The following is a 43246-nucleotide window of genomic DNA, read 5'->3' as shown; positions in this document are numbered from 1 at the left end:
CTCCCAAAATCGGGGGGGGTGATATGCGTGCACAACCCGTGCACAATGCGTGCACCGCCTGAATGGCTCTTTTGTTAAGAGAAAATTAGTCAACGCAGCGTTCGGTGCTGTCAGGGGTGTGCAAGTTTTGCACGCCCCTTTCTGTTTTACTTTTTGCCGCCGAACTTTGGCTCCGTGCCTGCGCGGAGGCGGTCGATGTTGGCTCGGTGGGTGAAGAACACAAGCGCTGTCAGGGCAATGCCGAGCAGCAGGAGCTGATGCGCGCCAAGTGTGGCCATCCAGACCGTTGAGGCGCTGGCGGCAGCGACAGCCGCGAGCGAGGAGATGCGCCAGATTGCGAAGGCCAGGAGCCATGTCGCACAGACGGCAAGGCCCACAGCCCAGTTGAGCGCAAGGATTAGCCCGATGAATGTAGCGACGCCTTTGCCGCCCTTGAAGCGCAGCCAGATGGGGAAGCAATGACCGAGGAACGCCATAAGGCCCGCAAGCTGGGCCGCGTCTTCGCCAGCCAAAGCGCGGGCAAGGAGCACAGCGACTGCTGCTTTGCCGCCATCCAGCAGAAGCGTGAGCAACGCGGCGGTCTTGTTGCCTGTGCGCAAGACATTGGTTGCGCCGATATTGCCCGAACCGATGGCGCGCAGATCTCCGAGGTTCATCACGCGAGAGATCAAGACGCCGAAGGGCACAGAGCCGAAGAGATAGCCGATGAGGGCCCAGAGGGCGAGAACGAGGGCGGAGTGTTCGATGAGGGGCATCAGCCGAAGACCTTTTTACCAGCGACATAAGTTGCCACGACTTTACCTTGCAGGCGCTGGCCGTCAAAGGGCGTGTTTTTGGACTTTGACAGAAGCGTGGTACGATCAAGTACGAAGGGCTTGTTTGGGTCAAAGAGCATCAGATCGGCGGGTGCGCCTTTGCTCAGGCGGCCAGAGGCGAGCTGAAGCCGCTTGGCCGGGTTGAGCGCGAGCGCGCGGAAGAGTTGCGCAAGCGTGAGGCTACCTGCGTGAACAAGGCGCAGGGCGGCGGGCAGAAGTGTTTCCAGAGCAACCGCGCCAGAAGCGGCCTCGGCGTAGGGCAGGCGCTTGCTCTCCTCATCTTGAGGTGTGTGCATCGAGCTGATCGTATCGATGAGGCCGCTTGCGAGGGCCTCGACTGTGGCGAGACGGTCATCCTCAGAGCGCAAGGGCGGCTTCAATTTGAAGAAGGTGCGGTAGTCGGCAACGTCCAGCTCATTGAGCGTGAGATGGTGAATCGAGGTGCCTGCGGTGATATCAAGGCCGTTGCGCTTTGCGCGCTCAAGTGCAGGCAAGGCGCGGGCTGTTGTGATCTGATCGGCGTGGTAGCGCGCGCCTGTCATCTCAAGGAGCGCGATGTCACGATCAAGGCCCATGCGCTCGGCCATGGGCGAGACGGAGGGCAGGCCACGAAGCGTTGCGAACTTGCCAGAGGTGACGGCGGCACCTGCGGAGAGGATCGGCTCTTGGGGGTGTGCTATGACGAGTGCGCCGAGGGAGCGGGCGTATGTCAGCGCGCGCTGGAAGACTTTGGTATTGGTCACGACGGCGTCGCAATCGGAAAAGCCTACAGCGCCTGCATCCATCAGGAAGCCGATCTCTGTCATTTCGCGGCCCTCGCGCCCCTTTGTGAGCGCGGCGAGGGGGAGGACATTGACGGCGCTGTCTTCATTGGCGCGGCGTTTGACAAACTCCAGCGCTTCGGGTGTGTCGATCGCGGGGGAGGTATCAGGGCGGATGGCCATTGTTGTGACCCCACCAGCGGCCGCTGCGCGGGCGGCGGAGGCATAGCTTTCTTTGTGGCGCTCGCCTGGTTCGCCGACTTTGACGCCGATGTCGACAATCCCCGGGGCGAGGCAGAGGCCATTGCAATCAATTGTTTCGTCTGCTTGGGGTGGCTCGCCCTGACCTGTTGCGGCGATTGCGCCGTTCTGCACAAGGAGCCAGCCTGTGTCCTCGGTCTGGGCCTCGGGGTCGATGAGCTTGGCGTTGGTGAAGAGGGTTTTCATATTAGCTCCTTGCGCTCAGCGCAGCGTCGCGGGTCTTTAGGATGAGGCTCGCGCCTGCGGCGGGGTCGGCTTGGTATTTGATCAGGTATTTGTCGCCCGTTTGGGTAACGACTTGCAGGGCGGAGAGCATAGTGCGGGCGTCAGCGACATTGGCGAGCGGGATCACGCGCTCGTCGGGGCCGATGAGCTTTGTGTCGCTCAGCTTCCAGACCATGCCGAGCTGTTCGCTCATCGCGTAAGCGCCGCGCGCACCAATGGCGAGGACGGAGCCGACGATGCCTGTCCATGGATGGGGATTGCCGACATAGAAGAGCACGCCCGATAGGAGCAACGAACCGAGGGCCGCGAGCAGGATATGCTCACGGATGTAGGTGCTGCGGGCTGGGGGAAAGGTTGCGATGATCTGGCTCATGATTTGGCTTCCTCAGCGGTGGGGATATCGGCTTCGTCGGCGATTCTGCCCATGAGGGCGAGGCGGGCGATGTCGATATCGCGCTCGGTGGCGCGGGGGTTGGTGAGGTATTTCATTAGCACAGATTGACCTGTTTCAAGATCGAGGCGCAGGTTTTTGTAGAGTTTGCGCTGGGTGGCGTGGATATCGGCGAGATTGACGGCGGCATTCTGCTCGGGGGCGTTGCCGTTTTCGTAAATGAGGCGAAGCGATGTCAGGTGCCAGACATCGGCGCGGTGGTTGAGCCAGCTGGTGTAATCATCAAAGATGAAGGCGGAGAAGACTGTCGTGAAGCCCATGATTGGCAGCCAGTATTCGGGCGGCAGTCCGATGAGCGGGCCGAAGACCACGGCGGTCAGAAGGCCGATGATCAGGCTGCGCTGCACAAAGACCCAAATGTCGGGCTGGTATGTGCCAAGGAAGGCCTCGTCATCCAGAAGGGTTGTGACAGGGACGGGCTGCTCAGACATAGGTGTCCTTTGAAGCGGCGGCCGCGCGGCTTTCGCGCAGATTGCGCGCCAGTAGGTCCATCGCGGCCATGCGCACGGCGACCCCCATTTCGACCTGCTCCTGAATGACAGAGCGGGTCACGTCATCGGCAATCTCGCCGTCGATCTCGACGCCGCGGTTCATTGGGCCGGGGTGCATGACGATCGCATCTGGTTTGGCGTGGGCGAGCTTTTCGGCGGTGAGGCCGAAGCGGTGATAATACTCGCGCTCGGAGGGAATAAATCCGCCATCCATGCGCTCTTTCTGGAGCCTGAGCATCATCACGACATCGACGCCTTCAAGCCCTTCGCGCATGTCGTCAAAGACTTCTACGCCAAACTCGTCGATCTGGCTGGGCATAAGCGTGGGCGGCCCGATCAGGCGGACGCGGTTTTCCATTTTGCCGAGCAGCATGATATTGCTGCGTGCGACGCGGGAGTGGGCGATATCGCCGCAGATTGCGATCGAGAGGCGGTGCAGGCGGCCCTTGGCGCGGCGGATTGTCAGCGCATCGAGCAGCGCCTGAGTCGGGTGTTCGTGGCTGCCATCGCCCGCGTTGAGCACGGCGCAATTGACCTTTTGGGCCAGAAGATCGACCGCACCTGAGCTGCCATGGCGCACGACGAGGAGATCGGGGTGCATGGCGTTGAGCGTGAGGGCCGTATCAACCAGCGTTTCGCCCTTTTTGATAGAGCTTGCGCCCATCGCCATGTTCATCACATCTGCGCCGAGGCGCTTGCCTGCAAGCTCGAAAGACGCCTGTGTGCGGGTCGAGTTTTCAAAGAACATATTGATCTGGGTCAGGCCTGCCAGCGCATCGGAGTGTTTGTGTGCCGAGCGATTGAGCGCAACATATTTGTCGGCCAGATCAAGAATAGAAGTAATGTCGGATTGGGAGAGCGGCTCGATCCCTAACAGGTGACGATGTGCAAAGCTCATGGGCTGTCCCTCGCAAATTTCCTGAGCTTATAAAGCGGGGGCGGGGAGCGTGCAATCTGCTTTCGGTGTTTTGGCGGTCTCAGGGATGCGCTAGGGTGTTTGCATGGAATCGGCACAACACTACTGGGCGGCGCGGGCGGCTCTTGAATGGCAGGTTGAACTCGGAGCTGATGAGGCGCTGAGCGAAAGGCCTGTGAACCGCTTTGAGCTTGTTGAAAAGGTGAAGGCCAATCCTGCCGCTGCGAAAGCCGAGGCGGCGCCACATGTGCAGACCGGATATGTGCAAGCGCCCAAGATTGACGCTGTGGCGGAGGCCCGCATGGCGTCCGAGCAAGCTCAGGATTTGGGCCAGCTGCGTGCGGCGCTGGAACGCTTTGAGCATTGCGAGCTTAAGCGCGGGGCGCGCAACCTTGTGTTTGCTGATGGTGTGGCTGGGGCGCGTGTGATGATCCTTGGCGAAGCGCCGGACCGCGAGGGGGACCGCGAGGGCAAGCCTTTTGTCGGGCAGTCGGCTGCCCTTTTGGGAAAGATGCTTGGCGCGATTGGTCTGAGCCTTGAAGAAAGTGTTTACGTCAGCACGGTGATGCCGTGGCGGCTCTTGAACCAGTCGGGGCCAAGTCCTGACGCGGTTGCCATGATGCGGCCCTTTGTGGCGCGGCATGTTGCTTTGGCGAAGCCTGACATCTTGATACTGATGGGTAATATTGCTTGTGATGCGGTGCTGGGGCAGCGCGGGATTACGCGTCTGCGCGGCACATGGGGCGAGGCGTTTGGCTTGCCGGCGATGCCGACGTTTCCGCCAGAGACTTTGATGCGCCAGCCTGAGCTGAAGCGCGCGGCATGGGCGGATTTGTTAGAGATTAAAGCGAGGCTTGCATGAGCAGAATTGACGAGAGCCGTGAGTTTATTCCCGTGAGGATTGCTGTTTTAACGGTCAGTGATACGCGGGAGCTGGCCGAGGACCGCTCGGGTGATGTGCTTGTGGCGCGGCTGATGGAAGCGGGGCATGTGCTGGCGAAACGGGCGATTGTGCGTGATGAGCGCGGCGATATCGCGCAGCAACTGCGGGACTGGGTGGCCAGTGATGAAGTTGATGTCATTATCTCGACAGGCGGCACGGGGCTGACGGGGCGGGATGTGACCGTTGAGGCTCATCGGGATGTTTACGAAAAAGAGATCGACGCCTTTGGCACGCTGTTTACGATGATCAGCTTTGGCAAGATCGGCACGAGTGCTGTGCAGAGCCGCGCGACCGCGGGTGTGGCGGGCGGTTGCTATCTCTTCGCGCTGCCAGGCAGCCCGGGAGCGTGTAAGGACGGCTGGGACGACATCCTGAAGTGGCAGCTGGATTATCGTCACAGGCCCTGCAACTTTGTTGAGATCATGCCGCGACTTGAAGAGCACAAGCGACGCAAATGAGCGATATCTTTGAGCCATTGGGCCCTCTGATGGAGCCACGAGACGGGCCTGCGCTGATCAAAGTTGCTGCGATTTATGCCCGCGATGCGCATGGGCGCGCGCTGTGCCAGCTTCGGGACGATTTGCCCGGGATTGCTGCGGGCGGGATTTGGGGCCTGTTTGGCGGCAAGGTTGAGGCGGGCGAGAGCCTGCGCGCCGCCGCTGTGCGCGAGTTTTTTGAGGAAACGGGGATTGTGATTGCCGAGGGCGAGTTGGCCCCTATGGTGCAGGTGGCTTCGCAGACTTTGTCAAACTGGCGGATTTATGTGTTTGAGCTTGCTCGGCCTGTGCGCCCAGACGAGATCAGGCTCGGCGAGGGCGCTGGCTTTGCGTTTTTGACGGAAGCGCAGGTTAGGGATTATGAATTCATCTCGACCTATAAACAGTTTTTTGAAAAGATTTTCGACTGAAACGCAGGTGTCATGCGTATATGTAATGCTATGCCTGCAATTTGCGGCTCACTGACGTGCCAAAAGGAACATAGATGCGGTTTTTACAGCGTGGTTTGACAGGGCTATTTATCTTTGCCGTGACGCTCGGGCTTTTGACCTATGGGGCGATCTTGGTGCGCGGTGCTGTTGAGGACCGTATGAGCCAAGAGGCGCGTGTGCCGCCAGCGCGCGAGCGGGTCTTTTCTGTAAATGCTCAACGGGTTGTCACAGAAACGCTGACGCCCGTGATTTCGGCTTATGGCGAGGTGAAGAGCCTGCGGACGCTTGAGATTCGTCCTGCTGTTGGCGGCACGATCGTTGAAATGAGTGAGGCATTTGTTGAGGGCGGCCGCTTTGCGGCGGGCGAAGTCATGCTCAAGATTGATGATGCAGATGCGCGCGCGGCGTTTGAGCGGGCGGAGGCTGATCAGATGGATGCTGAGGCCGAGGGGCGCGATGCTGCCCGCGCTCTTGCTTTGGCGGGCGATGAGCTGCGCAATGCTGAGGAGCAGGCGGCCTTGCGCGAGCGTGCGCTCGTGCGTCAACGGGATCTGAAAGCGCGGCGTGTGGGAACAGATGCGGCTGTGGAGGCGGCAGAAATTGCTGCGAGCGCGGCCAAGGCTGCGGTTTTGACGCGCAGGCAGGCTTTGGCGCAGGCCGAGGCGCGGCTTGACAGTTCGGCCACGCGGCTGGCGCGGGCGGGCATCCAGCTCTCCGAGGCGGAGCGGCGGGTTGCAGAGACAGAGATCACTGCGCGGTTTGACGGAGTCTTGAGCAGTGTGAATGCGGTTGAGGGGCGTCTTGTGAGTGCCAACGAACGGCTGGCGGAGTTCGTAGACCCTGATGCGCTTGAAGTGGCGTTTCGGGTTTCGACGCAGGATTATGGGCGTCTTTTGGAGGCGGACGGGCGCCTCAAGACTGCCAAGCTTGATGTGATTTTGGAAGATTTCGGAACCGACCTTGCGACAGAAGCGCGGCTAAGCCGTGCAGGCGCGGCCAATCTCGGCGGCGAAACGGGCCGGGCGCTTTTTGCTCAGCTGGCCGAGGCGAAGGGCTTTAAACCCGGTGACTTTGTCGGGGTGCAGATTGAAGAGACGCCGATTGAGGCCGTTTCGCCCATACCGGCAACGGCACTGGGAACCGACGGCTCTGTCCTGCTGATTGGTGAGGGTGGACGGCTTGAGCTTGTTCAGGTGCAGCTTTTGCGGCGACAGGGGGACAGCGTTATCATCCGAGCGCCCGAACTTGCAGGGCAGCTTATTGTCTCAAAGCGCACGCCTCTTTTGGGCGCGGGGATCAGTGTGACGGCTGTCGAGACTGGGGCAGAAGCTGTGGCGCCTGCGGCTCCAGAAATGATCGAACTCAGTGAGGAGCGGCGCGCCAAACTTGTGGCGGCTGTTGCTGCCAACAAGATGATGCCCAAGGATGTGCAGGAGCGGCTTTTGACGCAGCTTCAGGCGGCTGAAGTTCCGCTGAAGATGGTGGAGCGGATTGAAAGCCGCATGGGGGGATAAGACATGCGCGATGTGGGGCTGATCGGCGGGATTATCTCGTATTTTACGCGCCACAGGACTGTGGCCAACCTGCTTTTGGTGAGCCTGATTGTGGCGGGCCTTGTGGCTATGCCACGGATGCGTGCGCAGTTTTTTCCTGATGTTATTGTTGATAATGTCTCCGTCAGTGTCACATGGGAAGGCGCTGGCGCGGAAGATGTCGACGCGGGGATTGTGCAGGTTTTGGAGCCTGCTCTCCTGACCGTTGAGGGCGTGGCTGAGGCGACATCTTTATCGCGTGAAGGCTCAGCGCGGATTGATCTTGATTTTGAGCCCGGCTGGGACATGGCGCGCGCGGCTGACGATGTTCAGGCGGCTGTGGATTTTGTCACGCTTCTGCCCGATGAAGCGGATGATCCAAAAGTCGAGCGGGGCGTCTGGCGGGACCGTGTGACCGATGTCGTGATCACGGGGCCTGTGGGCGCGGACCAGTTGGCGCGGTTTGCCGATGAATTTGTGGCGCGGCTTTTTCAGGAAGGTGTAACGCGTACCACGATCCGCGGCGTTGCAGGCCAAAAGACCAATGTGATTGTCTCCACGCGCGACTTGATCGAACATGATATTACATTTGCCCAGATCGCGGGGGCGATTGGGGAAGAGGTGAATGCCGACCCTGCTGGGGATGTGACCGGGGCCAATGCACGGGTGCGTACGGGTGTGGAGAAGCGCAGCCCTGAGCAGATATCCCAAATCGTGATCAAGGCACTGGCGGATGGCTCCAAGCTGACGATTGGCGATGTGGCGCGCCTTGAGGTCGAGGGCGCGCTTCGTGGCGAGACATATTTTGTAGGAGAAAACTCCGCTATTTCTGTGCGGGTGGATCGCTCGGCGAGCGGGGATGCGATTGGCATTCAGCATTCTGTCGAGAAGGTTGCTGCGGCGCTTGAGGCGACGCTTCCCCCCGATGTTTCGATTGATCTTATCCGGACACGGGCCGAGGCGATTACGGGGCGTCTCGACATTCTGCTCGACAACGGCTTGATGGGGCTTGGTCTCGTGGTGGCGCTGCTGTTTTTGTTTCTCAATGCACGTACGGCGCTTTGGGTTGCGGCGGGTATTCCTGTTTCGATGCTGGCTGCGATTGCGCTGATGTTTGCATGGGGGCTGACGATCAATATGATCTCGCTGTTTGCGCTGATCATCACGCTTGGCATTGTTGTGGACGATGCGATTGTTGTTGGCGAGCATGCGGATGCGCGGCTCAGGAAACTGCGCGAGGGGCCTGTGGAGGCAGCAGAAAACGCCGCGAAGCGGATGGCGCTGCCTGTGTTCTCAGCCACGTTGACCACTGTAATTGCGTTCTTTGCGCTCACCTTTGTGGAGGGCCGCTTTGGTGATCTGATTTCGGATATTCCTTTCACTGTGGTGGTGGTCTTGCTGGCCAGTTTGGTGGAGTGTTTCCTCATTCTGCCCAACCATATGGCGCACTCTCTCAAGCATGCGTTTGAGACCCATTGGTACGATTTGCCCAGCCGGGTTGTGAACCGCGGTTTTGAACATGTTCGGGAGCGTTATTTCCGTCCTGCCATGGTTTGGGTTGTGAAGCTGCGCTACCCTGTTTTTGCGGGTGTGATCCTTGTGCTGGCGAGCCAAGTTGCGCTATTTGTGCGCGGTGATGTGCAGTGGCGCTTTTTCAATGCGCCTGAGCGAGCGTCTATTTCGGGCAATTTTGCCATGGTCCCGGGCGCAAGCCGCGAGGATACTTTCACGATGATGCGTTTGCTTCAGCAGACGGTGAACGAGCTCGGGGCGGAGTATGAGGCCAAGCACGGCAGAAACCCGATTGATTATGTGCTGGCGCAAGTGGGTGGTAACACATGGCCGCCGCTCGCAGGCGCAGATACCAAAGAGCCAGACGAGCTTGGCGCAGTGGCGATCGAGCTGATTGACGCGGATTTGCGACCCTATTCGAGTTTTGCATTTCTGGCCGAGTTGCAAGACCGCTTGCCGACCCATCCGCTTCTGGAAACCGTTAGCTTTCGTGGCTGGCGTTCCGGGCCAGGGGGCTCAGCACTTGATGTGCAGTTCTTTGGTGCAGATGCAAATACGTTGAAGGCGGCGAGCGAGGCTTTGAAAGAGGCGGTTGTTCAATATCCCGAAGTCAGCGGTGTTGAAGACGATTTGGCCTATGATAAAGGCGAGTTTGTGCTGGACTTGAGCGCGCAGGGGCAATCGCTTGGATTTACCATTGATGGCGTGGGCCGCGAGTTGCGCCACCGCTTGAGTGGTCTTGAGGCGGCGACTTATCCTGACGGTGCGCGCTCGGCCACGATCCGAGTGGAGCTGCCTGATGACGAGGTGACGGCGGACTTTATATACCGCACACAGATGCGCGCGCCGAACGGGCAATATGTTGCGCTTTCGGATGTTGTGAGCGTGCGGGAGCAGGCGGGCTTTTCCACCATTCGGCGCGAAAACGGGCTGCGCACTGTTTCTGTGACAGGGGACATATCCGAAGATGATGCGGCGCGGGCAGCGGAGATTGTTCAGGCGCTTCAGGACACGATCCTGCCAGATATTGCTTCGCAGTATCAGGTCGAGTGGCGGCTGTCTGGGCTGTCCGAGCAGGAGGGCGACTTTCTCAACGATGCTTTGACCGGGTTTATCCTGTGTCTTGTGGGGATTTATCTTGTCTTGGCTTGGGTCTTTGCGAGCTGGACGCGGCCTGCCGTTGTGATGGCGATTATTCCTTTCGGGCTTGTCGGGACAATCTATGGCCATGCCGCTTGGGATGTCCCTTTGAGCATGTTCACGGTAGTTGGCTTGCTTGGTATGACAGGGATTATCATCAACGACTCGATTGTACTGATCACCACGATTGACGACTACGCTGAAGAGCGCGGGTTGATCCCGTCGATTGTTGATGGCGCGGTGGACCGCTTGCGGCCCGTTCTTTTGACCACTTTGACGACAGTTCTGGGCCTTGCACCGCTGCTTTATGAGACAAGTCAGCAGGCGCAATTCCTCAAGCCAACGGTGATCACACTGGTCTATGGTCTGGGTTTTGGGATGATTCTGGTGCTGTTGATTGTGCCTTCGCTGATCGCGATGCAGGCTGATTTTTCAAAGCAGATCAGAAGTTTGCGGCGGGCTTTGCGCGCCAAGGATTCCCGCGCAGTTCAGCTCCCTGTCGGGATCGGGGCGGCGCTGATCGGGCTTTGGTTTGCTCTGTCGTTGGGCTGGTACGCAGTTGTCGGGCAGTTTGCGCCGCTGATCGGTTGGCTGGCCGCGGCCAGTACAGCGCTCGGAGCGCTGGGTGTGTTTTTGGCGGGGGTGGCTGTGATTGTCGCTCTGGTTGCCTTGACGGGCGTAACTCTGTTGGCGCGGGCTCAGTCGCAGCCCTGAATATCAATAGCATTGTCTGCGCCGATCAGCGTCAGGCGCAGGGCCGATCTGTTGAGGGCAAAGGTGCCGCTCAGCGCGTGGATGAGCTCTGTTTTGAGAGTTAGGGTCTGGCCGCTGCGGCTGACCTCCGGGTCTGTGGCCCAAACGAGGGGATCGCCTGTCTCGATTGCTGCGTCTTCCGCTCCGCCCAGATGCGGCAGGCTGGAGGTCACTGTGAGCTGGATGCCACGCGTTCCAAGAGTCGTGTCGCAGCTCACCTGTTGAGCGCCTTTGCGCGGTACAGTGTCGAGCGCTGTTTTGATGGCTTGGGTGGCGGCTGTGCTGTCTGCTTTGATTGTCTCGTCCACCACGATTTGAAGGGGTACGCAGATGTCTTTGCAAACGCCGATATCCACTGTGCCTTTGAAGCGGATCGATTTGCCTGAGATCTTGGGCGTCAGGGCGATCGGGAGCACGAGGCGCCCTGTGTAGATGATTGAGCGCATACCGTTCTGGCTGTAGACAGTTGGCCGCGGCCAAGCGGGTGTGGCACTTGCGAGGTTGCGTGATCCCTGCCAATTGAAGCTTGGTGGTATGCCCGCATCACCTGGTGCACGCCAGTAGGTGTGCCAACCTTCGGCCAATGTGATCTCAAGTGCAGCCATGCGCGTGCCGTCAGGCTCGACCCAGCCATGCAAGACGCGGGTTTGGGCCTTGTCGGCATAGGGGTTGGCCAGCGCAGGGAGCGCGAGGAGGGCAAGGAGGAGTGCGAGCGTTTTTGTCATTTGCCTTAGATGGGCCAAAGCGCGCGAAACGACAACTCACAATAGAGCGAGAAAGATTTCGGGCGCGGGCCTTGTGGGCGGCGGGGCGGCTTGGATAGAATGAGGCAAAAGCCAAATGGAGCAAAACCGTGCGTGACGATAGCGATCTGACAGGGCAACTTCTGATTGCGATGCCCGATATTGGCGATCCTCGGTTTGAGCGCTCTGTGATCCTGATTTGTGAGCATTCGGCGGAGGGCACGATGGGGCTTATCCTGAACAAGCCGTCAAGTGATGTCTCATTCCATGACCTTGCCGAACAGCTTGAGCTGGGCACGCCTGAAGCTGCGCAACAGGTCAATTTTGGCGGGCCTGTCGAGATGGGCCGCGGATTTGTGCTTCACTCCAGCGAATATGTGTCAGGGCGCTCCAGTCATCTGGTTCTGGAGGGGCTGCGGCTCAGCACATCTCTGGATGTGCTGGAAGATATGGTCACGGGCACAGGGCCGAGCGCGGCACTCTTGATGCTGGGCTATGCAGGCTGGGACGCGGGACAGCTTGAAGGCGAAATCCTTGCCAATGGCTGGTTAAGCGGACCAGCTGATGCGGCGTTTGTTCTCAGAGGTGGGGGCGAAGACATGTGGAGCGCGGCGTTGAAACGGCTTGGCGTCAATCCCCTGCTTCTGTCTGCGACGGCTGGGCGCGCCTGATCCTTTTTCTTTCCAGAAATATCCCGGGGATAGCGCGAGAGGGGCTGGCCCCTCTCGCGCCACCGCGATTTGACGCAGTCAAAGCGCAAACCCTGAACAGGTCTAGCGTGGTGCGGCGGCGCGGGAGAGCCGGTCATTGATGGCAAGCCCGATGCCGCGAGCGGGGATAGGCGAAACGGCGATTTTGCTGGCTTGCGCATCCAGCGCGCGCAGCATTGCAAAGAGATTGGCCGCGGCTTCGCGCAAGTCGCTTGCAGGGGAGAGATTAAGCGCAGCGTTCTCGACTGGGCCAAAGCCGAGCAGGGCCTCGTCGGCTGCAGGGTCTGTCACGTTGAGGCGCAGCACGGCGTCGGGGGCATAATGCGAGGCGAGTTGGCCCGGTGCCGTTATGGCGGCGGGCGTTGTGGATTCTGGGAGGGGGGTCCCAAGCGCCGCTTCCAGCATCTCGCGTGTTATTGAGCCGTGGCGCAAAAGCGTGGGCCTGTCCGCAAGGCCGACAATAGTGCTTTCTAGCCCGATCTCGGCTGCACCACCCTCTAGAACGGCTGCGACGCGGCCTTCCAGCCCCTGAAGCACGTGGTTGGCTGTGGTAGGGCTGATCTTGCCTGAGGGGTTGGCAGACGGGGCGGCCACAGGGCCGTCAAAGGCTTCCAGAAGCGCTTGCGCAACAGGATGTGCAGGGCAGCGGATGGCCAGAGTATCAAGACCTGCCGTCACAAGGCTGGCAATGCCGTGGCCGTCCCGCAAAGGCAAGACCAGCGTCAGAGGGCCAGGCCAGAAGGCGGCGGCGAGGCGAGCGGCCATGTCAGAACATTCGACATAGCGCGCGGCATCGGTCGGGTGGGCAACATGGACGATGAGCGGGTTGAAGCTTGGGCGGCCTTTGGCAGCGTAGATACCAGCGACAGCCGCACCATTGCGCGCATCTGCACCGAGGCCATAGACTGTTTCTGTGGGCAGCGCGACACGCTCGCCCGCGCGCAGAAGGGAGACTGCCTCTGCGATACCAGCCGCGTCGGCAGAAAGAAGAAGGGTAGATGATAAAGTCATGACGCCGCGTTATTGCAGAATTGGGGTTTGAAAGCTTGTAGGTCAGGGGCGAGGGCTTGCCAAGCTGTGCTTTGCTGGCCGAAGAAGGAGAAGACCATGAGCTTTCGTGCCCCCGTTCAAGACTATGAATACATCATGCGCCATATTGTTGGATATGGCAAAGTTAGCGCCACTGCGCGCTTTGAGGAGGCGGGAGAGGAGCTGACCTCGGCTATTTTGACCGAAGCGGGACGGCTCTGTGAAGAGGTTTTGTCTCCGCTTCAGCGCAACGGGGATCTGGACCCTGCGCGCCTTGAAGACGGTGTTGTGCACACCTCAAAAGGTTTTGCTGAGGGCTACAAAGCGATCCGTGAGGGTGGCTGGATTTCGGTGGCGGCGAGCCCGGAGTATGGCGGCATGGGGCTACCAATGACAGTGACCACGGCTGTCAACGAGATGATGAGTGCGGCCTGCCTGAGTATCGCGCTCAACCCGCTGATGACGCAGGGCCAGATCGAGGCGTTGGAGCATCACGCGAGTGAGGAGATCAAGGCGATCTATCTGCCCAAGCTCGTTTCGGGGGAGTGGTGTGGCACGATGAACCTGACCGAAGCGCAAGCGGGTAGCGATGTGGGCGCTTTGTCAAGTAAGGCCGAGGACAATGGCGACGGCACTTATGCGATCACGGGCCAGAAAATATACATCAGCTGGGGCGACAACGACTTCAGCGAAAATGTTTGTCATCTCGTGTTGGCCCGTCTTCCCGGGGCACCTGCGGGGACAAAGGGGATCAGCCTGTTTCTAGTTCCGAAGTTTTTACCGGATGCTTCTGGTGAGGTGGGCGAGGCGAACAGCCTGCATGTTGTCAGTCTTGAACACAAGCTCGGTCTGCACGGCAGTCCCACGGCTGTGATGCAGTATGACGGTGCGACCGGCTGGCTTGTCGGCCCTGAGGGCGGCGGCATGGCCGCGATGTTTACGATGATGAACAACGCGCGGCTTGGCGTTGGTTGTCAGGGGATTGGCGCGGGCGAGGGCGCTTACCAAAAGGCGCTGGCTTATGCCAAAGACCGCAAACAAGGGCGCACGCCTGTTGCAGGCGGCACAGGCGCTATTATTGATCATGCGGATGTGCGGCGGATGTTGGCAACAATGCGCGCCGAGCTTTTTGCGGCGCGCTGTATTGCGATGGCCAATGCTGTGGCGATTGATATGAGCCATGCCACGCGCGAGCCCGACTGGGCGGCGCGGGCGGCTTTGCTCACGCCGATCACCAAGGCTTTTGGCACGGATACGGGCATCAAAGTGGCTGAGATCGGTGTGCAAGTGCATGGTGGTATGGGCTTCATTGAGGAGACGGGTGCTGCGCAATATTCGCGCGATGTGCGTGTCACCGCGATTTATGAGGGCACGAACGGCATCCAGTCTATGGACCTTGTTGGGCGCAAGCTGATGGATGGGGGCGAGGCAGCGCATACGCTGATAGACGAGATGCAGCGTTTTGCCGAAGAGGCGCGCGCCACGCGGCCGCTTATGGCGGGGCTGATCTGGAACGCGACCGAAACCCTGCGCGAAGCAACCGAGTGGATGGTGTCACAGACAAGTATGACCGCGCGGTTTGCTGGGTCTGTTCCCTTTCTGGCGGCTTATGCGCGCGTATTGGGCGGGTATTACCATCTCTGCGCCGCTGTCTCCGAAGGCTCCAATGGCCCGCGCACCAAGCTTGCACGGTTTTATATCAACCGCTTGTTGCCAGAGTATAAGGCGCTACTGGATCATGCCATGCAGGGCGATGCAGACCTTTACGCCCTTGATATCGAGGACTTTGACGTCGCATGAGAGATGATTTGCAGGGCATAAGATATCCGTGGCCGGACGCGCCCGAACCAGGCGGGTGGATCGAAGTGGCCGAGGGGGTGCTCTGGATACGCTTGCCGCTTCCTATGGTGTTGGATCATGTCAATGTCTACGCCCTTGATGAGGGCGACAGTTGGACGCTGATTGACACGGGGTTTCACACCAGGCGCTCTGTTCTGATGTGGGAAGAGCTTCTCAAGACGGCGCTGGGTGGCAAGCCTGTGAGCCGTGTTATCCTGACGCATCATCACCCTGATCATATCGGGATGGCGGGTTGGTTTATGGAGCGGGGCGCAAGCCTCTGGGCCTCGCGCACCGCTTGGCTGCTCTCGAGGATGCTTATTCTCGATGTTGAAGATGAGGCGACGCCGCAGGCAGAGGCCTTTTGGCGTGAAGCGGGGATGGACTCTGAGATTCTTGCAAAACGGATGAGCGAGCGGCCTTATAACTTTGCCGATGTTTGCGCGCCTATTCCTGTGGGCTATACGCGGCTCAAAGAAGGCGATGTGCTCCATGCGGGTGGGCGCAGCTGGGATGTGCGCGAGGGCAATGGCCATGCGCCAGAGCACCTGACGTTTTGGAGCCGTGAAGACAACCTTGTTCTGTCGGGCGATCAGATCATCTGTTCGATCAGCCCTAACATTGGCGTCTATCCGACCGAGCCTATGGCGGACCCTGTGGGTGACTGGATCGCCTCTTGCGAGAAATTTGCGGAGCTCGCCCATGAGGACCATATTGTCCTCGCAGGGCATAAGCGGCCCTTTACGGGGCTGCCATTTCGGATGCGACAACTGAGGGAAAACCATGTTCATGGGCTTGACCGTCTGGCCGCCTTTATTGAGGAGCCTAAGACGGCTGTTGAGTGCTTTCCAGTGCTTTTCAAACGAAAAATTGACCACGGCACTTACGGATTGGCCCTTGTGGAAGCTGTCGCGCACCTTAATCATTTGCTATTAGAAGGCCTTGCAGAGCGAAAGCTTTGTGAAAATGGCGCATGGTTGTGGAGTAGCAAGGGGTAGGTTTATGAGCGATATGATTGTCACGTCGGCGGAAGCGATGGAGGCAGAAGCCCTGCCCAAGCGGCACGAGGCGCATTGTAAGCCGCAGAACAAGGCGGGCGAAATGCCCAGCACAGTGACCCATAAACCTGTTGCACAGAAGAGCCCTGCCGAGTGGGCACATGAGCGGCTGATTCTCTATATTCAGAATTTTGAAGAACAGCTCGACAACGAACACGAAGTGGCCATGGGCTTTACGGGCGGTGACGCTGGTGTCCTCCGGATCGAGGGTATGGGCTTTTTTGACCCTGACATGGTCACGTTTTACGGAAGTGATGCGAGCGGGGCCAAGACCCAGCTGGTGCAGCATGTGAGCCAGCTTAATGTTATGCTGCGGGCGCTCCCAAAAGAAGTGCCTGCCGCGGCGCCAAACCGTATCGGCTTCAGGCTTGCCAAAGCGCTGGAAGAGGGCGAGGCGTAAAAATGCAGCTACTGCACGGCAATCTAGTGACAGGCTCGCGCAAATAAAGTATCTAGCTGCAAACGCGAATTAGGAGACAGTTATGAGCGACCACAAGCACGGCGAAATGGATACCAAAGTTCAAGAAGAAACGTTTAGCGGCTTCATGACTTGGGTGACGCGTACGGCCATTTTTTGCATCGGTTTGTTGATCTTTGCTTACATAGTCAACGGCTGATTTAATGCGTTGTTTTTTCAAGGTTTTTGTGGCGCTGTGTTTGGCGCTGACAGTGTCGGCGTGTTCCAAGCCCGCAGCTTGGGCCTCTGACGAAGACCTTGCGAAAGTGCAGTATCGTGATGCTGGGCCCACAAAGCTCACGCTGTTTACGATGATAAACAACCGTTCCGGAGTGGGGGCGCATACATCCCTGATGATCTCAGCGAGTCAGCGCGTGATCTGGGATCCTGCAGGAAGTTTTTATCACCCGTCTATTCCTGAGCGCAACGATGTGCTCTTTGGCATCAGCCCACGGGTGGCTGATGTCTACACGCGGTATCACGCGCGTGAGACGTTTCATGTGATTGTCCAAGAGTTAGAAGTCTCGCCTGATGTGGCGGAAAAAGCGCTTCAACTGGCGCTTGCAAGGGGCAATGTCGGAGATGCGCAATGTGCGCTTTCGACATCGGGGATTTTGAGCCAGCTTTCTGGCTTGGAGAGTGTCAGTGTTGGTTGGTATCCGAAAAAGCTCGCCGAACAGTTCGGGGCTTTGCCAGGTGTGACCGAGCGCAAGCTTTATGAATATGACAACGCTGATTTGCGCGCCTACGATCCTGCACTTGTGAAAATCAACTAACCGAAAAGATAGAGCGCTAAGTAGAGCGTGGTTGCGCCCGCGGTGATGGAAACAATCACTGAGCGGAACCATAGGCCTGCGCTGAGCGTCGCCAAGGCGGCGAGACCGCGGGGCAGATCAAAGCTGCCGCCTGTGGCGGCGGGCCAGATGATCATCGGGGCAATGAGCGCGGGGAGCACAGCGACGGCCGTATAGCGCAGATGGCGCAGGAGCCATTCTGGCAGCGGCCTGTCGCCGACAAGTCCGAGAAACGTAAAGCGCAGCATAAAGCTACCCGCGGCAAGGGCGGCTATCACATACCAGAGTTCTGGACGTTCGATCATTTGAAAAGCCCCCGTTTGGTGAGCATGAGCTCGGCTTGTGCACCTGTGATCATCCCCAAGCTGGCCGCGATGATGAGGCCAAGGTCGAAGGGAACCCATGTCAGGCTGAGGGCGGATAGGCTGGCAACAAGCGCGGCGGCGAGATGGGCGGGTGTGCGCATCATCGGGGCGATGATGGCGAGGAATGTGATCGGCACAGCAAAGTCGAGTGCGAAGCTCTCTGGGATGCTCTCACCGATTAAGGCGCCCACGAGGGTCATCAGATACCACATTGGGATTACGGGGATGCAGGTGGCGAAGAAGTAGGTTGTGCGCTCTTTGAGGCTCCAGCTCGGGTTGCGCTCAAATGCTGCCACAGAGCATGCGTAGGACTGATCCACCGTGAGATAGGCCACCAGCGCGCGCTGCCAGAGGGGCGCGGCGCCCAAGTGGGGCGTGAGGGAGGCCGAGTACATTGCCATGCGCAGATTGACCGCAAGGCCAGAGAGCAGCGCGATCACGGCGGGGGCATTTTCAGTGAGAAGCTGAAGCGTGGTAAATTGGGCCGCACCGGCTATGACCGCTATTGAGAAGAGGAGCGTTTCGGCGATGCTGAGGCCTGCTTCTGTTGCGACGACCCCAAAGACGATCGCAAAGGGCGTGACCACGAGGATAAACGGCGCCGCGTCGCGTATGCCTTGCTGAAGCGGCGTTTTTGGTGTGGTTGAGCGCATGGCTTGCCTCTACATTGGGTGCAATCGGGCTAGCGCGTTTTGGGGGGCAAGGTAAATGGGCAAAGAGATAGAGACAGAGAGTTATATTCTTGCGCCTGATCCGGATGCAGCGCGCCTCACACGGGGCGTCACAGGGCGCGACCAGAACGGTGAGATTACCGAAATCAACGTGGTGGAAGAGCGGCCTTTGACGATCTTTCTGAACGCGCGTGAGATTGTTACAGCGATGACAATTGGGGATTACCCAGAGTATCTGGCGCTGGGATTTCTACGCAATCAGGGCATGATCACTGATGCCGACAAAGTCCTTGGTGTGGAGTATGACGAGGAGTCCGAGGCTGTTGTTGTGCGCACGGACCAGCGCACCCGCTTTGAGGACAAGCTTGAGAAAAAGACACGCACCTCTGGCTGCGCTGTGGGGACTGTTTTTGGAGATATGATGGAGGGTCTGGAGGGGCTGACGCTGCCTTCGGGCGAAGTGAAGCTGTCTGATCTTTATGCGCTGAGTGGGAAGATCAACCGTACGCCATCGATCTATCTCAGTGCAGGCGCGATCCATGGCACTGTGCTGTGCGAAGGCGGCAGGCCTCTTGTTTATATGGAAGATGTTGGGCGGCATAATGCTGTTGATAAGGTTGCGGGGTGGATGTTTTCCGAGGGAATTTCGCCTGAAGGGAAGCTTCTTTACACCACGGGGCGGCTCACCAGCGAGATGGTCATCAAGACTGCGCTGATGGGTATTCCTGCGCTGGTATCGCGCTCGGGCTTTACCGCTTGGGGCGTTGAAATTGCGCGGCAGGTGGGGCTGACGCTTGTGGGGCGGATGCGGGGGCATCGCTTTGTGTGTCTTTCGGGCGATGAGCGGCTTGTTTGGGATGCGGACCCCGCGTCTGTGCCAGAAGAGCCGCGGAAAAGCGGACGTAAGGGGGCGGTATGACCGAGCCAGCAGGCGTTATTTTGGCGGGTGGTCTCGCCACGCGGATGGGGGGCGGGGACAAGTGCCTTTTGCCGCTTGGAGGGGCGCCGATGCTTGAGGGCATCATTGCGCGACTTCAGCCACAAGTGAGCGCTTTGGCTTTGAATGCCAATGGAGATGCGGCGCGGCTTGCGCGTTTTGGGCTGCCTGTTGTGGCCGACAGTGTCGACGGCTTTGCGGGGCCGCTTGCGGGCGTCTTGGCGGGGCTTGATTGGGCGGCGGAACAGAGCATTGAGAGTATTGTGACGGCAGCGGGGGATACGCCCTTTTTTCCGCAGGATCTTGTGGTGCGGCTTCTTGCGGCCACTGAGGGCATGGAGCATCCGCTCGCACTCGCCGCGACGCCTGACGGACGGCAGCCAACCTTTGGGCTTTGGCCTGTGGCGCTGCGTCATGATCTGCGCGCAGCACTTGAGGGCGGGTTGCGCAAGGTCGTGATGTGGACTGATGCACATGGCGGGCGCGTGGCGGAATTTGACGGGGCGGGCGATCCGTTTTTTAATATCAATACGCCAGAGGATCTGGCGAAGGCAGAGGCGAGCTTATGAAACTATACGGGGTCGTCGGCTGGAAAAACGCAGGCAAGACAGGGCTTATGGAGCGGCTGGTGGCGGAGATTTGCGCGCGTGGGGTTACTGTCTCGACGGTGAAGCATGCCCATCATGCCTTTGATGTCGACCATGAGGGCAAGGACAGCTTCCGCCATCGCGCGGCTGGGGCGAGCGAAGTGTTGCTCGCGTCACGCAAGCGCGTTGCGATTATGCAGGAGATGCGCGGCGCGCCTGAGCCGAGCCTTGAGGTGCTTCTGGCGCGGCTCTCGCCTGTCGATCTGGTTCTGATTGAAGGGTACAAGCGCGACAGCCACCCCAAAGTGGAGGCGTTTCGCGCCGAGACGGGTAATAGCCTGATCGCGAAGGATGACCCGACGGTGAGGGCTGTTGCCTCAGACACACCGATGGTGCTGGACCGGCCTGTTTTTGACCTGAATGACACCAAAGCGGTTGCTGATTTCATCTTGGCAGAGGTCGGGCTTTGAGCCTTTTTGACAAGGTTATTATTGTCGATTGGTCGGGCGGAAACGATCGTGGAGCAAGCCCAAAGAAAGATGCGATCTGGGCCTGTGTGGCGGGGGAGAGCCCTGTATATTTACGCAACAGGACACTCGCGGAAGACTGGATCGGAACACAGATTGCGGCCTGTCAGGGGCGGGTGCTGATCGGCTTTGACTTTCCGTTTGGGTACCCTGACGGGTTTGCCGAGGCCGTCACGGGGCAGGCTGATCCGCTGGCGCTTTGGGCATGGTTTGAGGCGCGGGTTGAGGACAGTCCGAAGGCGAACAATCGGTTCGATTTGGCGGGGGAGTTGAACCGCCACTTTGCGGGCGTGGGGCCGTTTTGGGGCAATGCTCTGGCGCGCGAAATTGTGGATTTGCCACGCAAGGGCCGCTCGCGATATGGCCACGGGATGCGCGAAAAGCGCGCCGCGGAGGCGCAAGCCAAGGGGGCGTTTGCCTGTTGGCAGATGTCTGGGGCTGGCTCTGTGGGTGGGCAGACGATGATGGGGCTGCCTGTGCTGGCGCGTCTGCGCGCGCGGTTTGACGCAGCAGCTTGGCCGTTTGAGCCTTGGCGGGAGGCACGTGTCGTTTTGGCGGAAGTCTGGCCCTCATTGATTGCGCAGAGTGTTGTACGCCAGCAGGCGGAAGGTGAGATCAAGGATGCGGCACAGGTACGGGTTCTTGCGGGGAAGATCGCGGGCTTGTCTGACGCTGTGTTTGCGGCCATGTTGGATGTAACGGAGCCGCGCGCCTTAACAGAAGGCTGGATTCTAGGGCTGGGACGGGAGGCTGACCTTGACTGCTGAGAATAAGACAGGATTGAAGCCACCGCCCCTGCGCGACGATTGTTTTGCACTGCCTGCGGGTGTGGACTGGACGCCTGTGGAGGAGGCTTTGGCTGGGTTGCGGGCGCGGCTTCGCGCCGTGGTGGGGCAGGAGAGTGTTCCGCTTTATGCAGCTTTAGGGCGCGTGTTGGCGGCGGATGTTGTGGCCAAGCGATCAAATCCACCCCTGCCGAACGCGGCTGTGGACGGCTACGGCTTTGCATATGACGCATTGGGAACGGGGGATCAGGTCTTGCCGTTGATTGAGGGGCGCGCGGCGGCGGGTGTTCCGCTTGGCCATGCGGTTCCGTATGGATCGGCGGTCCGCATCCTGACGGGTGCGGCGCTTCCTGAGGGGGTTGATACGGTCATTCTGGAAGAGGATGTGAACGCCAGCTCAAGCGAGATTGCCTTTCGCGCAGGTGTGAAGCCGCGCGCCAACACGCGCAAGGCGGGAGAAGATGTGGCCGAGGGCGATCTGATTTTGCAGCAAGGGCAGAGGCTTGGACCTGCAGAGCTTGCGCTCGCCTCGGCGACAGGGCTCGGCGCTGTGACTGTTTTCGAGCGCCTGCGCGTCGGCGTTCTTTCGACGGGTGATGAGCTCGTCGAGCCAGGCGAGGTGGCGGGGGCAGGGCAGATCTATGATGCCAATCGGGTGATGCTATTGGGGCTCGTGGCCGAGATGGGCTTTGTGCCTGTCGACTTGGGGCGCGTGGGCGACGTGCGCGAGACGCTGCGCCAGCGTCTCAATGAGGCGGCAAAACTGGCGGATGTGATCCTGACCTCTGGTGGTGCATCCAATGGCGATGAGGACCACATGTCCGCGCTCTTAAGCGAGGCGGGGATAAAGCAGGAATGGCGTATTGCTGTCAAGCCAGGACGGCCTCTGGCCCTTGGAATGTGGGATGGCACGCCTGTTTTCGGGCTGCCGGGGAACCCTGTTGCGGCGCTTGTGTGTACGCTTGTCTTTGCGCGCCCAGCTATGGGCGTGTTGGCAGGGCGCGAATGGGAGGTGCCGCAGGGCTATCTGCTGCCAGCTGCATTTGAGAAAAACAAGAAGGCCGGCCGACGCGAGTTTTTGCGGGCGCGTGTGCGCGATGGGGCTGTTGAAGTCTTTGCGAGCGAAGGCTCGGGACGGATCAGTGGGCTGAGCTGGGCTGATGGGCTTGTTGAGCTGCCTGACGGCGCGCTGAACGTCACGCGTGGCACAGAAGTGCGCTATATCCCTTATAGCAGTTTTCTTTAGTCAAACACGCCTGCGATACGGCCCAAGAGCATGAAAGCGCGCGCCGTGCGGGTGTTGGCGAGCTCGGAAATTTCGGTGTCGCTTGCCTCAGATTCAAACTGGGTGAAGCTTTTGTCAAAGCGGCGCAGGAAGTGATGCACAGCGTCGCGGAAAATTGGGTCTTCGCGCATACGGCCAGAGGCGAGCGCGAGCGATGAGTGGTCTCGGACGCCTCCGAGTGCGGCGATCTGGCGGCCCCGTGTGCCTTGGGCGAACTGGCGCCAGACTTCGGGGCGGGCCATATCAGGGCGTAAGTCATCCATATAGATGCCGTCTTGGCTGAGCAATGTCAGCACGTCTTGGGCCGCTTGCACGAGGCCCGCAACAGCGCGGTCTTTGAGGGCGCGCCGCAGCGCGTTGAAGCCGACGGTGTCTTCTGCTGTTTCGGGGAAGTTGATCGCGCGGATGAATTCTTCGCGGCTGATCGAGGCGGCCATGTCTTCGGCTGTTGTGCCGAGCGGTAGAGTGGTCTGTTCATCGACTTGTGGTGCGGGTTCCGTGGCCGCAGCGCGCGCGCTTTGGGCCTCGCGGCTCGATGTAAATGTGGCCAGCGCAGCTTCGGTTTTGCGCTGTGCTGCCGCGATTTCTTCGAGCTTGCGGGCAACGGATGGCTCCGCTGTGATCCTGCCGCTCTGGCTCTGAACGATATAGGCGTGGCGGATTGCATCAATCGCGGATTGGAGGCGCTGGCTTTCTTCGCGCATGATCTTGGAGGAGCGCGCGGCTGTGGCGGCCACCCAGATCATTCCAACGGGCATGAACACAGCGAGCATCGTCATCATAAAGCGCAGTGATGTATTGGTTGTATCCTCAGCAGATGCTTCGGTTGGCAGGGTGAGAAAAAAGACAGCCGCGCCCAAAAGCCAGACAGCCGAAAGGCTTAGCGCGATGATCTCGATCGCGGTGATTTTGTCGGCCACGGCACGGTCATAAATACCGAGCGGTGTTGGGCGTGTTTCGTTTTGGTCGGCCATTGCGCTCTTTTTCTTAAATGAAGGCGATTTTGAGGATTTCGTAGCTTTTCTCGCCGCCTGGGGTGCGGACTTCGACGCTGTCGCCCTCTTCCTTGCCGATCAGGGCGCGGGCGATGGGGGAACTCATGTTGAGCAGACCTTTTTCGATGCTGGCTTCGTGCTGGCCAACGATCTGCCATGTTTTCTCTTCGTCGGTGTCTTCGTCCACAACCGTCACAGTTGCACCGAACTTGACCGTACCTGAGAGCTTGGTTGGATCAATCACTTCGGCGAGGCTGAGAACGGCCTCAACCTCTTGGATGCGGCCTTCGATAAAGCCCTGCTTTTCGCGGGCCGAATGATACTCCGCGTTTTCTTTCAAATCGCCCAGTTCGCGCGCTTCGGCGATGGCTTTGATCACCGAGGGGCGCTCAACGGATTTGAGCTTTTTCAGCTCGGTTTCGAGCGCGGCGTGTCCGCCACGGGTCATCGGGAATTTGTCCATTGCACTGCCTTCTTGGTCTTTGCAGCGCGCCAACGGCACGCTTTGATCTTTGTTACGTCACTTTGTCCCAGAGAGGGGCTGTCTTGCAATAGAGTAAAGGGCATTTTGCATCAATGGGCGGATTTTGCCTTTGTTGCGAGCGTGCTTATTGGTCGGGGCAGCCTGTTCCGCCTATGCCGTCGCCACTGCACTCTTCAAGACTTGTGGCGCTGTGGGCGGGCAGCGGAGAGGTTTGTACCATTACGGGAGCGTCCAGTGCCACTGTTGCCTCTGCTCTGGGGGCGCTTTTGAGCATTGTTTCGTCTGGTGCGGCGCAGGCCGCAAGGGCGAGCAGGGCTGCAAGGAAAAGGGGCGCGCGCTTAGTCATTGGGAGTCTCGCCTGTTGAACTGTAAAAATACCCTCCTGCCCGAAACTTGCCAGATGCACCAGAGGGTGCGCGGGCTTTTAGGGCTTCGGCTTCGGCGGCAATCTCTTCAAGCAACGCCATTTGCGCCGCGTTGTAGCGCTCAGCGAGAGATTTGATCTGTGCCGCGGTGAGGCCCGTGTAATGGGCGGCGCGCTCGAAGTGTCGCGGGTGAGGGCCAAGCACGTTTTCGGCGGCTGCGGCGAGGTGATCGCCAACATTTTCTGCCAGGTAATCAAGTTGTTCCTCCGAGCCTGCAAGGGGCACGTAGGCCGTTTGGGCAAGGGCGACCGTGTCTTGATCAAGCTTCACTGTGCCTGCGGCGAAGAGTGTGTCGAGCATGGCGCGGGGGTGCACATCCTGGCGGACCTCACGGGCGAGGCTTTCAAAGCTGGGGGCGTCACCTGTGCGAGGCAGAGGCTTGGCTTTGCCATTGTGACTGTAATCGGGGTGCGCCTGCCAGAGCGCGACCAGCCGTGTGAGCGGGTTTGGCTTCGGGGCCTTGTGCTCAAAGGCACGCAGGCGAGCGATGTCGCGGCGCTGAAGCCCTGTCATCACGGAGAGGCGGCTATCAGTGATTTTGCCATCTGATTGCTCGGATGCGGCCTGCACATAATGGCCTTTCAGGCGCTCTGTCAGGTCGCCAAAGGGTATCCCGCGCGCGACAAGGAGGCGGGCGAGTGGGGCGAGGATATGATCAAGTGTTTGCAGCATAATGGATAAATTGCACATTTATGTTGATGTGTGCAAGGGTGTGTGTTTTTAATGTGTAAATTACACATTATTTTGGAGAATCGCCATGACCCTTATAAAGAATAGATTCTGGCTTGCTGGACTGACGGCTTTTGCGCTGAGTGCTTGCGAAAGCAGCGTCAGCCCCGAGGCGATGAGCATGGAGGGTGCGCCGATGCGCTCTGAGGCAAGCGCAAAGCCAGCGCGGATGGCGGATGCGATTGTGATGGAAGCGCCTGCGCCTATGCCAGTGATGCCAGCGCGCAGGAGCCCACGGGGCAAGCGGGGCGTTGTGACCGCGGGGGACATTGACGATACGTTGAACCTTGCGGCCTTCACCCGCTATCAGGCGCGCGCTGCAAAAGAGCTGAAGCTGCCGCGGGTGAGCCTTGATGGCATGGTATCAGCGCGTCTTGTCAGCGCGACAGGCGCGCCAGCGGCTGGGATGGCCTACACGCTGACCAAAATGGGCGCGCGAGAGCCGTTTCATGCGGGATACTCAGGCGTTGATGGGGTGATCACCGCGTTTCCTGCGGCGCTGGGGGCGGGCAGGCCTTCGAGTGTGATGCTCAAGGTGTTTGACGGCGGTGTTCAGGTCCTGGGGGACGAGCTGCGCACGGGGAGCACGGGGATGTCGCGCTTGATTGTGCCGACATCAGGCGGTTGGACCCCTGATTTTCTGGACCTCACCTTCGTTTTTGACACGACGGGGAGCATGGGCGACGAGCTTGCATGGCTGACCAAGGAGTTTCAGGGGATTGTGCGCGAGGCCAAGCGGGCCGCGCCGGGTGTGGACATCCGCTTCGGGCTGATTGCTTACCGCGACGATGGCGACGCTTATAAGGTGAAGACCTTTGGCTTTACCAAGAGCCAGCCCGAAATGCAGCGCTCGCTCAAAGGGCTTGATGCGAACGGCGGCGGAGACTACCCCGAGGCGGCGGCGGAAGCGCTGGAAGCGGCGGCAGCGATGCAGTGGCGGCGCGGGAAGGGCGAGCGGCTCGTGTTTCACATTGCCGATGCACCCGCACATAGCAACAAGGCCAAGCGCTTTCTCGCGGCGGCCTCAAAAGCGGCGGGGCAGAATGTGCAGATCTTCGGGCTTGGTGCGAGCGGTGTGGCCAAGGAGAGCGAGTTTCTGATGCGTCAGGCGGCGCTTGTCTCGGGAGGGCGCTATCTGTTTCTGACCGACGACAGCGGGGTGGGCAACGCCCATGCGGAGCCGACGATCTCTTGCTATCGCGTGAGCAAGCTCAAGGACTTGTTGGTGCGGGTGCTGGCGAGCGAGCTTTCGGGGGCGCGGCAAGAGGCCTCTGGCGGACAAGTGATCCGCGAGGTGGGGAATTATAGCCGCGGGGTGTGCAGCCAATAGGCGCAAAAGGGGCCAGAAACGGGCCATTCTGATGCCACATTTCTTTGGTTAAAATCCTGCAACAAAAGACTTGAGGACAGCAGCATGACGTATCAGGCCACCCTTTTTCTGCGATATTCTGTGCGGTTTTTGGCCGTGGCCTTCGCATTTACTTTTGTGGTGCGGGGGTTTTCCTTTGCGTTTTTGCCTGAGTTTGTGGCCGAATCTGTGGCGCTGAGCAAACAGATGACCTCTGGTTATATGGGGTTGCTGTTGATCCCGCTGCTTGGGGCATATTTTTGTCTGAACCGCGCCAAAGGGCTCGAGCTTCTTGGCGTCTTGTTGGGAACAGGGCTTTTGAGCAGCGCCTTTATGCTGGTGAAGACCACGATCCCGAGCCTTGTGCCGTTTTGGGCCGATCCGATGTTTGCGGAGATGGACCTCATGCTGTTTGGCGGGCTGCATGGTTATGAGTGGGCGCATGGGCTCACGCCGAACCTCAGCCCTGTGTGGGTGGCGATTATCTATATGCCTGTCTGGGTGGCGCTGATGCTGCTTTTCCCAGCCTTTGTTGTGGTTTTGGAGCAGGACGAGGGCCGCAAGGCGCGGTATTTGAAGCTTTATTTCTATATGTGGCTCTGGCTTGGCCTGCTGACGGCGACTGTTTTTAGCTCGGCGGGGCCTGTGTTTTATGATCGCCTTTTGGGGGCGCAGGACTTTGCTGGTTTGCCTGAGAGCCTTGCCGCTGTGGGACTGGATATCACTGGGGTGACTCGTCTTCAGGAGGGGCTTTGGCGTGTCTATGAGATGGACGGAGGCCAACAGTTGCGCGGCGGTGGAATCTCTGCCTTTCCGTCGATGCATGCGGCGATGGCGACGCTTTGGGCGGGCTATCTTATCGAGCGGAGCCGCTGGCTCGCGCCTATCGGCCTCGGCTTTCTGACGGTTATTCTTTATCTTTCGGTCTATACGGGCTGGCACTACGCGGTCGACGGGATCGCCTCGGCTGCTGCTATGGGCCTTGTTTGTGCTGCGCCCGCGCTTTTGCGCCGCTTTCGTGGCCGTGAAACATCTAGTTTCGGAAAATCTGCAGCTTAACTGCGCGCGACGTTAAGAAACTTGCGGCAAATGTGAGCATTTGACCAAGGTGCGATTGACGCCCTTGTGTTTGGGCATGTAATCCTTCGTGAAATTTTGTTACCCAAACGCGCAAGAGGGAAGAAGAACATGTCCGAAGTTGTCCGCGAGACCATGGAGTATGATGTCGTTATCGTTGGTGCGGGGCCTGCGGGCCTTTCGGCGGCGATCCGTCTCAAGCAGCTGGATGCTGACTTGCAGGTTGTGGTTCTGGAAAAGGGCTCGGAAGTGGGCGCGCATATCCTGTCGGGCGCGGTGCTTGACCCTTGCGGGCTTGATGCGCTGATCCCTGACTGGAAGAAAAAAGGTGCGCCGCTGAATGTGCCTGTGAAGGAAGACAACTTTTACATGCTGGGTGAAGCGGGCGAAATCCGTATTCCCAACTTCCCGATGCCTCCGCTTATGAACAATCACGGCAATTACATTGTTTCGATGGGCAATGTGACCCGCTGGATGGCGGAGCAGGCTGAGGCGTTGGGTGTCGAAATTTTCCCAGGTATGGCTTGTTCGGAGCTTGTCTATGAGGGCGATCGTCTGAAAGGCGTTGTCGCGGGTGTCTTCGGGCTTGAGGCCGATGGCAGCATTGGCGAAAACACCGAGCCGGGCATGGAGCTGCACGGTAAATATGTCTTCCTCTCGGAAGGTGTGCGCGGGAGCCTCTCAAAAGAGGTGATCAAAAAGTACAATCTGGCCGAGGGCCACGAGCCGCAAAAGTTTGGGCTTGGGATGAAAGAGATTTGGGAGATCGACCCCGAAAAGCACAAAGAAGGCAGTGTGACCCACACAATGGGCTGGCCTCTCAATGGCAATGCGGGCGGTGGCTCATTTATCTATCACCTTGAGAACAATCAGGTTTATGTCGGGTTTGTGGTTCACTTGAACTACAAGAACCCGCATCTCTACCCTTACATGGAGTTCCAGCGCTTTAAGCATCACCCGATGGTTGCCGAGCTTTTGAAGGGCGGCAAGCGTGTGGCTTACGGTGCACGGGCGATTTCTGAGGGCGGCTATCAGTCGATGCCGAAGATGGTTGCGCCTGGTGTGGCGCTTCTGGGCTGCTCTGTTGGTATGGTCAACGTGCCGCGTATCAAGGGCAACCACAATGCGATGCTCTCGGGCATGGCGGCAGCGGAAGCTGCGCACGAGGCAATCAAAGCTGGCCGCGAGGGCGACGAGCTGACGGCCTATGAAACGGAAGTGCGCAAAGGCGCGATCGGTAAAGACCTGAAGAAAGTGCGCAATGTGAAACCGATGTGGTCCAAGTGGGGCTTGCTGCCATCGCTTGTGCTCGGCGGCTTGGACATGTGGACCAACACCTTCGGTTTCTCGCTCTTTGGGACGCTTAAGCACGGTAAAAACGACGCGGACAGCACAGAGCCTGCGACGGCGCATAAAGAGATCAGCTATCCCAAGCCTGACGGGACGCTGAGCTTTGACCGCCTCACCAACGTGAGCTTCTCTATGACCAATCACGAAGAGAGCCAGCCTGCGCACCTTCACCTGAAGGATGCATCGCTGCCGATTTCTGTGAACCTGCCGAAATATGCGGAGCCAGCGCAGCGCTACTGCCCTGCGGGTGTTTACGAGATTGTGGAGAAAGAGGGCGAGCAGCAGTTTGTTATCAATTTCCAGAACTGTGTCCACTGCAAGACTTGTGACATCAAAGACCCGAGCCAGAACATCAACTGGACCACGCCACAGGGCGGGGACGGGCCGAACTATCCAAATATGTGATGAGGCGGGCGGGGATTTCCCCGCCCTTTTCATTTCGAGGGCTCAAAGCCTAAACCAGAGGTATAGGGGGCTATATCTCTGGGATGAAAGCCGTGGATTAGACCTTTGGGCCAATAGGATTTCAGTGCAGGGTGGTCATGTTGAGGGGGCAAGAGCGAGACGCGTCTTGCTAACCTCTGATTTGAAAAGGACGAGTAACATGATCCGTAAGTTTATCCTCCCCGCTGTTTTGATGAGCGCTTTGGCGGCACCTGCTTTTGCGAGCGACTATGGCTCGAGCGGCTCCGTAGAGCTGAATGAAGAGAACCGCGCCAAAATCAACTCGATGCTGACTGAGCAAGGCTATGAAGTGGCCAAGATCAAGCTCGACGATGGCAAGTATGAAGCCTATGCGCGCAAGGACGGCGAACGCTACGAAATCTATCTTGATGCTGGCTTCAAGATTGTGAAAATCGAGCGCGACGATTGATCGGCTTGAAGGGCGCGCAAGTGGTGCGCCCTTCGCTAACCTTTGAGGTGAACTATGAAACGCATATTTGTTTGGGACATCGCAGTGCGCAGCTTTCATTGGCTGCTTGTGATCGCTTTTGCGGCCAATGCACTTGTCATTGATGATGACAGCAAGCTGCACAATCAGGTCGGTTATGTTGTTTTGACGCTGGTGCTTTTGCGCATTGTCTGGGGCTTTGTCGGCCGTGGCTATGCGCGGTTTGCGAGTTTTCCGCCGAGTGTGGACGGGGTCAAGGAACAGCTGACCGATATTGCCACCCAGCGCCGTCATGCACATGTTGGACATTCGCCCCTTGGGGCTTTGATGATCTATAATCTCATTATATCGCTTCTGGTGTTGTGTCTGTCAGGTTATCTGATGACCACGGATATGTTCTGGGGCACGGAGTGGACGGAAGAGCTGCATGAGCTTGCTGCGATCTGGACGGAGGCCTCAGTGGTCATGCATATTCTTGCTGTGATCTTTGAAAGCAAACGCACGGGTGTGAACCTGCCACGCTCAATGGTTAGCGGGTATAAGGATATGCCAGAGGGCTAAGCGAGAGATAGAATGATGCCATGGAATAAAGAGTTTCAAGTTCCCCTCGGGCTGTTCGGGCTGATTGTTGTGCAGTTCTTTTGCGCCGTGTTTTTATCGGCGATGTCGTTGCTGATTACCGTGCTATGGGCGGGTTTACTGGTGGGGTTCACTTCTGGTTTGAGATGCTTGCTGCGTTAAGCCTGGTGGTCACGATCACTTTTGAAGCCGGACTGTTAATGCGGATGTTGCGCCGTGCGGCGCATCTTCAGGGGCGGCTCGCTGTGACCAAGCTGGCTGTCTATGACGTGATTGAGGCAGAGTTTGAGGCTTGGAAGCTTTCGCCTGCGGAAGCTGATGTTGCGAGCTTTCTGGTCAAAGGATTTGGCATTGCAGAGATTGCGACACTGCGGGGTTCGGCGGAGGGCACTCTGAAGGCGCATCTCAACGCGATCTACCGAAAGTCGGGTGCGCACAGCCGAGGGGATGTTTTGAGCCTTTTGATTGATCGGCTTCTTGACGAACAGACCAATTGAGCATTTGCGCGTCTTCTGACGGATGATTTCAGCACGTGGGGCTGCCTTCACCTTGCTTTTACCGTGCTCATGTTTAGGTTGGTCTCCAAGAGATTTGGCGAGAGGTCCGTGAGGATGATGAAACATTGGAAACGGCTCTGTCTGGCTACGGTGTTGAGTGGGGCTATGAGCCTTCCGATGCCTGTTTTGGCAAATAGTTTCTCGGGCGCATATTTGGCGGCGCGGCAAGCGCAATATGTCAACGATTATGAGACGGCGGCGCGGTATTTCACGATTGCGCTGACGCGCGACCCTAGCAACCTTGAGATCATGGACGAATTGATCCTTGCGCAAGTGGCGCTGGGAGAGTTTGAGCGTGCAGGAATTGTTGCGCGCAAACTAGAGGCCGACCGCCACAAGAGCCAGATCGGACAGATGGCGCTTGCGGCCCTTGAAGGCGCGGCGGGTGACTATACTGCGCTGATCAAGCGTGCCGATGAGGGGCGTTTGATGGGCGAGCTTGTCGATGGGCTTCTTAAGGCTTGGGCGCTTGTGGGCAAGGGCGATATGACATCGGCTTTGGCCGAATTTGGCAAAATCGCGGATGGCAATGGCACACGGGCCTTTGGGCTCTACCACAAGGCGCTGGCGCTGGCGCATGTCGGCGATCTTGAGAGCGCGGACGCTTTGTTTGGCTCATCGCAACCGGGCACCATCATGCAGACTCGGCGCGGTGTGCTTGCACATGTTCAAATCCTGAGCCAGCTTGGGCGCACCAGCGATGCCGCCGAAATGCTCAGGGCGCGCTTTGGCGAGACGCAGGACCCAGAGATTGTTCAGATGCGCACGCGACTGGACGCAGGAGAAACGCTTCAGTTCGATTTGATCACATCGCCGCAAGATGGGCTGGCTGAAGTGAATTTTACGATTGCGGGCGCGCTGGCCGCTGAGCCGCGTGGAACGGACACGCTTTTGTTTGCGCGGGTGGCGCAGCATTTGCGCCCAGAAATGGTCGATGCGAGCTTGCTTTTGGCGCAGTTGCTTGAGGATCAAGGGCGGCTTGATGCCGCAGTGGCGGCCTATCGTTCTGTTCCAAGTGATCATCCCGCCTTCCATGTGGCCGAGATGGGCCGCGCGGAAGCTTTGCGCGCGGCGGACAAGATGGACGCGGCGCTTGAGGTTATGGAAAAACTCTCGGTGAGCCACGCAAACCTGCCTGTTGTGCATAGCGCGATGGGCGATCTCTTGCGTGGTGCGGACCGCTTTGAGGACGCCGAGAAGGCATATGACCGTTCGCTTGCGCTCTGGGAAGGGCGCGAGAATACCGATTGGCGCACGCTCTACACCCGTGGCATTGTGCATGAGCGGCTCGACAATTGGGACAAGGCCGAAGCCGATTTTCGCGCGGCGCTTGCAATCAGCCCTGGCGAGCCGAATGTCTTGAACTATCTTGGGTATTCTCTTGTCGAGCAGCACAGAAAGCTTGATGAGGCGCTTGAGATGATTGAGCAGGCCGTGGCAGCGCGCCCGCAAAGCGGCTATATCATCGACAGTCTCGGCTGGGCACTCTTCCGTCTGGGCCGATATGAGGAGGCTGTGCCGCATATGGAGCGGGCAGCGGAGCTGATGTCGATTGATCCTGTGATCAACGACCATCTGGGCGATGTGTACTGGGCCGTTGGGCGCAAGCTTGAAGCGGAGTTTCAGTGGAAGCGCGCGTTGTCTTTTATCGAATATGGTGAAGTCAGTCAGGATGCAGACCCAGAGCGTATCCGCCGTAAGCTTGATGTCGGCTTGGATCAAGTGCTGGCTGACGAAGGCGCCAAACCGCTTGAGCTTGTGAATGACGACAGCTGAACGGGCCGAGGCCTTTGCGCCAGCCAAAGTGAACCTAGCATTGCATGTGACAGGGCAGCGGGTTGATGGGTATCATCTGCTCGATAGCTTGGTGATGTTTGCGAATTTAGGCGACCGAGTGAGTGCCTGCTTGGCGGATCAGCCCCGTTTGAGCGTGACGGGGCCCTTGGCGGAAGCTGTGCCAACGGGGCCTGAGAACCTTGTCCTGAAAGCCGCTGTATGGGCGGGGCAGAGTGCGGACTTTGAGCTTGAGAAAAACCTGCCAGCCGCGGCAGGGATTGGCGGTGGATCGTCTGATGCGGCGGCGGCGTTGCGCGTGCTTGAGGCGCTGACAGGGCAATCGGTCGACGTGGGGCGGCTTGCTGAACTCGGCGCCGATGTGCCTGTCTGCTATTTTGGCCGTGCGTGTCGGATGGCGGGCGTTGGAGAGCAAATCGAGGCTGTGGACCTGCCGCGCGTGGCGGCAGTTTTGGCCAATCCGCGCGTTGAAGTGGAAACACCTCATGTCTTTGGTAAGTTGGCCGCAAAGAACAATGCGCCGTTGCCAGAGCTGCCATCGCTGAGGAGCGCTTCAGATTTGATTGAATTTTTGCGAGAGCAGACCCGTAATGACCTTGAACCGCCTGCGCTGGCGCTTGCGCCTGTGGTTGGTGAGGTGCTTGATCGGCTCTGGGGGCTGGAGGGGGCAAGGCTGGCGCGGATGTCTGGTTCAGGTGCAACATGTTTTGCGCTGTTTGATGAGATTGGCGCGGCTGAAACGGCTGCGGCCGCACTGTCTGCACAGCGACCCGACTGGTGGGTGAGCGCCGTTTGGCTCAGTTGAAAGAATTCATGCGCGCCGCTTGCAACCCTTTTTTTAAACGTTACGTTCAGGGTGCAGAGAGGATTCGGATTATGCCCAAGCTCATCAAGCTCTATATCGTCAACGTTGCCATCGGGTTTGCGCTCGCGGGGCTATTTGTTGGAATGTTGCTCTGGTTTAACATCGCGAATCTCTGGCATTTGGTCAGCACCTCGGACAAGGGCCTTCTGGCTGTCGTTGTCTTGTGGATTTCCAATGGTGTTATCTTCGCTGGCGTACAGTTTGGGATTGCTGTCATGCGGATGAAAGATGATGACGACGATGAGCCGCGCGGTGGCAACCGTGCGCCGAGCCTTGTCCACCTTGCAGAGCCCGTGCTTGTGCGTGTGAAGGCCAAGAAGCCGCAGCAACAGTCGCGCCGCTACTAGAGCAATCTTACTGATTACATCAGGGAAAAGGTGACGGAACCACCGCAGCCGTTGGGTTATCTCATTCCCGAGGACCTGTATGTACAGGTGGGCGTCAGGTAACATGGCCAGGGCCATGACAGAGCCAACTCCCTCGGAATGCTTAAGGCCACCGGAATGCAACCGTAAAACGAGAAGGGCAGAAGCCGTCTGCTTCTAGGTAGGGCTTGTTGAGGCGCGGCGCAAGTGGGCTTCTGCGGCAATTGTGACTGGACATTTGTTCACTATTTGTTCACATTTGAAGCATGAATAATCTGAGCCTAAAATTACAAGCGGGTCAGCTTTTGGCGCGCGGAGTGTGCCGTCATCTGCTCACTCATAACTTTACATCTTTGGAAGAGTTTACCCCTGAGCGGGGTAAGCGAGTTGATGTGATGGCGATTGGTCCAAAGGGTGAGATTTGGGTGATTGAATGCAAATCAGGCCGTGAAGATTTCAGAAGCGATCACAAGTGGCAGGGCTATCTTGAGTGGTGTGACCGCTTTTTTTGGGCCGTGGATGACAGGTTTCCGCTCGAGCTTTTGCCAGAAGATACGGGACTGATTATCGCAGACACCTATGGTGCAGAAGTTGTGCGCATGGGGCCAGAAGCCAAGCTAGCTGGCGCGCGACGAAAGAAAATCACGCTCAAGTTTGCCCGCGACGTGGCTCTGCGCCATCATCGTATGCGTGATCCGATGATCTAGCCTTTGACGGCCTTGGCGGCGGCCAAGATTTCTTCGGCGATTTCTTCGGCTTCTTCTGAGGTGAAATCCATCGGAATTTCGACGCCATCTGCCTCAATAAAGATACGCACCATGCCTTGATCGGTTGGACCGATTTGCATGTTGGCTTCAATGTCGCGTTCGGTGTTGATGCCCATGGTGGCTCTCCTTCAGACTTCTCTTTGAGCTAGCGAGTTTTGACTTGTGATGCAAGCGGGCTGGGCGCAAGCTCTGGGGATGGAGAATGTTGTGATACGGGCGTTTGAGCCCAGCGATAGGGCGTGGTTGGTTGCGCAGGATGGCCGGCTTTATGCGCAAGACGAAGGCTTTGACGAAAGCTTTGAAGCGCTTGTCGACGATATTTTGAGCGCGTTTGTGGCACAGCACGACCCAAGCTGTGAGCAAGGCTGGATTGCGCAGGCGGGGGACGAACGGCTGGGCTCGATCTTTTGTGTGCGCTTGAGTGAGCGCAGAGCCAAGCTCCGATTGTTTTTGCTTGTGCCTGAAGCGCGTGGTCAGGGGCTTGGGGGGCGATTGCTTAGGACTTGCATGACCTACGCCAAACACAAGGGCTACAGCAGTATGCAGCTTTGGACGCATGAGAGCCACAAGGCTGCCTGTGCGCTTTACGCAAAGTCGGGGTGGTCGCTTGTCTCTTCGAAACCTGTTCATAGCTTTGGTGTGGAGCTTGTTGAACAAAGCTGGGAAATTGAGCTTTAAGGCTCTTGCATTCATCCGCATGGAAAGTTAAATCAGCCGCAATGCCGCCTTAGCTCAGTTGGTTAGAGCACTGGTTTGTGGAACCAGGGGTCCCCCGTTCGAGCCGGGGAGGCGGTACCATCACTCCCCAGTTGAAATTTGAATTTCTTGGAGAAGCGTCTCGCCATCGCGGGCTAAGATGAGAATGCGCTCGTCTGTTGTGACGACGGCAAACCAGTTTTCGCCTTGGGTAAAGGCTTGAGCTTTTGTGCCTTCGGGGAGGGTCATCCGCGAAGGCAAGGGCGGAACATCAGCATTCAAGCGGATGACAAGCAGGGCAATGACCGCTACAAGCCCGACAATCATTACCCCAGCAAGGGTTGTTACCAGAAGTTTGAGGTAGCGCACGAGGCTCGGGTCAACTTCGTTTTCTTCAAGACCTTCGGGGGTTTCACTCATGGCAGATGCCTCGCTAGAATTTAGGATCCTTGAGGATCCGCCTGCACGCCTTGATAAGGCGCTTTCCCGCGATGTGCCAGAGGCGGCTTCCTTAAGCCGTACGCGGCTGGCACGGCTTATGGAAGAGGGAGCAGTGCGCATCAATGGTGCGGTGGCCGAGAACCCGAAGGCCAAGGTTGCAGAGGGTGATCTGGTACAGATCGTGCTGGCGGCGGCGACCGAGAGCCACATCTTGCCGCAAGAGATAGCGCTTGAGATCGTCTATGAAGATGACGCGCTTATCGTCATCAACAAGCCTTCGGGCATGGTTGTTCATCCCGCGCCAGGCACGCCTGACGGCACGCTTGTAAATGCTCTGATGCATCACTGTGGGGCGTCTTTGAGTGGCGTTGGCGGAGTTGCACGGCCCGGGATCGTGCACCGAATCGATAAAGACACGAGCGGGCTTCTTGTTGTGGCAAAATCGGATGTCGCACACCACAGGCTTGCAGCGCAATTTGAGAAACACACCGTCGAGCGGCATTATCGCGCGCTTGTTTATGGGATTCCTGACGCCTCTGATCCGCGCTTGCGGGGCACAAAGGGTGTGAGCTTTGAACAGGGGGGGGTGATGAAAATTCAGACCCAGCTCGCGCGTCACAAGCATGACCGCCAACGTCAGGCTGTTTTCTTTGATGGGGGGCGCCACGCTGTGACACGGGCGCGTGTCGTTGCAAGCTTTGGCACACCTGAATGTCTTTCGCTTGTGGATTGCTGGCTTGAGACGGGGCGGACACATCAGATCCGTGTGCATATGGCTCATGCGGGGCACGGGCTTGTCGGCGACCCTGTTTATGGCGGGCGCCGCAAGCTGAGCGAGAAGGCGTTTGGCGCTGGGGCGGTTGCTGCTGTGAAAGGTTTTGATCGTCAGGCACTTCATGCTGCGAGCCTTGGCTTTGAGCACCCTGTTAGCGGAGAAATGCTGCGCTTTGAGGCGGAGTTGCCAGAGGATATGGCCGCGCTCATTCAGGCCGTTGAGGGAGAAGCCTGATGCCACAAGCTGATTTAAAATATTCGTCCGATCTCTCGCTGGATGTGCCCAATCTTCTGGCCGAGATCGAGGCGCTAATCCTGCGCCATGATGGTGGGGCGGGCGCTTGTAAAGGGCGGGCATACCCTGCGGAAACGGCACATCACAGCCATGTTTTGCTGGAGGTTCAAGTGCTGAACAAGCCCCACCGCGATGCGGCCTTTATGCAGGGTTTGCTTGGGGATCTTGTCGGTTTGCTGGATACCGCCCTCCCCAAAGGCACTGAGCGGGCTGTTTCCCTAGGCTTTGCTGAGCCATTTTATGCCACTGGTCAGGTGTGACCCTGTCATATTGATCCCAAATGCGTGAAGCTGCGTAACAAATTTAGACTGTTATGAGATCGGTCATACATAAGCGTTAAGAGGCGGCAGACTTGAAATTGCTCGGTCGAATACCTAGATCGATGTTAAGCACTGTTACATAATGGGAGGGGACAGAACATGAGTAACTACAAGAATTTACCTGCTCCAACGCCAGAGGGCGGATTGAACCGCTATATGCAAGAAATCCGCAAGTTCCCTTTGCTTGAGCCTGAAGAGGAATACATGCTCGCCAAGGCTTGGGTTGAGCAAGAAGACACGCAGGCGGCGCACCGTATGGTGACCTCACATTTGCGGCTCGCGGCTAAAATTGCCATGGGTTATCGCGGCTATGGTCTGCCGCAAGCCGAAGTCATTTCGGAGGCAAACGTGGGCCTCATGCAGGCTGTGAAGCGCTTTGATCCGGAAAAAGGATTTCGCCTTGCGACCTACGCGATGTGGTGGATCCGCGCGAGCATTCAGGAGTATATCCTGCGCTCGTGGAGCCTTGTGAAGCTTGGCACGACATCTGCGCAAAAGAAGCTCTTCTTCAACCTGCGCAAAGCCAAAGCCCGTATTGGGGCTTTAGAAGAAGGCGATATGCGCCCTGAAAACGTGCAACGCATCGCGACGGACCTTGGCGTGACCGAGGCGGAGGTTATTTCGATGAACCGCCGTTTGTCGGGCGGAGACGCCTCTCTCAATGCCACCGTTGGTTCTGAGGGCGAAGGAACGATGCAATGGCAGGACTGGCTTGAGGACGAAGATGCGGACCAGGTGGGTGATTATGAAGCCCGTGACGAGTTGTCTGCGCGGCGTGAGCTGCTGGCTGAGGCTATGGATGTGCTGAACGAACGCGAGAAAGATATTCTCACGCAGCGGCGCCTCAGCGAAGAGTCGATTACGCTTGAAGACCTTTCCAGCCAATATGACGTAAGCCGTGAACGCATCCGTCAGATCGAAGTGCGCGCGTTTGAAAAGCTACAAAAGCGTATGCGCGATTTGGCAAAGGATCGCGGGATGCTGGCGAGCGCTTAACCGGGTCTTTCCTTTTTCTTTCCGTAAATATCCCAGGGGGAGTTTGAGGGGGACAGCGTCCCCCTCGATCGGTCGGATTTGCGAAGCAAATTCGAAATTATCTTAAAGCACGCCAGCCGATATCGGACCGAAAGAACCCTTCTGGCCAGCCGATTTGGCGCGTCATGCTGTAGGCCAGTCTATGCGCCTCCTCAAGCGTATCTGCCCGTGCCGTGACCGCGAGCACGCGCCCGCCCACAGCAGTGACGTTCTCTGCAGCGCGTGCTGTGCCTGCGTGGAACACCATCTGTGAACTCGACTGTGGCAATGCCTCCAAGCCTTTGATCACCGTACCTTTTTCGTAGGCTGCGGGGTAGCCCTTTGCGGCCATGACCACCGTGAGGGCGTGGTCGTCTGCCCAGTGGACTTTTGCCTCGTTGAGCCGTCCTTCGGCAGCGGCTTGGATGTGATCAAAGGCCTGTGCGCCGAGCCGCATCATGAGGACCTGACATTCAGGGTCACCGAAGCGAGCGTTGTACTCGACAAGGCGCGGGGCTCCGTCTTTGATCATGAGGCCGACGAACAAGACGCCTTGGTACGGCGTGCCACGACGCGCCATCTCGCGCAGGGTCGGGCGCACGATCTCGTCCATTGTCTTGGCGATGATCTCATCGGTCATCACGGGGGCTGGGGAGTAGGCGCCCATACCGCCTGTGTTTGGTCCTGTGTCGCCTTCGCCCACGCGTTTGTGGTCTTGCGCTGTGCCAAGCGGGAGGGCCTCTTCGCCATCACAGAGTACAAAGAAGCTGGCTTCTTCGCCTTCCATGAACTCCTCGATCACAACTTCCGCACCGGCTGCTCCAAGGCTGCCGCCGAACATATCATCAACAGCATCAAGCGCTTCCTCAAGGGTCATGGCGACCACAACGCCTTTGCCTGCGGCGAGGCCATCAGCCTTGATGACAATCGGTGCACCCTGTGCCTGCACATAATCGCGGGCGGGCGCATGTTCGGTGAAGTGGGCATAGCCCGCTGTGGGCGCGCCCGAGGCATCGCAAATCTCCTTGGTGAAGGCTTTGGAGGCTTCAAGCTGGGCAGCAGCGGCACTTGGGCCGAAGGTCAGGATGCCTGCTGCACGCAGCGTATCGGAGACGCCTGCCGCGAGGGGGGCTTCCGGGCCGATGATCACGAAGTCTATGGCCACTTTCTGGGCGAAAGTGACAACGGCTGCGCCATCATTGATATCGAGCGCTACGCATGTGGCCAGCTCGGCTATTCCGGCATTGCCGGGGGCGACGAAGAGTTTGTCACACTTCGGGTTTTGCGCCGTCGCCCACGCGAGGGCATGTTCACGGCCTCCGCTTCCAAGAATAAGGATGTTCATCTGTGCAACTCCTGCTTGGCCTTCACTTGCTCGCGTTCTAAGCTGACGCGCAAAGAGATACAAGCGAGGCGAAATGTCCGATCTGATTGATGATGGCCAAGAGGCGGGCAATGCCCCAGAATTTTCGGTTACGGAGATTTCAAACGCCATCAAGCGGGTGATCGAGGGCGAGTTTAGCCATGTTCGAATCAGAGCCGAGGTTGGCCGCGTGTCCCGCCCGCGTTCGGGGCATATATACCTTGATCTCAAGGACGACAGATCTGTCATCAATGGGGTGATCTGGAAGGGTGTGGCGACGCGGCTTCAGGTGCAGCCTGAAGAGGGTATGGAAGTTGTTGCTGTTGGACGGATGACGACATTTGGCGGCCAATCGCGCTATCAGATAATTATTGAAGAGATCCGCCCTGCGGGTGTTGGCGCTTTGATGGCAATGCTTGAGAAGCGAAAGCAGATGTTGGCGGCGGAGGGTCTTTTTGCGCCTGAGCGCAAGCAGGAGCTACCCTATTTGCCAGACGTGATTGGCGTGGTCACATCACCTTCTGGCGCCGTTATTCGAGATATTCTGCACCGGTTACGTGACAGGTTTCCCCGCAAGGTTCTGGTTTGGCCAGTGGCGGTTCAGGGCGAAAAATGCGCCAGCGAAGTCGCTCGCGCAATCGCCGGTTTCAATGGTTTGAGTCCAGGCGGGGCGCTGCCACGGCCTGATCTGATTATCGTGGCGCGTGGTGGCGGCTCTGTCGAGGATCTTTGGGGTTTCAACGAAGAGATTGTGGCACGCGCTGTGGCGGCGTCGCAGATTCCGCTTATCTCGGCGGTGGGCCACGAGACGGACACCACGCTGATTGATTTCGTCTCTGACAAGCGCGCCCCGACACCGACGGCGGCGGCGGAGCTTGCTGTGCCTGTTCGGCTCGAGCTTTTGGCTTGGGTCGGTGAGCAGGGCTCGCGGATGTCTTATGCGCTTTCAAATGGGGTGAGCCGGCGTGGCCAGAGGCTGCGCGATCTGGCGCGTGCGATGCCACGCATTGAAAGCCTTGTGGAAGCCCCACGTCAACGGCTGGACCGCGCGAATGACCGCCTGCCTGCGGCGCTTCAGCGCGGGGTGCAGCTGCGGCGTGTCGTGCTCTCTGATGCGTCAGGCAGTCTTCGACCCTCGCTGCTCAGCCGTGCTTTGCGGGGCGATCTTCAAAGGCTTTCGGGCCTTGGTGCGCGCTTGAGACTGCGCGGGCTTGATGAGCGAGCGCGGCATGTGGAGAGTGTTGGGGCACGGCTAAATGTTGAGGCGATTGTGCGTGATCTGGGACGCAAACGTGTTGAGCTTGACCGTTTAGCGCAGCGGATGGCGGACAGCGGTTCGCGCCAGATCAAGGCGCTTTCGGAGCGGCTTGAGGCGACAGACCGTTTGCGCGAGACGCTGAGCTACAAAGCCACTCTGGCACGGGGCTATGCTGTTGTGCATGGTGAGGACGGGGTCTTGACCACCAAAGCAGCGGCGCAAAAGGTGGGAGCGCTTGAGATTGAGTTTTCAGACGGGCGGATGAGCCTTTCGGGCAAGCCGAAGCGTACAGTTGCGGGCCGTACGCCGACGGATCAGGGCTCGCTCTTTTAACGGCACATCATGCTCTGAATCCGACAGGTTCCGTCGCTGATAGACAGGCGGAGGGGGAGGCCCCATTGTTTGATTGGGCTGTCATTCCAAGGGAGAAACAGCATGGCACGGGCAGGACGTAAGGGGCGCGGCGGCGGGCGAGCAGGAGCAGCCGAGCGGCGCGGTGCGGCAGTGATTGAGCAGATGCCATGGCGGCTGCCCAAAAACCTCGATAAGCCGACCGAGCCTTTGAACGAAGAGGGCGTGCAGGCGATCCACGAGGGTGCGATGCGTATTCTCGAAGAGATCGGGATTGAGATTCTCAATACCGAAGCGCTCGAAATTTTCCGAGAAGCTGGTGCAGCGATCAATGGCACAAATGTACGCGTGGGCCGTGACTGGCTGATGGAAATGGTGGGCAAGGCTCCAGGCCGTTGGACCATGACGCCGCGCAACCCTGACCATGAGCTGGTGATGGGGGACGGGCATATCCTGTTTGGTAACGTCTCCTCACCCCCCTCCTACTGGACGCTAGAAACGGGCCGAAAGATGACAGGCACACGCGAGATGTGCAAAGATTTTATCAAGCTGAGCCAATACTTTAACTGCATTCACTTCTGCGGCGGCTATCCCGTTGAACCACAGGATATTCATGCCAGCATCCGCCATTTGGATGTGCTGTATGACAAACTCACTCTGACAGACAAAGTGGTGCACACTTATTCACTCGGCAAGGAGCGTGTCGAGGATGCTATGGAGATGGTGCGGATTGCTGGCGGGCTGACGGACGAGGAGTTCGAGGCAAAGCCTCGGATGTACACAAACATCAACTCCACCTCGCCTTTGAAGCATGACGAGCCGATGCTTGACGGCTGGATGCGGCTTGCGCGGCGCAATCAGGGGCTTGTCGTAACGCCGTTTACTCTGGCGGGTGCGATGGCGCCTGTGACGATGTCTGGCGCTGTGGCGCAATCGCTGGCTGAGGGGCTGATTGCTGTGGCTTTGGCGCAGTATATCCGCCCGGGTGCGGCCTGTGCGATCGGGACATTTACATCGAATGTTGATATGAAGTCCGGCGCCCCAGCCTTTGGCACGCCAGAGTATATTCGCGCCACGCAGATGACAGGTCAGCTTGCGCGTTTTTATGATCTACCGATGCGTTCATCGGGGGTTTGTGCGGCCAATGTGCCTGACGGGCAGGCGATCTGGGAAACATCCAACAGCCTTTGGGCGGCAGTGCAATCCGGGACAAACATGGTTTATCACGCAGCTGGATGGCTTGAGGGCGGCTTGATTGCCAGCCCCGAAAAGTTCATCATGGATTGCGAAATTTTGCAGCAAATTCAGCGCTATATGGAGCCCGAAATTTTTGCGACAACGGCTGATGATATTGCACTCGAGGCGATTGCCGAAGTGGGCGGGCAGGGGCATTTCTTTGGGCTTCAGCACACGCAAGACCGCTATGAAACAGCGTTTTACCAGCCCTTCCTGAGCGACTGGCGCAACTTTGAGGCTTGGGATGCGGCGGGCGCTGTCTGGACCGCGGAGCGGGCGCATCACCTCTATAAAGAGATCGTGGCGAGCTTTGAGGCGCCGCATATGGAAGACAGCATCCGTGAGGAGCTTGAAGCCTTTGTTGCCCGCCGCAAGGAAGAAGGCGGCGCGCCGACGGATTACTAAGGAAAAAACATATATTTTTCAGATAATTAGTAAGCACGGGTGTGAGCATATCATGCCCGTATTTTGCTTTGGTTGCCGCAGCGTTTTGCCGTGTTAACACTTTTCAAATCGGCCAAAACAGGGGGGTGATATGCGTGCACAACCCGTGCACCGCTTGATTGGAAAAGTATGAACGGAAATTAAGTTAACGGGGCGTTCGGTGGGCGGGGCAGTGGACACAGACTGGATGTTTGCACAACACGCCGCGAATGCCGCGTTTGCGCCCAAACGGGACGTTTGTTCTTAACCCTACACGGAATCAAGCCGAAGGCGCCGTGCATCGCCAGACCGTCCCGCGGGCTGGTGATTTGG

The 43246-nt window shown here is 58.4% G+C and carries 48 protein-coding genes and 1 tRNA gene; 33 read left to right on the top strand and 16 right to left on the bottom strand.

The features are described 5' to 3' along the window. Positions 1-146: 146 nt before the first annotated feature. Genes plsY through P8O11_RS05350 form a run of 5 tightly spaced genes read right to left on the bottom strand, consistent with a single transcriptional unit; the run spans position 147 to position 3902 of the window. Entirely contained in the window at positions 147-755 is a 609-nt protein-coding gene (gene plsY, locus P8O11_RS05370; protein ID WP_300292452.1) for a glycerol-3-phosphate 1-O-acyltransferase PlsY, read from the bottom strand. Then, entirely contained in the window at positions 755-2023 is a 1269-nt protein-coding gene (gene pyrC / locus P8O11_RS05365; protein ID WP_300292450.1) for a dihydroorotase, read from the bottom strand. The genes plsY and pyrC overlap by 1 nt, the downstream gene beginning before the upstream one ends. Before the next feature lies 1 nt (position 2024). Then, positions 2025-2435, bottom strand: a complete 411-nt coding sequence (locus P8O11_RS05360) for a hypothetical protein (RefSeq protein ID WP_300292448.1) — start codon at positions 2433-2435, stop codon at positions 2025-2027. Beyond that, positions 2432-2944 (bottom strand): hypothetical protein, encoded by a 513-nt coding sequence (locus P8O11_RS05355; RefSeq protein ID WP_300292446.1) that lies wholly within the window; start codon positions 2942-2944, stop codon positions 2432-2434. The genes P8O11_RS05360 and P8O11_RS05355 overlap by 4 nt, the downstream gene beginning before the upstream one ends. Next, the gene (locus tag P8O11_RS05350; RefSeq protein ID WP_089887491.1) at positions 2937-3902 is read right to left on the bottom strand and encodes an aspartate carbamoyltransferase catalytic subunit; all 966 of its coding nucleotides are present in this window, start codon (positions 3900-3902) and stop codon (positions 2937-2939) included. Before P8O11_RS05350 ends, P8O11_RS05355 begins: the two co-directional genes overlap by 8 nt. Positions 3903-4005: 103 nt before the next feature. On the opposite strand from P8O11_RS05350, the gene P8O11_RS05345 reads away from it, so the two are divergent. The 5 genes from P8O11_RS05345 to P8O11_RS05325 all read left to right on the top strand — a co-directional run bounded on the left by P8O11_RS05345 (position 4006) and on the right by P8O11_RS05325 (position 10689). Next, the gene (locus P8O11_RS05345) at positions 4006-4782 is read left to right on the top strand and encodes a uracil-DNA glycosylase (protein ID WP_300292443.1); all 777 of its coding nucleotides are present in this window, start codon (positions 4006-4008) and stop codon (positions 4780-4782) included. Further along, positions 4779-5321, top strand: coding sequence for a molybdenum cofactor biosynthesis protein B (moaB, locus tag P8O11_RS05340; RefSeq protein WP_300292441.1), 543 nt, complete (start codon positions 4779-4781; stop codon positions 5319-5321). The genes P8O11_RS05345 and moaB overlap by 4 nt, the downstream gene beginning before the upstream one ends. Continuing rightward, complete coding sequence (locus P8O11_RS05335; RefSeq protein WP_300292438.1) at positions 5318-5770, top strand: NUDIX domain-containing protein; 453 nt, start codon at positions 5318-5320, stop codon at positions 5768-5770. The genes moaB and P8O11_RS05335 overlap by 4 nt, the downstream gene beginning before the upstream one ends. Positions 5771-5844: 74 nt before the next feature. Then, positions 5845-7305, top strand: a complete 1461-nt coding sequence (locus P8O11_RS05330; RefSeq protein ID WP_300292436.1) for an HlyD family efflux transporter periplasmic adaptor subunit — start codon at positions 5845-5847, stop codon at positions 7303-7305. 3 nt (positions 7306-7308) lie between these two features. Further along, complete coding sequence (locus P8O11_RS05325; RefSeq protein ID WP_300292434.1) at positions 7309-10689, top strand: efflux RND transporter permease subunit; 3381 nt, start codon at positions 7309-7311, stop codon at positions 10687-10689. Here the strand turns inward: P8O11_RS05325 and P8O11_RS05320 are convergent. Further along, positions 10674-11453, bottom strand: coding sequence for a protein-disulfide reductase DsbD domain-containing protein (locus P8O11_RS05320; protein ID WP_300292432.1), 780 nt, complete (start codon positions 11451-11453; stop codon positions 10674-10676). The two genes, P8O11_RS05325 and P8O11_RS05320, sit on opposite strands and share 16 nt — an antisense overlap. Positions 11454-11581: 128 nt before the next feature. Here P8O11_RS05320 and P8O11_RS05315 point away from each other — a divergent pair, with 128 nt between their 5' ends. Next, complete coding sequence (locus P8O11_RS05315; RefSeq protein WP_300292430.1) at positions 11582-12142, top strand: YqgE/AlgH family protein; 561 nt, start codon at positions 11582-11584, stop codon at positions 12140-12142. A 102-nt stretch (positions 12143-12244) separates the two neighbouring features. Here P8O11_RS05315 and P8O11_RS05310 read toward each other — a convergent pair whose 3' ends face one another. Next, positions 12245-13192, bottom strand: coding sequence for an L-threonylcarbamoyladenylate synthase (locus tag P8O11_RS05310; RefSeq protein WP_300292428.1), 948 nt, complete (start codon positions 13190-13192; stop codon positions 12245-12247). A gap of 96 nt (positions 13193-13288) precedes the next feature. Between P8O11_RS05310 and P8O11_RS05305 the strand changes: the two genes are divergently transcribed. From P8O11_RS05305 to P8O11_RS05285, 5 genes are all read left to right on the top strand, one after another. Next, the gene (locus P8O11_RS05305) at positions 13289-15010 is read left to right on the top strand and encodes an acyl-CoA dehydrogenase (RefSeq protein ID WP_300292426.1); all 1722 of its coding nucleotides are present in this window, start codon (positions 13289-13291) and stop codon (positions 15008-15010) included. Continuing rightward, entirely contained in the window at positions 15007-16047 is a 1041-nt protein-coding gene (locus P8O11_RS05300; protein WP_300292424.1) for an MBL fold metallo-hydrolase, read from the top strand. Before P8O11_RS05305 ends, P8O11_RS05300 begins: the two co-directional genes overlap by 4 nt. A gap of 4 nt (positions 16048-16051) precedes the next feature. Next, complete coding sequence (locus P8O11_RS05295; RefSeq protein ID WP_089887505.1) at positions 16052-16507, top strand: DUF6173 family protein; 456 nt, start codon at positions 16052-16054, stop codon at positions 16505-16507. Between the two features lie 82 nt (positions 16508-16589). Continuing rightward, the gene (locus tag P8O11_RS05290) at positions 16590-16724 is read left to right on the top strand and encodes an aa3-type cytochrome c oxidase subunit IV (RefSeq protein WP_300292422.1); all 135 of its coding nucleotides are present in this window, start codon (positions 16590-16592) and stop codon (positions 16722-16724) included. A 4-nt stretch (positions 16725-16728) separates the two neighbouring features. Next, complete coding sequence (locus P8O11_RS05285; protein ID WP_300292420.1) at positions 16729-17340, top strand: hypothetical protein; 612 nt, start codon at positions 16729-16731, stop codon at positions 17338-17340. Here the strand turns inward: P8O11_RS05285 and P8O11_RS05280 are convergent. Both P8O11_RS05280 and P8O11_RS05275 read right to left on the bottom strand, forming a co-directional pair. Then, positions 17337-17663 (bottom strand): AzlD domain-containing protein, encoded by a 327-nt coding sequence (locus P8O11_RS05280; RefSeq protein ID WP_300292418.1) that lies wholly within the window; start codon positions 17661-17663, stop codon positions 17337-17339. The genes P8O11_RS05285 and P8O11_RS05280 overlap by 4 nt on opposite strands. After that, positions 17660-18376: an AzlC family ABC transporter permease gene (locus P8O11_RS05275; protein WP_300292416.1), complete on the bottom strand. Its 717-nt coding sequence runs from the start codon at positions 18374-18376 to the stop codon at positions 17660-17662. The genes P8O11_RS05280 and P8O11_RS05275 overlap by 4 nt, the downstream gene beginning before the upstream one ends. Before the next feature lie 55 nt (positions 18377-18431). On the opposite strand from P8O11_RS05275, the gene P8O11_RS05270 reads away from it, so the two are divergent. Genes P8O11_RS05270 through glp form a run of 5 tightly spaced genes read left to right on the top strand, consistent with a single transcriptional unit; the run spans position 18432 to position 22476 of the window. Beyond that, complete coding sequence (locus tag P8O11_RS05270; protein WP_300292414.1) at positions 18432-19313, top strand: formate dehydrogenase accessory sulfurtransferase FdhD; 882 nt, start codon at positions 18432-18434, stop codon at positions 19311-19313. Then, a complete protein-coding gene (gene mobA, locus P8O11_RS05265) occupies positions 19310-19900 on the top strand; it encodes a molybdenum cofactor guanylyltransferase MobA (protein ID WP_300292412.1) in 591 nt (196 codons plus the stop codon). Before P8O11_RS05270 ends, mobA begins: the two co-directional genes overlap by 4 nt. Beyond that, positions 19897-20388: a molybdopterin-guanine dinucleotide biosynthesis protein B gene (gene mobB, locus P8O11_RS05260; RefSeq protein ID WP_300292410.1), complete on the top strand. Its 492-nt coding sequence runs from the start codon at positions 19897-19899 to the stop codon at positions 20386-20388. Before mobA ends, mobB begins: the two co-directional genes overlap by 4 nt. Next, complete coding sequence (locus P8O11_RS05255) at positions 20385-21212, top strand: molybdopterin guanine dinucleotide synthesis (protein ID WP_300292408.1); 828 nt, start codon at positions 20385-20387, stop codon at positions 21210-21212. The genes mobB and P8O11_RS05255 overlap by 4 nt, the downstream gene beginning before the upstream one ends. After that, positions 21202-22476, top strand: coding sequence for a gephyrin-like molybdotransferase Glp (gene glp, locus P8O11_RS05250; RefSeq protein ID WP_300292406.1), 1275 nt, complete (start codon positions 21202-21204; stop codon positions 22474-22476). The genes P8O11_RS05255 and glp overlap by 11 nt, the downstream gene beginning before the upstream one ends. Here the strand turns inward: glp and P8O11_RS05245 are convergent. The 4 genes from P8O11_RS05245 to P8O11_RS05230 all read right to left on the bottom strand — a co-directional run bounded on the left by P8O11_RS05245 (position 22473) and on the right by P8O11_RS05230 (position 25091). Next, positions 22473-23489 (bottom strand): hypothetical protein, encoded by a 1017-nt coding sequence (locus P8O11_RS05245; RefSeq protein WP_300292404.1) that lies wholly within the window; start codon positions 23487-23489, stop codon positions 22473-22475. The genes glp and P8O11_RS05245 overlap by 4 nt on opposite strands. 13 nt (positions 23490-23502) lie before the next feature. Beyond that, positions 23503-23973 (bottom strand): transcription elongation factor GreA, encoded by a 471-nt coding sequence (greA, locus tag P8O11_RS05240; RefSeq protein ID WP_300292402.1) that lies wholly within the window; start codon positions 23971-23973, stop codon positions 23503-23505. A gap of 145 nt (positions 23974-24118) precedes the next feature. Continuing rightward, a complete protein-coding gene (locus P8O11_RS05235; RefSeq protein WP_300292400.1) occupies positions 24119-24340 on the bottom strand; it encodes a hypothetical protein in 222 nt (73 codons plus the stop codon). Next, the gene (locus tag P8O11_RS05230) at positions 24333-25091 is read right to left on the bottom strand and encodes a DUF6502 family protein (RefSeq protein ID WP_300292399.1); all 759 of its coding nucleotides are present in this window, start codon (positions 25089-25091) and stop codon (positions 24333-24335) included. The genes P8O11_RS05235 and P8O11_RS05230 overlap by 8 nt, the downstream gene beginning before the upstream one ends. An 85-nt stretch (positions 25092-25176) precedes the next feature. Here P8O11_RS05230 and P8O11_RS05225 point away from each other — a divergent pair, with 85 nt between their 5' ends. The 10 genes from P8O11_RS05225 to P8O11_RS05180 all read left to right on the top strand — a co-directional run bounded on the left by P8O11_RS05225 (position 25177) and on the right by P8O11_RS05180 (position 34682). After that, positions 25177-26478, top strand: coding sequence for a vWA domain-containing protein (locus P8O11_RS05225; RefSeq protein ID WP_300292398.1), 1302 nt, complete (start codon positions 25177-25179; stop codon positions 26476-26478). A gap of 84 nt (positions 26479-26562) precedes the next feature. After that, entirely contained in the window at positions 26563-27555 is a 993-nt protein-coding gene (locus P8O11_RS05220) for a phosphatase PAP2 family protein (protein WP_300292396.1), read from the top strand. A gap of 129 nt (positions 27556-27684) precedes the next feature. Beyond that, positions 27685-29328, top strand: a complete 1644-nt coding sequence (locus P8O11_RS05215) for an electron transfer flavoprotein-ubiquinone oxidoreductase (RefSeq protein ID WP_300292394.1) — start codon at positions 27685-27687, stop codon at positions 29326-29328. Positions 29329-29527: 199 nt separating this feature from the next. Next, positions 29528-29797: a PepSY domain-containing protein gene (locus tag P8O11_RS05210; protein ID WP_300292392.1), complete on the top strand. Its 270-nt coding sequence runs from the start codon at positions 29528-29530 to the stop codon at positions 29795-29797. 54 nt (positions 29798-29851) lie between these two features. After that, the gene (locus tag P8O11_RS05205) at positions 29852-30376 is read left to right on the top strand and encodes a cytochrome b/b6 domain-containing protein (protein WP_300292390.1); all 525 of its coding nucleotides are present in this window, start codon (positions 29852-29854) and stop codon (positions 30374-30376) included. 80 nt (positions 30377-30456) lie between these two features. Continuing rightward, positions 30457-30891 (top strand): LuxR C-terminal-related transcriptional regulator, encoded by a 435-nt coding sequence (locus tag P8O11_RS05200; RefSeq protein WP_300292388.1) that lies wholly within the window; start codon positions 30457-30459, stop codon positions 30889-30891. A gap of 165 nt (positions 30892-31056) precedes the next feature. Continuing rightward, positions 31057-32727, top strand: a complete 1671-nt coding sequence (locus P8O11_RS05195) for a tetratricopeptide repeat protein (RefSeq protein ID WP_300292386.1) — start codon at positions 31057-31059, stop codon at positions 32725-32727. Continuing rightward, positions 32714-33550: a 4-(cytidine 5'-diphospho)-2-C-methyl-D-erythritol kinase gene (locus P8O11_RS05190; protein ID WP_300292384.1), complete on the top strand. Its 837-nt coding sequence runs from the start codon at positions 32714-32716 to the stop codon at positions 33548-33550. The genes P8O11_RS05195 and P8O11_RS05190 overlap by 14 nt, the downstream gene beginning before the upstream one ends. Before the next feature lie 71 nt (positions 33551-33621). After that, a complete protein-coding gene (locus tag P8O11_RS05185) occupies positions 33622-33957 on the top strand; it encodes a hypothetical protein (RefSeq protein WP_089887535.1) in 336 nt (111 codons plus the stop codon). Between the two features lie 284 nt (positions 33958-34241). Further along, positions 34242-34682, top strand: a complete 441-nt coding sequence (locus P8O11_RS05180) for an MmcB family DNA repair protein (protein ID WP_300292380.1) — start codon at positions 34242-34244, stop codon at positions 34680-34682. Here the strand turns inward: P8O11_RS05180 and P8O11_RS05175 are convergent. Further along, a complete protein-coding gene (locus tag P8O11_RS05175; RefSeq protein WP_300292378.1) occupies positions 34679-34858 on the bottom strand; it encodes a DUF6324 family protein in 180 nt (59 codons plus the stop codon). The two genes, P8O11_RS05180 and P8O11_RS05175, sit on opposite strands and share 4 nt — an antisense overlap. Before the next feature lie 79 nt (positions 34859-34937). Between P8O11_RS05175 and P8O11_RS05170 the strand changes: the two genes are divergently transcribed. Beyond that, entirely contained in the window at positions 34938-35420 is a 483-nt protein-coding gene (locus P8O11_RS05170; protein ID WP_300292454.1) for a GNAT family N-acetyltransferase, read from the top strand. 43 nt (positions 35421-35463) lie between these two features. Then, positions 35464-35540 (top strand) — tRNA-His (locus tag P8O11_RS05165). On the opposite strand, the gene P8O11_RS05160 is transcribed toward P8O11_RS05165, so the two are convergent. Beyond that, entirely contained in the window at positions 35541-35858 is a 318-nt protein-coding gene (locus tag P8O11_RS05160; RefSeq protein ID WP_300292377.1) for a DUF6476 family protein, read from the bottom strand. Here P8O11_RS05160 and P8O11_RS05155 point away from each other — a divergent pair. The 3 genes from P8O11_RS05155 (at position 35857) to rpoH (ending at position 38264) form a co-directional block, all read left to right on the top strand. After that, positions 35857-36888: an RluA family pseudouridine synthase gene (locus P8O11_RS05155; protein ID WP_300292375.1), complete on the top strand. Its 1032-nt coding sequence runs from the start codon at positions 35857-35859 to the stop codon at positions 36886-36888. The genes P8O11_RS05160 and P8O11_RS05155 overlap by 2 nt on opposite strands. After that, positions 36888-37208, top strand: a complete 321-nt coding sequence (locus P8O11_RS05150) for a hypothetical protein (protein ID WP_300292373.1) — start codon at positions 36888-36890, stop codon at positions 37206-37208. Before P8O11_RS05155 ends, P8O11_RS05150 begins: the two co-directional genes overlap by 1 nt. Before the next feature lie 159 nt (positions 37209-37367). Next, a complete protein-coding gene (gene rpoH / locus P8O11_RS05145; protein ID WP_300292371.1) occupies positions 37368-38264 on the top strand; it encodes an RNA polymerase sigma factor RpoH in 897 nt (298 codons plus the stop codon). A 97-nt stretch (positions 38265-38361) separates the two neighbouring features. On the opposite strand, the gene purD is transcribed toward rpoH, so the two are convergent. After that, the gene (purD, locus tag P8O11_RS05140; protein ID WP_300292369.1) at positions 38362-39627 is read right to left on the bottom strand and encodes a phosphoribosylamine--glycine ligase; all 1266 of its coding nucleotides are present in this window, start codon (positions 39625-39627) and stop codon (positions 38362-38364) included. A gap of 73 nt (positions 39628-39700) precedes the next feature. Here purD and xseA point away from each other — a divergent pair, with 73 nt between their 5' ends. Then, positions 39701-41236, top strand: coding sequence for an exodeoxyribonuclease VII large subunit (gene xseA, locus P8O11_RS05135; protein ID WP_300292367.1), 1536 nt, complete (start codon positions 39701-39703; stop codon positions 41234-41236). Positions 41237-41338: 102 nt separating this feature from the next. Next, positions 41339-42895 carry a trimethylamine methyltransferase family protein gene (locus tag P8O11_RS05130; RefSeq protein ID WP_300292365.1) on the top strand — a complete coding sequence of 519 codons (1557 nt, stop codon included), beginning with the start codon at positions 41339-41341 and terminating at the stop codon, positions 42893-42895. The last annotated feature ends 351 nt before the right edge of the window (positions 42896-43246 follow it).

The organism is Lentibacter sp. (assembly GCF_029254145.1).
In the GTDB taxonomy this organism is placed as follows: Bacteria; Pseudomonadota; Alphaproteobacteria; order Rhodobacterales; family Rhodobacteraceae; genus Lentibacter.
Note: the sequence above shows the minus strand (reverse complement) of the source record. Positions and strands in the feature narration are given on the sequence as shown.

Coding starts and splice junctions, on each gene's coding strand:
- plsY (WP_300292452.1), bottom strand. CDS start 755: ATGCCCCTCATCGAACACTCCGCCCTCGTTCTCGCCCTCTGGGCCCTC.
- pyrC (WP_300292450.1), bottom strand. CDS start 2,023: ATGAAAACCCTCTTCACCAACGCCAAGCTCATCGACCCCGAGGCCCAG.
- P8O11_RS05360 (WP_300292448.1), bottom strand. CDS start 2,435: ATGAGCCAGATCATCGCAACCTTTCCCCCAGCCCGCAGCACCTACATC.
- P8O11_RS05355 (WP_300292446.1), bottom strand. CDS start 2,944: ATGTCTGAGCAGCCCGTCCCTGTCACAACCCTTCTGGATGACGAGGCC.
- P8O11_RS05350 (WP_089887491.1), bottom strand. CDS start 3,902: ATGAGCTTTGCACATCGTCACCTGTTAGGGATCGAGCCGCTCTCCCAA.
- P8O11_RS05345 (WP_300292443.1), top strand. CDS start 4,006: ATGGAATCGGCACAACACTACTGGGCGGCGCGGGCGGCTCTTGAATGG.
- moaB (WP_300292441.1), top strand. CDS start 4,779: ATGAGCAGAATTGACGAGAGCCGTGAGTTTATTCCCGTGAGGATTGCT.
- P8O11_RS05335 (WP_300292438.1), top strand. CDS start 5,318: ATGAGCGATATCTTTGAGCCATTGGGCCCTCTGATGGAGCCACGAGAC.
- P8O11_RS05330 (WP_300292436.1), top strand. CDS start 5,845: ATGCGGTTTTTACAGCGTGGTTTGACAGGGCTATTTATCTTTGCCGTG.
- P8O11_RS05325 (WP_300292434.1), top strand. CDS start 7,309: ATGCGCGATGTGGGGCTGATCGGCGGGATTATCTCGTATTTTACGCGC.
- P8O11_RS05320 (WP_300292432.1), bottom strand. CDS start 11,453: ATGACAAAAACGCTCGCACTCCTCCTTGCCCTCCTCGCGCTCCCTGCG.
- P8O11_RS05310 (WP_300292428.1), bottom strand. CDS start 13,192: ATGACTTTATCATCTACCCTTCTTCTTTCTGCCGACGCGGCTGGTATC.
- P8O11_RS05305 (WP_300292426.1), top strand. CDS start 13,289: ATGAGCTTTCGTGCCCCCGTTCAAGACTATGAATACATCATGCGCCAT.
- P8O11_RS05300 (WP_300292424.1), top strand. CDS start 15,007: ATGAGAGATGATTTGCAGGGCATAAGATATCCGTGGCCGGACGCGCCC.
- P8O11_RS05295 (WP_089887505.1), top strand. CDS start 16,052: ATGAGCGATATGATTGTCACGTCGGCGGAAGCGATGGAGGCAGAAGCC.
- P8O11_RS05290 (WP_300292422.1), top strand. CDS start 16,590: ATGAGCGACCACAAGCACGGCGAAATGGATACCAAAGTTCAAGAAGAA.
- P8O11_RS05285 (WP_300292420.1), top strand. CDS start 16,729: ATGCGTTGTTTTTTCAAGGTTTTTGTGGCGCTGTGTTTGGCGCTGACA.
- P8O11_RS05280 (WP_300292418.1), bottom strand. CDS start 17,663: ATGATCGAACGTCCAGAACTCTGGTATGTGATAGCCGCCCTTGCCGCG.
- P8O11_RS05275 (WP_300292416.1), bottom strand. CDS start 18,376: ATGCGCTCAACCACACCAAAAACGCCGCTTCAGCAAGGCATACGCGAC.
- P8O11_RS05270 (WP_300292414.1), top strand. CDS start 18,432: ATGGGCAAAGAGATAGAGACAGAGAGTTATATTCTTGCGCCTGATCCG.
- mobA (WP_300292412.1), top strand. CDS start 19,310: ATGACCGAGCCAGCAGGCGTTATTTTGGCGGGTGGTCTCGCCACGCGG.
- mobB (WP_300292410.1), top strand. CDS start 19,897: ATGAAACTATACGGGGTCGTCGGCTGGAAAAACGCAGGCAAGACAGGG.
- P8O11_RS05245 (WP_300292404.1), bottom strand. CDS start 23,489: ATGGCCGACCAAAACGAAACACGCCCAACACCGCTCGGTATTTATGAC.
- greA (WP_300292402.1), bottom strand. CDS start 23,973: ATGGACAAATTCCCGATGACCCGTGGCGGACACGCCGCGCTCGAAACC.
- P8O11_RS05235 (WP_300292400.1), bottom strand. CDS start 24,340: ATGACTAAGCGCGCGCCCCTTTTCCTTGCAGCCCTGCTCGCCCTTGCG.
- P8O11_RS05230 (WP_300292399.1), bottom strand. CDS start 25,091: ATGCTGCAAACACTTGATCATATCCTCGCCCCACTCGCCCGCCTCCTT.
- P8O11_RS05225 (WP_300292398.1), top strand. CDS start 25,177: ATGACCCTTATAAAGAATAGATTCTGGCTTGCTGGACTGACGGCTTTT.
- P8O11_RS05220 (WP_300292396.1), top strand. CDS start 26,563: ATGACGTATCAGGCCACCCTTTTTCTGCGATATTCTGTGCGGTTTTTG.
- P8O11_RS05215 (WP_300292394.1), top strand. CDS start 27,685: ATGTCCGAAGTTGTCCGCGAGACCATGGAGTATGATGTCGTTATCGTT.
- P8O11_RS05210 (WP_300292392.1), top strand. CDS start 29,528: ATGATCCGTAAGTTTATCCTCCCCGCTGTTTTGATGAGCGCTTTGGCG.
- P8O11_RS05205 (WP_300292390.1), top strand. CDS start 29,852: ATGAAACGCATATTTGTTTGGGACATCGCAGTGCGCAGCTTTCATTGG.
- P8O11_RS05195 (WP_300292386.1), top strand. CDS start 31,057: ATGAGCCTTCCGATGCCTGTTTTGGCAAATAGTTTCTCGGGCGCATAT.
- P8O11_RS05190 (WP_300292384.1), top strand. CDS start 32,714: ATGACGACAGCTGAACGGGCCGAGGCCTTTGCGCCAGCCAAAGTGAAC.
- P8O11_RS05185 (WP_089887535.1), top strand. CDS start 33,622: ATGCCCAAGCTCATCAAGCTCTATATCGTCAACGTTGCCATCGGGTTT.
- P8O11_RS05180 (WP_300292380.1), top strand. CDS start 34,242: ATGAATAATCTGAGCCTAAAATTACAAGCGGGTCAGCTTTTGGCGCGC.
- P8O11_RS05175 (WP_300292378.1), bottom strand. CDS start 34,858: ATGGGCATCAACACCGAACGCGACATTGAAGCCAACATGCAAATCGGT.
- P8O11_RS05170 (WP_300292454.1), top strand. CDS start 34,938: ATGGAGAATGTTGTGATACGGGCGTTTGAGCCCAGCGATAGGGCGTGG.
- P8O11_RS05155 (WP_300292375.1), top strand. CDS start 35,857: ATGGCAGATGCCTCGCTAGAATTTAGGATCCTTGAGGATCCGCCTGCA.
- P8O11_RS05160 (WP_300292377.1), bottom strand. CDS start 35,858: ATGAGTGAAACCCCCGAAGGTCTTGAAGAAAACGAAGTTGACCCGAGC.
- P8O11_RS05150 (WP_300292373.1), top strand. CDS start 36,888: ATGCCACAAGCTGATTTAAAATATTCGTCCGATCTCTCGCTGGATGTG.
- rpoH (WP_300292371.1), top strand. CDS start 37,368: ATGAGTAACTACAAGAATTTACCTGCTCCAACGCCAGAGGGCGGATTG.
- purD (WP_300292369.1), bottom strand. CDS start 39,627: ATGAACATCCTTATTCTTGGAAGCGGAGGCCGTGAACATGCCCTCGCG.
- xseA (WP_300292367.1), top strand. CDS start 39,701: ATGTCCGATCTGATTGATGATGGCCAAGAGGCGGGCAATGCCCCAGAA.
- P8O11_RS05130 (WP_300292365.1), top strand. CDS start 41,339: ATGGCACGGGCAGGACGTAAGGGGCGCGGCGGCGGGCGAGCAGGAGCA.